This window comes from Janibacter cremeus (assembly GCF_029395675.1).
In the GTDB taxonomy this organism is placed as follows: domain Bacteria; phylum Actinomycetota; class Actinomycetes; order Actinomycetales; family Dermatophilaceae; genus Janibacter; species Janibacter cremeus_A.
The window spans coordinates 857,293-913,989 of record NZ_CP115184.1; the positions used below are offsets into that span (position 1 = coordinate 857,293).

Below are 56,697 nucleotides of genomic sequence, written 5' to 3' on the forward strand. Positions count from 1 at the left end.
CTGCAGGACGGCGACGAACGCCGACGCCACCCACCTACCGCAAGGCCCGGGAGCGACCTAGAATGAACAGACCATGGCGGGGTACCTGTCGTGGCGACACGGGTCGCCGGGCCCGTCGGAAGAAGGCGTAGGGAGGTCACCGTGGCGCTGTCAGAGCGTGAGCGGCAGATGCTCGAGGAGATGGAAGAGGCCATCCGGGCCGAGGACCCTCGCTTCGCGTCGCAGATGAAGGGCCGCAGGACGGGGCCTGGCGGGACCGACCGCCGCCGCGTCGCCATCGGTGCCGTCGGCGCGATCGTCGGTCTGGGGCTGGTCCTGCTGGGGATCAACACGACCTTGTGGATAGGTGTCGCCGGCTTCGTGATCATCGTCGCCGCCGTCGCCTACGCCTTCACCCCCTCGCGCCAGCCGGCCACGCTCGGCGTCGTCGGTGACGACGGTGCGGTGAAGAAGTCACCGCCCAAGTCCAGGTCCAAGCCGGCCTTCGGCCGCGGCGGCGGGCAGGGGCGCTCCGGCAGGCATCCGCGCCACGGGACCTTCATGGAGCGGATGGAGCAGCGCTGGGAGGAGCGTCGGCGTCAGGGCTGGTAGCCGCTGGTCGAGCGACGCATGACGAAGGGGGCCGGTTCGTGTGAACCGGCCCCTTCGTCACGCTCTCGACCGGTGGTCGGTTGGGCAGTGCTGATGAGCCGCACTCAGTGCAGCAGGATCCCGATCGTCCAGCTGATCGCGATGGCCAGGGCCGTCGTCAGCTCGATGCCCATGCTGTGCAGGACCCCGCGCAGGGCCGACTTCGTCGCGGACCAGGCCCGGTCGAGCTGGTGGAAGCGCAGGTACTCCGCCGCGAAGATCCCCGCGACGAAGCCGATCGGCAGGCCGAGCAGCGGGATGACGACGACGCCGACGACGGCGCCGACGACGCCGAGGAGCAGGGTCAGCCCGCCGACGCCCTCACGCTTCATCCGGCGTCCGGGGATGAGCAGCTGCAGGCTGACCCCGGTCAGGTACAGCACGAGGGCCACCCCGAAGGTGAGCCACGCGAGGGTGCCACCGGTGTCGATGGCCCAGAGCAGGACCGCCCCGACGCACAGCAGCAGACCGGGCAGGACCGGCAGCACGATGCCGATGACCCCGACGACGTAGATCGCGACAGCGATCAGCAGGCCGAAGCCGATCGGATCGGGGGCGGCCTGGGCCGCCAGGGTCATCACGAGGTGGTGTGCCGAGCGTCAGCGCTCTTCGACGGGCGCCGACGCCGGGACCTCTTCGAGCCGCGAGGACTCGTCCTCGATCTCGGCGAGGTCCTTCAGTGCAGGGATGTGCTCCCGCCCGTGGTGGGCGCAGAAGAGCAGCTCCCCGCCCGCGTGGAGGCGGGCGCGCACATAGGCCTTGGCGCCGCAGCGGTCGCAGCGGTCGGCTGCGGTCAAGGGGCTGGCCAGGGTCGCGTTCACGTGTGCCTCATTTCCTACGTCTGTAACCGTGGACGTCAGTGCCAACAGTCAAACACGCCGAGGGCTTCCCGCGAAGCACCCGGATCCCACGGCGTGACTGATGACACACAGCCGTGACCTGGCCGACATGGCCAGGGGGCCGGCATCGCGTCCCGACCGGCGCGACACCACGGGCCGGAACCTCCCCGGTCGCGCCCGTGGGGCGGACTACCCTGCGGACAAGACCCCGCCCCGACGAGAAGGACCGGCCCACCTCGTGCCTCCGGCAGCCAGCACCGCCAAGAAGACCGCCAGCAGCAAGTCCGTCAAGGACTACTCGGCGCACCACCTGCAGGTCCTCGAGGGCCTCGAGGCCGTGCGCAAGCGCCCGGGCATGTACATCGGCTCCACCGACCAGCGCGGCCTCATGCACTGCATGTGGGAGATCATCGACAACGCCGTCGACGAGGCCCTCGGTGGCCACGGCGACCGCATCGACATCACCTTGCACGCCGACGGCTCGGTCGAGGTCAGCGACAACGGCCGGGGCATCCCGGTCGACATCGAGCCCCGGACCGGCCTGACCGGCGTCGAGGTGGTCTACACCAAGCTGCACGCGGGCGGGAAGTTCGGCGGCGGCTCCTACACCGCCTCCGGCGGTCTCCACGGCGTCGGCGCGTCGGTCGTCAACGCCCTCGCCGTGCGCCTGGACGTCGAGGTCGACCGGTCCGGCAGGACCTACGCGATGAGCTTCCGCCGGGGTGAGCCGGGCGTCTTCTCCGACGTCGCCGGGGCGAAGGGGGCGAAGTCGCCCGACAACGAGTTCACGCCCTACGAGAAGGGCAGCGAGCTGGAGGTCGTCGGCAAGGCCAAGCGGGGCGTCACCGGCACGCGGGTGCGCTACTGGGCGGACCCGCAGATCTTCCTCAAGGACGCCACCATCGACCTGACCGCGCTGATGGCCCGGGCGCGGCAGACCTCCTTCCTCGTGCCCGGCCTGACCCTCGTCGTGCGCGACGAGCGGGGCGAGGAGCCGGTGGAGGAGGTCTTCCACCACGACGGCGGCATCAGCGAGTTCGTCGAGTTCCTCGCCCCCGACCAGCCGGTGACCGACGTCTGGCGGCTGGAGGGCACCGGGACCTTCACCGAGACCGTCCCGGTCCTCGACAGCAAGGGGCACATGACCCCCACCGAGGTCGAGCGCGAGTGCGGCGTCGACATCGCGCTGCGGTGGGGGACCGGCTACGAGGCCAAGGCCTCCTCCTTCGTCAACATCATCGCCACGCCCAAGGGCGGTACCCACGTCGCCGGTTTCGAGCAGGCGCTGCTCAAGGTCTTCCGCAAGCAGCTCGACCTCAACAGCCGCAAGCTCAAGGTCGGCAACGACAAGGTGGAGAAGGACGACCTCCTCGCGGGCCTGACCGCCGTCGTCACCGTGCGGCTGGCCGAGCCGCAGTTCGAGGGCCAGACCAAGGAGGTCCTCGGCACGAGCGCCGTGCGCTCCATCGTCGCCAAGGTCGTCGAGACCGAGCTGACCTCACGTCTGACCTCGACCAAGCGCGAGGACAAGCAGATGGCCGCCCAGCTGCTGGAGAAGGTCGTCGCCGAGATGAAGTCGCGCATCTCCGCGCGCCAGCACAAGGAGACCCAGCGCCGCAAGAACGCCCTGGAGACCTCGACGCTGCCGCCGAAGCTGCGCGACTGCCGCAGCACGGACGTGGAGGCCACCGAGCTGTTCATCGTCGAGGGCGACTCGGCCATGGGCACGGCCAAGGAGGCCCGCAGCAGCGAGTTCCAGGCGCTGCTGCCCATCCGCGGCAAGATCCTCAACGTCCAGAAGGCCGCGGTCGGGGACATGCTCAAGAACGCCGAGTGCGCCTCGATCATCCAGGTCATCGGCGCCGGCTCGGGCCGCAGCTTCGACCTCGACGCGGCGCGGTACGGCAAGGTCATCATCATGACCGACGCCGATGTCGACGGCGCCCACATCCGCACCTTGCTGCTGACCCTCTTCTTCCGCTACATGCGACCCATGGTCGAGGCCGGCAAGGTCTTCGCCGCCGTGCCGCCGCTGCACCGCATCGAGGTGATCAACCCCGGCTCGAAGAAGAACGAGCTGATCTACACCTACTCCGAGGCGGAGATGCGCAAGAAGCTCGCCGCGCTGAGTGCCAAAGGAAAGAACATCAAGCAGCCGATCCAGCGCTACAAGGGCCTGGGTGAGATGGACGCCGACCAGCTCGCCGAGACGACCATGGACCCGCGGCACCGGATGCTGCGTCGGGTCACGACCGAGGACCTGGAGATCGCCGAGGAGGTCTTCGAGCTGCTCATGGGCAAGAACGTCGACCCCCGCCGCGACTTCATCGTCTCCTCCGCCGACCAGCTGGACCGCGAGCGCATCGACGCCTGACCCTCGGCGCCGGAGAAGTCGCGTCGGCGTGTCGCCCCATCAGCAGTTGCGTCGTGGAAGGATGCGGACCACGGTTGGGGGATCGGTGCGTGACCGCGCACCCGGAGCCAGGGAGGTCGGTCCCATGTCCGAGGTCACTTCGGAGCGTGCCGTCGACGGGGCGGGCGAGCTCAAGCGGGTCATGGGGCCCAAGCTCCTGCTGCTCTTCATCGTCGGTGACATCCTCGGTACCGGTGTCTACGCGCTCACGGGAGAGGTCGCCGGCGAGGTCGGCGGCGCCGCCTGGGCGCCCTTCCTCGTGGCCTTCGCGGTCGCGACGCTGACCGCCTTCTCCTACCTGGAGCTGGTGACGAAGTACCCCGCAGCCGGCGGGGCGGCGACCTTCATCCACAAGGCCTTCGGGATCCACTTCGTGACCTTCATCGTGGCCTTCGCCGTGATGGCCTCGGGCATCACCTCCGCCTCCACCGCGTCGCGGGCCTTCGCCGGCTTCCTCCGGGACGGGCTGCAGGCGAGCTGGGGCGACAGCTCTCCCGCGCTGCTCATCATCGCCCTGGGCTTCATGACCGTGATCGGCCTGATCAACCTGCGTGGTGTCGGTGAGAGCGTCAAGGCCAATGTGGTGCTCACCCTCGTGGAGCTGTCCGGTCTGCTGATGATCATCTTCATCGGTCTGTACGCCATGTTCCAGGGCCGGGCGGACTTCTCCCGGGTCGTCGTCTTCGAGAGCCCCGACGAGAAGGGCACCTTCCTCGCGATCACCACGGCCACGGCGCTGGCGTTCTTCGCGATGATCGGCTTCGAGGACTCGGTCAACATGGCCGAGGAGACCACCAACCCCTCCCGGGACTTCCCGAAGATGATGCTCACCGGCCTCGGTCTCGCTGCCGTGATCTACACGCTCGTCTCGGTCACCGCGGTCGCGCTCGTCCCCGTGGGGGACCTCGTCGGTGGGGAGCGCTCGGCACTGACCCAGGTGGTCGCGGTCGGGGCACCGGACGTGCCGTTCGACCAGATCTTCCCGTGGATCGGGATGTTCGCCGTGGCCAACACGGCGTTGATCAACATGCTCATGGCCTCGCGCCTCGTCTACGGCATGGCCAAGCAGGAGGTGCTCCCGCCCGTGCTCGGACGGGTGCACGCGAGCCGGCGGACGCCGTGGGTGGCCATCATCTTCACCACCCTGGTCTCCTACGCCCTGATCACCTACGTGACCCTCGACAGTGCCTCGGAGGTCGTCGCCCTGCTCGGTGGCACCACCGCGCTGCTCCTGCTGGTCGTCTTCGTCATCGTCAACGCCGCCGTGCTCGTGCTGCGCAAGGACCACGTCGAGCACAAGCACTTCATCGCCCCGTGGGGTCTGCCGATCGTCGCCGCCGTGACCAGCGCCTTCCTCGTCGGCCCGTGGGCCCGCAGCCCCGAGCAGCAGCAGCAGTACGTCATCGCCGGTGGCCTGCTCCTGCTCGGCATCGTCCTGTGGGCGATCACCTGGTTCATCAACCGCGCGGTGTACGCCAAGCGCACCTTCATCCGCGACCCGGAGCACATCGACCACGAGTGACCACCCCCGGGGGCTCACGGTCGCTGGGCGACCTGCGCCCCCGGGACCCCCCCCGAACACCGACTCCACCCGTTGTGGGTCAGAGCGAGCCGATGCCCCCGATGACGGCGCCGGCCGGGACGCCGGAGCCGTCGCGGCGGCCCTCGGGCTCCGGGAGGGTGATCGCGACGCCGTTGGGCTGCGCGGCGCGCGCGCCGGCCCGACCGACCCAGGCGAGCAGCAGTGCGTCCTCCCCCTTGAGGAAGCGGTGGGCGCGCACGCCGCCGGTGGCACGGCCCTTGCGCGGGTACTCGGCGAAGGGGGTGGCCTTCCACGCGCCGGCATCGGTGCCGGGCAGCGAGTCGCTGGACCCGGAGACGGTGACGACGATGTTGTCGAGCGACGGGTCGACGGCGCCGAAGAAGACGACCGAGGCGCCGTCCGTCAGGCGCACGCCCGCGACGCCCCCGCCCGAGCGCCCCTGGGGGCGCACGTCCGCGGCGGGGAAGTGCAGCAGGCTCGCCTGGGAGGTGACGAAGACCAGCTCCTCCTCGCCCGTCGCCAGCTCGACCGCACCGACGACGTGGTCGCCGTCCTTGAGCGAGATGCACTCCCAGGAGTGGCCCTTGGGGTACTCGGTCGTGACCCGCTTGACGACACCGTGGGCGGTGCCCAGGGCCAGGCCGGGGGAGTCCGGGGAGAGGCTGGTCAGGGTCAGCGCCCGCTCGTCACCGGGCAGGTCGACGTAGGCCGCCAGCGGGGCACCACCGGAGAGGGTGGGCGCGCCGTTGGAGGGCGGCAGCGTCGGCAGCTCCAGCGCGCCCAGCCGCACCATCCGGCCCGCGGAGGTGACCACGGCGACCTCACCGCGCGCGGTGGTGCGCACCGCCGCCACGACCGCGTCGTGCTTGGCACGCGCGCCCTCCCGGCTGAGCGGCTCGTCGTCGCTGGTGCGGGCGAGCAGGCCGGTGCTCGACAGCAGCACCCAGCACGGGTCGTCGGCGACCTCGAGCGGGGTGCTGGCGGTGGCCGGGGCACCGGCGGACTCGAGCAGGACCGTGCGGCGCGGGTCGCCGTGCTTCTTGGCGACGTCGGCCAGCTCGCTGGAGATCAGCCTGGTCAGCACCTTCTCGTCGCCGAGGATCTCCTCGAGCTCGGCGATGGCGGCCCGCAGCTCCTCCTGCTCCTTCTCCAGCTCGATGCGGGAGAACTTCGTCAGCCGCCGCAGCTGCAGGTCGAGGATGTAGGTCGCCTGCGGCTCCGAGAGGTCGAAGACGCTGCGCAGGCGCTCCCGGGCCGTCGTCGCGTCGTCGCTGGAGCGGATGACCTGGATGACCTCGTCGATGTCGAGGATCGCGACGAGGAGCCCCTCGACGAGGTGCAGTCGCTCGCGCCGCTTGGCCAGCCTGTGCTCCGTGCGGCGCAGCACGACCTGCCGACGGAAGTCGACGTAGACGGTGAGCAGCTCCTTCAGGCCCATCGTCCGCGGCCGGCCGTCGACGAGTGCGACGTTGTTGATGGAGAAGGAGTCCTCCATCGGCGTGAGCTTGTAGAGCTTCTCGAGCACGGCCTCGGGGTTGAAGCCGTTCTTGATCTCGATGACCAGCTGCATGCCCGAGGAGCGGTCCGTGAGGTCCTTGACGTCGGCGATGCCCTGCAGCTTCTTGGACTGGACGGCGTCCTTGATCTTCTCGATGACCTTCTCGGGGCCGATGAGGTAGGGCAGCTCGGTGACGATGATGCCCTGGCGGCGCGGCGAGACCTTCTCGATCCGGGTCGTCGCCCGGGTGCGGAAGCTCCCGCGCCCGGTGAGGTAGGCGTCACGGATCCCCTCGAGCCCGACGATGCGGCCACCGCCGGGCAGGTCGGGCCCCGGCACGAACTTCATCAGGTCGTCCAGGCTGGCGTCGGGGTGGACCAGCAGGTGTCGCGCCGCGCCGATGACCTCGACCAGGTTGTGCGGCGGCATGTTCGTCGCCATGCCCACGGCGATGCCGGTGGTGCCGTTGACCAGCAGGTTGGGGTAGGCCGAGGGGAGGACGTCCGGCTGGAGGAGCTGGTCGTCGTAGTTGGGGACGAAGGGGACCGTGTCCTCGTCCAGACCGGTGACCATGAGCAGGGCGGCCGGGGCCATCCGGGCCTCGGTGTACCGGCTGGCGGCCGGCCCGTCGTCGAGGGAGCCGAAGTTGCCGTGCCCGTCGACGAGCGGCACCCGCATCGAGAACGGCTGGGCCAGGCGCACGAGCGCGTCATAGATCGCCGAGTCCCCGTGCGGGTGGTACTTGCCCATGACCTCACCGACGACGCGGGAGGACTTGACGTGACCGCGCTCGGGCCGCAGACCCATCTCGCTCATGGCGTAGAGGATCCGGCGGTGGACCGGCTTGAGCCCGTCGCGGGCGTCCGGCAGGGCGCGCGCGTGGATGACCGAGTAGCTGTACTCGAGGAAGGCGTTGCGCATCTCGTCCGCGACGTCGATGTCGACGATCCGCTCGGGGACCTCGGGTCGGGGGGCGGGCGCGGATCGGCGGGCCATGCTGGCAGTGGACTCCTGGTCAGGGACGGGGTGACGACCTTCCCATCCTCACCCCTGCGGGCCCGCGAGGGTGGTTGCGACACACATCCGGGCGCGGACGCCCCCGTCTGGCAGGATTGACGACATGACGCAGCTCCCACCGGGATACCCGGTGCTGGCGGAGGCCGACGTCGTCCTGCGGGACGGCTCGGTCTGCAGGTTGCGACCGATCAAGCCCTCGGACGCCGATGCGATCCGCCGGTTCCACGCCGGCCAGTCCGACGAGTCGATCTACCTGCGCTTCTTCGCCCCGATGCGCAACCTCAGCGACCGGGACATCAAGCGCTTCACGGAGGTCGACTACCACGACCGGATGGCGTTGGTCGCGACGATCCGCGACGAGATCATCGGCATCGGCCGCTACGACCGGGTCACCGAGCACAGCGCCGAGGTCGCCTTCAACATCTCCGACCACTACCACGGCAAGGGCGTCGGGTCGGTCCTGCTCGAGCACCTCGCCGCGCTCGCCTACCACCGGGACATCGAGGCCTTCGAGGCGGAGGTGCTCCCGCACAACCGCAAGATGCTCTCGGTCTTCGCCGACGCCGGCTACCAGGTCAGCCGGCACATCGAGGACGGCATCGTCTCGCTGCACTTCGACATCGAGCCGACGGCGGAGTCGCTGTCGGTGCGCTTCGCCCGCGAGCACCGCGCGGAGTCGCAGAGCGTGCGCGCGATGCTCCATCCCGCCTCGGTCGCCGTCATCGGCGCCAGCCGTCGCGAGCGCGCGATCGGCCACCAGGTCCTCAAGCACATCCTCGTCGGCGAGTTCACGGGTGAGGTGCACGCCGTCAACCCCAACGCCGACACCGTCCTGGGCGTGGACGCGGTGCGCTCGATCACCGACCTGCCCGACGGCGCGGAGCTCGCGGTCGTCGCCATCCCGGCGGAGGAGGTCCTCCCGGTCGTCGCCGAGTGCGCCGCCGCCGGGGTGAAGACGCTGCTGATCATCTCCTCGGGCTTCGCCGAGGTCGGGGAGGAGGGGACCCGGCTGCAGCAGGAGGTCCTGCGGCTGGCCCGCTCGCACGGGATGCGCGTCGTCGGCCCCAACTCCTTCGGCCTGATCAACAACGACCCCTCGGTCAGCCTCAACGCGACCCTCGCCACGACGATCCCGCACCCGGGGCACCTCGGGCTGTTCTCGCAGAGCGGTGCCCTGGCGATCGCGAACCTCGACTCGGCCGCCCGCCGCAACCTGGGGATCTCGGTCTTCGCCTCCGCGGGCAACCGGGTCGACGTCTCCGGCAACGACCTGATGCAGTACTGGGTCGACGACGAGCGCACCCACGCCGTCGGGCTGTACCTGGAGTCCATGGGCAACCCGCGCAAGTTCTCCCGGATCGCCCGCCACCTGGCCGCCAACAAGCCGGTCATCGTCGTCAAGGCATCCTCCGCGAGCTACGGCGTGCCGCCCGGTCACCGCGTGCGCCAGCCGAAGGTCAAGCCGCACGCCTACACCGCCATGCTCGACCAGGCGGGTGTCATCCGCTGCGAGAACGTCCACCAGATGTTCGACGTGGCCCAGCTGCTCGTCCACCAGCCGTTGCCCAGGGGGCGGCGCGTCGCGGTCGTCGGCAACTCCAGCCAGCTGGCCGCCCTCTCCGCGGACAACGCGACCTCCCGTGGCCTCGAGGTCGTGCACGGACCCACGGCCGTGCGCACCGAGGCCACCGCCCAGGAGTTCCGTGAGGCCGTCGACGCCGCCTTCGACGACCCCGAGGTGGACTCGGTGATCACCTGCTTCATCCCTCCCGTCGGCGCCCTCGACCAGGAGGTGGTCGACGCCCTTCGCCATGCGGCCTCGCACTCCGACAAGCCGTGCGTCGCCACCCTGCTCGGGATGCGCGGCGTCGACACCGGCAGCGAGAACGCCTACTTCGCCCACGAGTGGGGCGAGGTCGCGGAGGGCCAGCCACGTCAGGCCATCCCGCTGTACCCGATGCCCGAGGAGGCCATCCGCGCCCTCGCCGCGGCCACCAACTACGGGCAGTGGCGCACCAAGGACAAGGGCGAGACCGTCGTGCGCGACGGCATCGACCGCTGGGCGGTGCGCGCGCTGCTCGACCGGGTCCTCGAGGAGGACCCCGAGGGACGGGCGCTGACCAGCGGCGAGGCGCAGGAGCTGCTCGCGGGCTACGGCATCCCGGTGTGGCCGCGGCACGAGGTGGCTTCCGCGGACGAGGCGGTCGCCGCGGCCGAGGCCGTCGGCTACCCCGTCGTGGTCAAGTCCCTCTCGCCGCTCGTGCGTGGCCAGGCCGTGCTCGAGGGCATCCGGGTGGACCTGCACGACGAGGCCTCCGTGCGGGCGGCCTTCGAGACGATGGACCGGCGCCTGGCGCCGATGGACGCCAACTACTTCGTCGTGCAGCGGATGGCCGGCCCAGGTGTCTCCACCGTGCTCTCGACCGTCGAGGACCCGCTCTTCGGGCCCGTGGTCTCGTTCAGCATCGCGGGGGCACCGACGACGATGCTCGACGACGTCGCCTACCGGATCCCGCCCCTGACCGACATCGACGTCAGCGAGCTCATCGACGAGATCAAGTCGGCCCCGCTGCTGCACGGCCACCGCGGGTCGACGCCGGTCGACCGGGCCGCGTTGGAGGACATCCTCGGTCGCCTGTCGTTGATGTCGGACGACTTCCTCGAGCTGTCCTCCGTCGAGCTCAACCCCGTCATCGCGCACCCGGACGGGGCGACGGTGCTCGGGGCGGAGATCCTCATCGCGCCCGCCCAGCGGCGGACCGACCCCGGCGCTCGGAGCCTGACCTGACGCTGGGGCACAATGGCCGTCATGTCCGTTCCAGCCGATCTCACGGCGATCACCCTTCCTGACGCCCTCACCGCCGACATCGAGCGCGCGGGGTACTACCCGGCCCTCGTGGCCGACGTCGTCAAGGCCGCGGTCGGCACCGAGGAGGTGCGCAGCCACCTCGTCCACCAGGAGACGACCTTCGACCAGGACGCGGTGCGCCGCCACATCACGGTCTTCGTGCGCACGGACACCCGCCTCGTCATCGCGCACGCCGACGACTTCGTCGACCACGCCGTCACCGACTCCTCGCGGGAGGTGGCCACGGCGACGACCGAGTGCATCCCGCTGTCCGCCGTGCGCGGGGTGATGCTCACCCACGTCACCGACAACCCCTCGCAGTACGTCCCCGGTTCCCTCGGCCGCGAGATGACCCTGACGATCGGGTGGGGAGCGGTCAGCCGGATCGACCTGCTGCCCGGGCAGTGCTCCGACCCCGAGTGCGACGGGGGCGACCACGGCTACGAGGGCACCGTGGCGGCCGACGACATCGGTCTGCGCATCAGCGCCGAGGCCGAGGGGCGGGTGGCCCTGGACCAGGCGATCGAGTTCGCCCGCGACCTCTCCTCGAGCATCGGGCACTGAGCCGCCGATGGGCCACCACGGCGCGCAGCCCGTCCCGCTCCTGCCGACGACCCCACGACTGGACCGGGTGCTCCCGTCCGTCGCCGCGAGCCTGGGCGTCCCCGGCCTGGCGAAGGGGGGAGACCGCCTCCTCGCGCCGGCCCGCCGGAGCGTGGTCGTGCTCGTCGACGGGCTCGGTGCCGAGCTGCTGGCCCGCCGGGGCGGGCACGCCCCCTTCCTCCGCCGCCTGCTGCAGGACCCGCAGCGAGCGGTTCGGCTGGACTGCGGGTTCCCCTCGACGACAGCGACCTCGATGGGCAGCTTCGGTACCGGCACGCTCACCGGGGTGCACGGGCTCGTCGGCTACGAGGCCTACGACCCCGGGAGCGACACGGTCTTCAACGAGCTGTCCTGGGAGGACGGCCCCGACCCGTACCGGTGGCAGCCGCACCCGACGGTCTTCGAGGCCGCGCTCGACGCCGGGGTCGCCGTCACCCGCATCGGGCCGGGCTACTTCGACGGCTCGGGGCTGACCAATGCCGCCCTGCGGGGTGGGGGCTTCGTCGCGGCGCGGTCCCTGGCCGAGCGCGTCGACGCGACGGTCACCGCGGTCCGGGCGATGCCGCGCTCGCTCGTCTACCTCTACTGGGGCGATGTCGACAAGGTTGGCCACGTCCACGGCAGCGACTCGTGGCAGTGGGGCGAGGAGCTGGAGGAGGTCGACGCGCAGCTGGCCCGACTGGCGGGTCTGCTGCCGCCGGACACCTCGCTGCACATCACGGCCGACCACGGCATGGTCGACGTGCCCCTGGACGCCCGCCCGGACATCGCCGAGGAACCCGATCTGGACGCCGGGTTGCGGCACGTCTCCGGCGAGCCGCGGTGCCTGCAGCTGCACGTGCAGGAGGGCGCGGTCGAGGACGTGCTCTCCGCGTGGCGCTCACGCCTGGGTGACGACGCGTACGTCATCGCGGGGGAGGAGGCCGTCGAGGCCGGCTGGTTCGGCCCGGTGACCGACGAGGTGCGCCCGCGCATCGGTGACGTCATCGCCGCCATGACCGGGCCGGTCGCGGTCGTCGACTCCCGCCGCCACCGTCCGCTGCTGCGGAGCCTGCTCGGGGTCCACGGCTCGATCACCGCCGACGAGGTCGCCATCCCGTGGCTGGAGCTCCCGGCACGGGAGTCCTGACATGGCGCAGCTGTGCTTCTTCGCCGGGACGATGGACTGCGGCAAGTCGACCCTGGCCCTCCAGATGGACCACAACCACCGGGCCCGTGGTCTGGCGGGCGTGATCTTCACCCGGCTGGACCGCTCGGGCGAGGCCCGGCTCTCCTCGCGACTGGGCCTGTCCACCGATGCGGTCGAGGTGGGGGAGGACCTCGACTTCTGGGAGACCGTCGTCGGCCAGCTGACCGCCGGGGCACGCGTGGACTACCTCGTCTGCGACGAGGCGCAGTTCTACACCCCCGAGCAGGTCGAGCAGCTCGCCCGGATCGTCGACGAGCTGGACATCGAGGTCTTCGCGTTCGGCATCACCAGCGACTTCCGCACCGAGCTCTTCCCCGGCAGCCGGCGACTCATCGAGCTCGCCGACAGCACCCAGGTGCTGCAGGTGCCGGCGCTGTGCTGGTGCGGCCGCCGGGCCACGCACAACGCCCGGGTCGTCGACGGCGTCATGGTGGTCGAGGGCGAGCAGGTCGTCGTCGGGGACACCACCGAGGCGCCCGAGGAGGGCGAGGTCGAGTACGAGGTGCTCTGCCGTCGCCACCACATGCGCCGGATGAACTCCACCGCCGCCCACGCCGCGGCGGTCTCGGCCGACGTGCTGCCCTTCGACCTCGACGCCTGCCCGGTCCCGCCCCCGGCCTGAGCGATCGGCCGGGCCACCGGTGCGAAGGGGGGCGCGCCCCCGGCGTCCTCAGTCCCGGGTGGTCCCGAACATCACGTCGTCCCAGCTCGGCACACTCGCGCGGCCCTTGCGGCCCCGGCCGCGGCCGGACTTCGACTTCCTGTCCGACGAGCGGTCGGAGTCGCTCTCCTGCGCGGACTCGTCGGGCGACTCCCCGTCCGCGTCCTCCTGGTCCGCCTCGTCCCGAGCTGCCTCGTCCGACGAGCCGCCGTCACCGGGGGACGCGTCCGCGGTGGTCCCGGGCTGCGTGCGCGGTGCCTGCGCCTCGTCACCACCGGTCTCCGGGGCGGGGGCGGGCGCTTCCGTGGCCTCGGCCTCCGCAGTCGCCGCCTCGGGCATCGCGTCCTCCTGCGGAGCCTCCGCGGAGGCCGCGGTCGGTGCCGTGGGGGTGGGCTCCTCGGTCTCCGCGGGCTCGTCGGCATCCTGTGTCGTCGGGGCCTCCCGGGCCGGCGTGGACGCGGCCTCGTGCTCGGCCGGGACGTCCTTCGCGTGCGGCCCGCGAGCGGCGGGCGGGCGCTCGTCGCCCGTGTCGAAGGGCAGGGAGTCGTCGGGCGCCGCCGGGTCCGCGCCGCGGTGGCGTCGACGACCGCCACGACGGCGGCCACGGGCGCCGGAGTGCTCACGCATGGAGGCGATCAGCTCGTCGGGGTCGGCTCGGTGGGCGCGCTCGGCCCGGGACTCCTCCACCTCGACGTCGAAGACCGCGGTCGGTCGGTGCACGGACGAGGGGACCGGACCGGCCGGTGCGTCGGCCTCGGAGAGCCACTTCGCCTCGTCGTTCTTGGCGACGACGCTCATCCCGGGCACGTCGAACCACCACGTGGCGTTGCGCTCACGGCCACCGGCGACGAAGGTGGCGGAGACGGTCCACTGCCCGTCCTCGCCGCGTCGCGCGTCCCACTGCACCGACGAGCTCTCGACCCCGCGACCGGCGAACCGCGCCCGGGCCCGATCGCCCAGCGTCTCCTGGTCGCCGGACTGGGTGGTGCCGCGCATCCGCACGGCCCGGGCACGCTCGGCCACGTGCTCGCGCTCGGCGAGCACCGGGCCCTCGAAGCGGGCGATCTTGTCCAGGTCCCAGCCGGTGCGCGCGGAGACCTCGTCGGCGGTCGCGCCGGCGCGGATCATCGCCTGCACCTCGCGCGGACGCACGTTGTTGTCGATGGCGATCTGGAGCTGGCCCAGACGCGGACGGTCCCGCCGGGCGGCGGCGCGCAGGGGCTCGTCGATGCGCAGGCGGTACTCCTCGCCGGTGGCGTCGTCGATCACCACGAGGTGCTCGCCGTCATCGTGCACCCCGATGAGTCGCAGGTCGCGCATCAAGATCCCTCTCGTCAGTCGTCCTCCCACGACTCTGCCACCTGTCGCGCCCGATCCGGGAATGCACACGCCGCGGGGATATCTTGTGTCCATGCCCACCCCGGATGATGCGCACGCCCTCCACCCCTACGACGCGGTCCTCGTGCAGTCCTTCGGGGGGCCCGAGGGGCCCGACGACGTCCTGCCCTTCCTCCGGCGGGTCACCGCCGGCCGCGGGGTGCCCGACGAGCGCCTCGCCGAGGTGGGGGAGCACTACGACCGGGTCGGTGGCGTGAGCCCGCTGCCGGCCCTCAACCGGCGCCTCGTGGCGCACCTGTCGGCCGAGCTCGAGGACCGGGGCCACCCCCTTCCCGTGGTGCTGGGCAACCGCAACTCCGCCCCCTTCGTCCGGGACGCCCTGGGCGAGCTCGCCGCGAAGGGGGCCGGCCGGGTCGTCGTCATCGCCACGAGCGCCTGGCGCAGCTACTCCTCGTGCCGCCAGTACCGCGAAGACCTCGCGCGCGCGGCCGCGGACTTCCCCGGTCTGGCGCTGGACAAGGTGCGTCCCTTCGGCGAGCACCCCGGCTTCGCCGGCATCTTCGCCCGCGACACCCTCGCCGCTGCCCGTGAGGCCGTGGGTCGGGTCGGCGCGGAGCACGTCGCGCTGCTCTTCGTCACCCACTCCATCCCCGACGCGATGGACGAGACCTCCGGGCCGGGCGACGGGGAGGGCCGGGCCTACTCGTCCGACCAGGCCGAGACGGCCGCCGCGATCCTCGGGGAGGTCGACACCGTGCTCGGCACGGACCTGCCGGGCGGGCTGGCCTTCTGCTCCCGCTCGGGCTCCCCGCACACGCCGTGGCTGGAGCCGGACGTCAACGACCGGATCCGTGAGCTCGTGGGCGAGGGGATCAAGCACGTCGTGGTCGTCCCCCTCGGCTTCGTCTCCGACCACATGGAGGTCGTCCACGACCTCGACGTCGAGGCGGCGGAGACCGCCGCCGAGGTCGGGATCGGCATGACGAGGGTGACGACACCGGGCGCGGACCCGGCCTTCGTGGCCGGGCTGGCCGACCTGCTGCTCGAGCGCGCGGCGGAGGCGCGCGGCGAGGGGCCCGTGCGTGCCACCTGGCGCGACCTCGACTCCCACCCGTCGGTGTGCCCGGTCGGGTGCTGCCCCAACCTGCGCACCGCCGAGCCGGCGCTGTGCGGGCGGGACTGAGCATGGAGGTGTCCGTGCCGGCCACGGTCGACCCGCTGGTCCTGCGCGAGGTCGCCGAGCAGGTCGCCCTCGAGGCCGGACGGCTCATCGTGCAGGAGCGCCCGCGCGACCTCGGTGTGGCCGAGACCAAGACCTCGGCCACCGACGTCGTCACGGTCATGGACCAGCGCAGCCAGGACCTGCTGCTCACCCGCCTGGGTGAGCTGCGCCCCGACGACGGCTTCCACGGCGAGGAGCGCGGCGGTCGGGTCGGCACCTCGGGCGTCTCGTGGGTCGTCGACCCCATCGACGGCACCGTGAACTACCTCTACGGGATCCCGGCCTACGCCGTCTCGGTCGCGGCCGTCGTCGGCGACCCCACGACCCCGGGGGCATGGCGCCCCGTCGCGGGAGCGGTGGTCAACCCGCTGACGGGGGAGTGCTTCAGCGCCGCCCTCGGCGCCGGCGCGCACCGTGCCGTGGGCTCCGGTCCGCGGCGTGCCCTGCGGGTCGCCGATGCCCCGCTCGGGCTCTCCCTGTGCGGGACCGGCTTCGGCTACGACCCCGACCGGCGGCGCTGGCAGGGCGAGGTCCTCGCCCGGGTCGTGCCCGAGGTGCGGGACATCCGGCGCATCGGCAGCGCGGCGCTGGACCTCTGCCGGATCGCCGACGGCAGCCTCGACGTCTACTACGAGCGCGGTCTCAACCCGTGGGACATGGCCGCCGGGTGGTTGGTCGCCACCGAGGCCGGAGGACTGGTCACCGACCTCGACGGCGGACACCCGAGCACGGCGATGACCATCGCCGGGGGACCCGGCAACCACGCCGACCTGCGGGCCCTCCTGACCCGGGTCGTGGCCCGGGTCGGCCCGGAGAAGGACCACTGAGCGGTTCAGGGTGGCGCCAGCGGGGTAGATGGGGCACAATCCGGCGCGCCGGGCACAAATTCAGCAGTTGCTGCGTTGACAACGGCGCACCACAGTTCCAGCCCTGCTAGCCCCCAAGGAATCAGGAGAAATGGCGACCGACTACGACGCTCCGCGCAAGTCCGACGACGATCTGTCGGAGGATTCGATCGAGGAGCTCAAGACCCGACGCGGAGACGCGAGCTCGTCCAATGTCGACGTCGACGAGACGGAGATGGCCGAAGGCTTCGAGCTGCCGGGGGCCGACCTCTCCGGTGAGGAGATGTCGGTGCGGGTCGTCCCGCGCCAGGCAGACGAGTTCACGTGCACGAGCTGTTTCCTCGTGCACCACCGCAGCCAGCTGGCCGAGGACGGGAAGAACGGACCGGTCTGCACCGAGTGTGCTGCCTGACCGGTGCCTGACACTCCTCGGCCGCGTATCCCGGTGCACCTCGTGCACCGGGACGCAGTGGTGCCCACGTACGCCAGGGAGGGCGACGCCGGCGCCGACCTGACCTCGGTCGCCGAGGTCGTCCTCGCCCCGGGAGAGCGGGCCCTCGTGCCCACCGGCGTCAGCCTCGCGCTGCCCCGCGGCTGGGTCGGACTGGTCCACCCGCGCTCCGGCCTCGCGGCCCGGCACGGCATCTCGGTCGTCAACGCGCCGGGGACCGTCGACTCGGGATACCGGGGTGAGGTCCTGGTGAACCTCGTCAACCTCGACCCGCAGGCGTCCTTCACGGTCCGCGTCGGGGACCGGATCGCGCAGCTCGTGCTGCAGGAGGTGGGCGAAGGGGAGTTCCTCCCCGTGGATTCGCTTCCACCGAGTGACCGGGGTGACACTGGACATGGATCCACCGGGGGCTTCGGCCCCGTGTCGACGACAGGACGATGCTGATGTTCGGGCGGAAGAAGAAGCAGGGCTCCGAGGAGGCGGCGGACGCGGCCCCGGAGAGGGACGCGCCGCAGCCGGCCGGGTCCGGGACGGAGCCTGCCGCCGGTGACCCTGCCGAGACCATCGCCGGGACGTCGCCCGCGGGAAGCCCGGACGGGGGTCCGCGGGACAGCGCCGACGTCGAGGACCTCGGGTCGCTGGTCGACCTGGGATCGGTGCACGCCCGCCCCGCGCCGGGCATGGAGCTGCGGCTGGAGCTCGACGCCAAGACCAACGACGTCTCCGGCCTGCAGATGGGCAACGACGACGGCGCCGTCCAGGTGCAGGTCTTCGCCGCGCCCCGCTCGAGCGGGATCTGGGACGAGATCCGCAGCGAGATCTCCGAGATGATCGCCGGCAACGGCGGCACCGTCGAGGAGGCCGAGGGCACCTTCGGCACCGAGCTGCGCACCCGCCTGGCCCAGCCCGGACCGCAGGGCCGCACCGTCTTCGCCCCCGCCGTCTTCGCCGGTGTCGACGGACCCCGCTGGTTCCTGCGTGCGGTCTACTCCGGCGCCCCGGCGGTCGACGAGTCCGCCCGGGCGGCCTTCGACGAGTGCGTGCGCTCGATCGTCGTCACCCGCGGCGACGAGCCCCGCGCCCCCCGCGAGATGCTGCCGCTGACGATGCCCGAGAGCGCCACGCAGGGCCCGGTGGAGCTCGACGAGGACGGCACCCCCGCGGGTGAGGACCTCAAGCCCTTCGAGCGAGGCCCCGAGATCACCGAGGTGCGCTGATGGCCATCCTGCGACGACTGGTCGACCTCGGTCGCTCCGACGACGACGTCGCCGCGGGGGAGCTGCGCGAGGCGGCAATGGCGCACGGGTGCCACCCGATCTCCCCGGACACGAACCGCGAGGTCGTCACCGTCGCCGGCACGATCGTGGCCGTGACCCTGCGACCGCGTGCGACCGTCCCGGCGCTCGTGGCCACGCTCTACGACGGCTCGCTGAGCGTCCAGCTGGTCTGGCTCGGCCGACGGCGCATCGCCGGCATCGAGCCCGGCGCCTACGTCAAGGTGTGCGGGTTGCTGTGCCGCCCGGACGGGGTGGCGACCATCTACAACCCGTCCTACGAGCTGACCCCCCGTGGGTGAGAGCGCCCGTCCGTCGACGACGGAGCCCGTCCGGCCCCCCACGGTCGAGGCGCTGATCCGGCACCGGCTCGGCGAGGCCCTCGGCGGTGTGCGCGGGTCCCTCGAGACGACCACCCCGATGCTCGCCTTCGTCATCGTGTGGGCGGCGACGAAGGACCGGACCCTGTCCCTCGGCGCGGCCGTCGCGGTGACGGTCGTGCTGGCGCTCGCGCGCCTCGTGCAGCGGCAGACCCTGCAGTTCGTCCTGACCTCGGTCCTCGCGACCGCGCTCGCCGCCTTCTTCGCCCTGCGGACGGGTCAGGCGGAGGACGCCTTCCTGCCGGGCATCCTCACCTCGCTGGCCTACCTGGTCGCCTCGGTCGTGTCGGTCCTCGTGCGCTGGCCGCTCGTGGGCCTGATGCTCGGTGCGGTCGACCAGGACGCCGTCGCCGAGGGGGACTGGTTCCGCTGGCGTCGCAACCCCGCGGCGGTGGCCGTGTGCACCCGTCTGACCCTCGTCCTGGTCGGCGTCTACGTCATCCGCGTCGGCGTCATGGGGCCGCTCTACCTGGCCGACCACGTCGCCGGGCTGACGATCACCAAGGTCGTGCTCGGCTGGCCCTTGTGGGCCGGGGCGGTCGCGGTCATGGGCGCGATGCTGCTCAAGGGGAGCACGCCGATCGATCCGGACGACGAGCTGGTCCACCCGAGCGACCTCGAGCAGCGGCCGGCCGCCTCGGGGGAGTGACCCCCTTCGCCCTCACTCGCCGCCGTGGTGGCGGGCGGGCTGGCCGGGGCGCATCATCGCCTCGAGGTGGGGCTCCGCCTCCGTCGTGGTGAGGAAGAGGAGCTCGTCGTGCGCCTCGAGGGCGTCGTCGGGGCCCGGACCGATCGGCCGGGCGTCGCGGATGATCCCGACGAGCAGGGTGTCCTGGGGGAAGTCGATGTCCCCGACGCGACGGCCGACGTTGGGGTTGTCCGGGGGGAGGGTGATGCCCGCCATCGAGGCACTGCCCTGCTGGAAGTCGAAGATGCGCACGAGGTCGCCCACGCTGACGGCCTCCTCGACGAGTGCGGTCATCTGGCGGGGCGTGGACACCGCGACGTCCACTCCCCACGACTCGTCGAACATCCACTCGTTCTTCGGGTTGTTCACCCGGGCGACGGTGCGCGGGATGCCGAACTCGGTCTTGGCCAGCAGGGAGACGACGAGGTTGGCCTTGTCGTCACCGGTCGCGGCCACGACGACGTCGCCCGTCTGCAGCGCGGCCTCCTGCAGCGTGGCGATCTCGCAGGCATCGCCGGCGAGCCAGCCGGCCCGGGGGAGCCGGGACATCCGCTCCTCCGTCGTCGCCTTGTCGATGAAGAGCACCTCGTGCTCGTTGTCCAGCAGCTCCTGGCCGATGGAGGTCCCCACGGACCCGGCTCCGACGATGATGACGCGCATGCTCAGCTCTCCCTCGGGGGTGGGTCGTCGAGGATCCGCTCCACCTCGTCGAGACGGGGACGCTCGATGACGAGGTGGAGCAGGTCGCCCTCCTGGTGGACCGTCTGCCGGCCGGGGAGCATGCCCTCGCCCAGCCGGGTCACGTAGGCAACCCGGGCCCCGGTCAGCTCCTCGACCCGGGTCAGGGACACCCCCACCCAGCTCTCGTCCACCGCCATCTCGGCGATGACGATCTTCCCGGACGCGTCGGCCATCTCGCTGGCGAGCCCCTGGGGCAGGAGGCGCCGCAGCATCTGGTCGGCCGTCCACCGGACGGTGGCGACCGTCGGGATCCCGAGGCGCTGGTAGACCTGCGCCCGATCCGGGTCGTAGATGCGGGCGACGACGTGCTGGACGCCGAAGGTCTCGCGGGCGACGCGTGCGGCGAGGATGTTGGAGTTGTCGCCGCTGGAGACGGCCGCGAGCGCGTGGGCGTCCTCGATCCCCGCCTTGAGCAGGGTGTCGCGGTCGAAGCCCACGCCGGCGACGCGCCGGCCGGTGAAGTCGCTGCCGAGGCGCTGGAAGGACGCGGGGTTCTGGTCGACGACGGCGACGTCGTGGCCCATCCCTTCCAGGGAACGCGCCAACGATGCGCCGACCCGGCCACAGCCCATGATCACGAAGTGCACACGACGACGTTACTCGCCGGGCGCCCGCGGCCTACACTCGCCGGGTGTCTTCAGGACAACTTCTCAAGCGCGTGGTCCTCGGTCGCGCCAAACGCAGCGACCGGCTGGGCGAGACGCTCCTCCCGAAGCGCATCGCCCTGCCGGTCTTCGCCAGCGACACGCTGAGCTCCGTCGCCTACGCACCGGACGAGATCCTGCTGACCCTGGGCCTGGCCGGGGGCGCGCTCGCGGTGACCCGGTCGTGGCCGGTCGCCCTGGCCGTCGTCGCGGTCATGGTGGTCGTGATCGCCAGCTACCGGCAGAACGTGCACGCCTACCACTCCGGGGGCGGCGACTACGAGATCGCCAGCACGAACCTGGGCCCCCGCGCCGGCCTGACCGTCGCCAGTGCGCTCATCGTGGACTACGTGCTCACGGTCGCGGTGTCGATCTCGTCGGGGGTGCAGAACGCCGCGGCCGCCTTCGGGTTCCTCGAGGGGCACGAGGTGATCGCCGGTCTCGTCCTCATCGCCGCACTCACCGCGGTCAACCTGCGTGGGGTGCGCGAGTCGGGACGGACCTTCGCCGTCCCCACCTACCTCTTCATGCTCACCGTGCTCGGGATGGCCCTGGTCGCCATCGTGCGACGCACCACGGGGACGCTGCCGCAGGCCGAGAGCGCCGGCCTGACGCTCGCGCCCGAGCCGGGCTACGAGCAGCTGGGCACCCTCGCGATGGCCTTCCTCGTCCTGCGGGCCTTCTCCTCGGGGTGTGCGGCACTGACCGGTGTGCAGGCGATCAGCAACGGCGTGCCGGCCTTCCGGACGCCGAAGAGCCGCAACGCCGCCGCGACGCTGGTGCTCATGGGTGCGATCGCCGTCACGCTCTTCGTCGCGATGATCGCCCTGGCCCGCTGGACCGGTGTCCAGATCGCCGAGGACCCGGCGACGCAGCTGCTGCGCGACGGCGAGCCGGTCGGTGAGGACTACGTGCAGCACACCCTCATGGGCCAGGTCTCGAAGGCGGTGTTCGAGGGCTTCCCGGCCGGGGTCTTCCTCGTGGCGGTCGTCACCGGGCTGATCCTCGTGCTCGCTGCCAACACCGCCTTCAACGGCTTCCCCGTCCTCGGGTCGATCCTCGCCCGGGACGGGTACCTGCCGAGCCAGCTGCACACCCGCGGTGACCGGCTGGCCTTCTCCAACGGCATCCTGCTGCTCGCGGGGGCGGCCGCCCTGCTGATCACCGTCTACGACGCCAGCGTCACGCGCCTGATCCAGCTGTACATCGTCGGGGTCTTCGTCTCCTTCACGGTGAGCCAGACCGGGATGGTCCGGCACTGGAACCGCCACCTCGCGGTGGAGAAGGACAAGCGGTCGCGACGGCAGATGCTGCGTCGTCGGGCGCTGAACGTCGTCGGTGCCGCCCTGTCGGGGGTCGTGCTACTCGTCGTCCTGGTGACGAAGTTCGCGGAGGGGGCGGGTTTCGCCATCGCCGCCATGGCCGCGTTCTACCTCCTCATGCGATCGATCCAGCGCCACTACCAGAGGGTGCGCCAGGAGCTGTCCGTCGCCGAGGAGGACACCTCCCAGCAGCTGCTCCCGTCGCGGGTGCACGCCATCGTGCTCGTGAGCAGGATCAACAAGCCCGCGCTGCGCGCGATGGCCTACGCGAAGGCCACCCGCCCCTCCAGCCTGGAGGCGGTCACGGTCGACGTCGAGGCCGAGGCCACCGCGGCCCTCCAGAGCGAGTGGTACCGCCGGGGGATACCGGTCCCGCTCACGGCTCTCGACTCGCCCTACCGCGACGTCACCCGGCCCGTCGTGGAGCACGTGAAGTCGATCCGCACCGGCAACCCGCGCGACCTGGTCGTGGTCTACATCCCGCAGTACGTGCTCGGCCACTGGTGGGAGCAGCTCCTGCACAACCAGTCGGCGCTGCGCCTGCGCAGCCGGTTGATCTTCACCCCGGGTGTCATGGTCTCCTCGGTGCCCTGGCAGCTGGCCAGCTCCGAGGGAGCCGAGGAGAAGCTGGACCGGCCGGCGGCCGGTGACGTGAGACGTGGAGGAGCATGAGCACCGTGGCTGCTGACGAGCTGACGACCGGTGACGTGGTCGACGTCGAGGTGGGTCCGATCGCCCACGGCGGCCACTGCGTCGCCCGGTACGAGGGACGGGTGCTCTTCGTACGACACACCGTTCCCGGCGAGCGGGTGCGGGCGAGGATCACCGAGGGTGGCCCCGGCGACCGCTTCCTGCGGGCGGACGCCGTCGACGTCCTCGAGGCCTCGCCGCACCGGGTGCCCTCGCGCTGTCCCGTCTCCGGCCCCGGCGGGTGCGGCGGCTGCGACTTCCAGCACGTGGCCACCGCCCACCAGCGCGAGCTGAAGGGGCAGGTCGTCGCCGAGCAGCTCCACCGCCTCGCCGGCATCGACCGCGACCTCACCGTCGAGGCCCTCGGCGACGCCGACGGACTCGGGTACCGCACCCGGGTGGAGTTCGCCGTGGACGGCCCGACGATCGGCCTCCGGCGCCACCGCAGCCACGAGATCGAGCCCGTGCCCGGGTGCCCGATCGCCGTGCCCGAGGTCGACGCCGCCCTCGCGGACGCGCGCGCCGAGGTCGTGGACACGCCGCACAGCCTGGACGGGATCGCCGCGCTCGACGTCGTCGTGCCTTCGGGCGAGGACGACACGGTGGTCGTCGAGGTGCCCGTGGGGGCGACGCCACCGGCCATCCCGATCACCGAGGTCGTCCCCGTCCCGAGCGGACCGATGGCCATGGGCGTGGACGCCCGCGGGTTCTGGCAGGTCCACCGCGATGCTCCGCGGGCCTTCGTCGAGGCCGTGCTCGCCGCGGCCCGCGTCGCACCGGGGGAGCGGGTGCTCGATCTGTACTGCGGTGTCGGGCTGTTCTCCGTGCCGCTCGCCGCGGCGACGGGCGAGTCCGGCCAGCTCGTCGCGGTCGAGTCCGACCGCCGGGCCGTCGAGCACCTGCGCGACAACCTCGCCGACCGCCCGTGGTCGCTCGTCGTGCCCGGTCGGGTCGATGACCTCCTCGGGGTGCCGCGCAAGGGGCCGAAGGGAGCGCGGGGCCGCACCCGTCGGCGTGCCCCGGCACGCTCCGACCTCCTGCCGCCGAGCGCGGACGTCGTCGTGCTCGACCCGCCGCGCACCGGTGCGGGCAAGGGGGTCGTGGAGGCGCTCACCTCCCTTCGTCCCCGACGCATGGTCTACGTCGCCTGCGACCCGGCGGCCCTGGCCCGCGACACGTCCTACCTCGCCGACCGCGGGTACGCGCTGACGGGCCTGCGGGCCCTCGACGCCTTCCCGATGACCCACCACGTGGAGTGCATCGCCGTCTTCGAGCCCGCCGGGCCGGATGCGCCGCCCACCCGTGACGTGGCGCCGGATGTGCGGGAGAGTGGGCAGCAGTGACCCTCCGCCGGGCCCTCGCGCCGGGCCGAGGTGGCTGTGATAGATTTATCTTGACGTCAAGATACCTACACCAAGGAGTCGACTGTGGCCAGTGCGAACACCTTCAACGCGAAGGACCAGCTCACCGTCGGTGACTCGTCCTACGAGTTCTACCGGATCGACGCGGTCGAGGGTTCCGAGAACCTCCCGTACAGCCTCAAGGTGCTGCTGGAGAACCAGCTGCGCACCGAGGACGGTGAGAACGTCACCGCGGACCACATCAACGCCCTCGGTTCCTGGGACGAGACCGCCGAGCCGAGCACGGAGATCCAGTTCACGCCGGCTCGCGTGATCATGCAGGACTTCACCGGCGTGCCCTGCATCGTCGACCTCGCCACCATGCGCGAGGCCGTCGCCGAGCTCGGCGGCGACCCGGAGAAGATCAACCCGCTGGCACCCGCCGAGCTGGTCATCGACCACTCGGTGCAGATCGACGAGTTCGGCACGAGCGAGTCCTTCGCGCACAACGTCGACTTCGAGTACCAGCGCAACAACGAGCGCTACCAGTTCCTGCGCTGGGGCCAGACGGCCTTCGACGACTTCAAGGTCGTTCCCCCGGGCACCGGCATCGTCCACCAGGTCAACATCGAGCACCTGGCCCGCGTGACCATGACCCGCGACGGGGTCGCCTACCCCGACACCTGTGTCGGCACCGACAGCCACACCACGATGGAGAACGGCCTGGGTGTCCTGGGCTGGGGCGTCGGCGGCATCGAGGCCGAGGCCGCGATGCTCGGCCAGCCGGTCTCGATGCTCATCCCGCGCGTCGTCGGCTTCAAGCTGACCGGGGCCATCCCGGCCGGCGCGACCGCCACGGACGTCGTGCTGACGATCACCGAGATGCTGCGCGAGCACGGCGTCGTCGGCAAGTTCGTCGAGTTCTACGGCGAGGGCGTCGCGCAGGTGCCGCTGGCCAACCGCGCCACCATCGGCAACATGAGCCCCGAGTTCGGCTCGACCGCCGCGATGTTCCCCATCGACGACATCACGCTGGAGTACCTGCGCCTCACCGGTCGCCCCGAGGAGCAGGTCGCCCTCGTCGAGGCCTACGCCAAGGAGCAGGGCATGTGGCTCGACCCGGCCGTCGAGCCGCGCTTCTCCGAGAAGCTCGAGCTCGACCTGTCCACGGTCGTGCCCTCCATCGCCGGCCCGAAGCGTCCGCAGGACCGCATCTCCGTCTCCGAGGCCAAGCAGCAGTTCCGCGGCGACCTGAAGAACTACGTCGTCGACGGCCACGGCATCACCAAGAGCTCGGTCGACGATGAGCTGCAGGACACCTTCCCGGCGTCCGACTCGCCGAGCCACGACGCCCACGAGCTGTCCGAGGGGGCCGGCCGTCCGGAGCACTCCGCGATGCGGGCCAACGGTGACCGCGCCAGCAACCCGGCCGCGGTGACCCTGGACGGGACGCAGGTCGACATCGACCACGGGCACGTCGTCATCGCCTCGATCACCAGCTGCACCAACACCTCGAACCCGTCGGTGATGATGGCCGCCGCGATGCTGGCGAAGAACGCGGTCGAGCGCGGCCTGCAGGTCAAGCCCTGGGTCAAGACCTCCATGGCGCCCGGCTCCAAGGTCGTCACCGAGTACTACGAGAAGGCCGGCATGTGGCCCTACCTCGAGAAGCTCGGGTACCACCTCGTCGGCTACGGCTGCACGACCTGCATCGGCAACTCCGGGCCGATCATCCCGGAGGTCTCCGAGGCCGTGAACGCCAACGACCTGGCGGTCACCTCGGTCCTCTCCGGCAACCGCAACTTCGAGGGGCGCATCAACCCCGACGTGAAGATGAACTACCTGGCCTCCCCGCCGCTGGTCATCGCCTACGCGCTCGCCGGCACGATGGACTTCGACTTCGCGTCCGAGCCGCTGGGGCAGGACAAGGAGGGCAAGGACGTCTACCTCGAGGACCTCTGGCCCAACCCGGCCGACGTGCAGAGCACGATCGACGCCGCGGTCAGCCAGGAGATGTTCACCGAGAAGTACGCCGACGTCTTCGCCGGGGACGAGCGCTGGACCTCGCTCGACACGCCGGAGGGGAATACCTTCGAGTGGGCCGAGGACTCCACGTACGTGCGCAAGCCCACGTTCTTCGACGGGATGACCCAGGAGCTCGACACCGTCGAGGACATCTCCGGCGCCCGCGTGCTCGCGCTGCTCGGGGACTCGGTCACCACCGACCACATCAGCCCGGCCGGTGCGATCAAGGCCGACAGCCCGGCCGGTGTGTACCTCACCGAGCACGGTGTCGACCGCAAGGACTTCAACTCCTACGGCTCGCGTCGCGGCAACCACGAGGTCATGGTCCGCGGCACCTTCGCCAACATCCGGCTGAAGAACCTGCTGCTGGACGGCGTCGAGGGTGGCTTCACCCGCAACTTCCTCGAGGGTGGGGAGCAGACGACGATCTTCGAGGCCAGCGAGGCCTACCTCGAGGCCGGTGTCCCGCTCGTCGTCCTGGCCGGCAAGGAGTACGGCTCCGGCTCCTCGCGCGACTGGGCGGCCAAGGGCACCAGCCTGCTGGGCGTCAAGGCGGTCATCGCCGAGTCCTTCGAGCGGATCCACCGCTCGAACCTCATCGGCATGGGCGTCATCCCGCTGCAGTTCCCCGAGGGGCAGACGGCGGAGTCGCTCGGCCTGGACGGCACGGAGTCCTTCGACATCTCCGGCATCACGGCCCTCAACGACGGCCCGGCCCCGAAGACCGTCACGGTCACCGCGACGAAGGAGGGTGGCGAGACCGTCACCTTCGACGCGGTCGTGCGCATCGACACCCCCGGCGAGGCGGGCTACTACCGCAACGGCGGCATCCTGCAGTACGTGCTGCGTTCGCTCGCTGCCTGATCTGGCCTGACGAAGGGGGCGTCCACCGATTCGGTGGGCGCCCCTTCTCGTCCCTTCCGTGGTCCGGCCGAGGGGATATGGCCCTTGGGATCCTCGTTCCTCGGACCCTGAGTCGGGCCACATTCCCCTCAGGCCGGACCACTCACCTCGGAGGGCGCCGGGTTCAGGATGTCCCCCCCTGCGCGTAGACTCGAACGCATGTTCGAACAGGGTGGTGGGCCGCCGGTGCGCACGGCTGCGCCGGGGTCGCCGGGGGCGCACACCGCGGCCCGGGCGAAGGGGGGACCGCCCGGCTGGCCGGACCGGGTGCCGCCGCCGGGGGCGCGCGGGTGGGAGCAGGCCGCGGTGTCGTGGCTGCTCGACCTCTGTCCGCCCGAGTACCGCGGCCACGCGGTGCTGCGGCGCCATCCCGTCGCCCTGGCCTGGTTGGCCGACCAGCACGTCGCGGCGCAGGTCGAGGCGATGCGGCAGGCCTACCGGTGCGCCCGGGTCGACCTGGGGGAGGCGCTGCCGGCCGGCACCACCCAGGCCCTCCTCGTCTGCCTGGAGCACGAGGGGCTGCGCCTGCGTGCTGCCCAGCGGGGGATCGCCCTGATCCGGGAGGTGCTCGACGGCAATGTCTTCATCGAGCGCCTGTGAGCGCCCGCGCGAGCACCTGTGCCGCTCCCCGGGCACGTCCCGGCGCCGGGGAGACGTAGACTCGAGCGGTCCCCACAGGAAGGAAGCCAGCGTGGCAGTCCTGCAGACGATCACCTCTCCCGCCGACCTCAAGCGGGTCCCTGCCGAGCAGCTCGGCGTCCTCGCCGAGGAGATCCGGGCCTTCCTCGTCGAGCAGGTCTCGCGCAGCGGGGGGCACCTCGGACCCAACCTCGGCGTCGTCGAGCTGACCCTGGCCATCCACCGGGTCTTCGACTCGCCGAGCGACACCGTCGTCTTCGACACCGGGCACCAGTCCTACGTGCACAAGCTCCTGACCGGACGGCAGGACTTCAGCGGGTTGCGCACCCGAGGTGGGCTCTCCGGCTACCCGAAGCGCTCCGAGTCCGAGCACGACGTCGTGGAGAACAGCCACGCCTCGACCTCCCTCTCGTGGGCCGAGGGCATCGCCCGGGGATACCACCTGCGTGGCGAGGACAGGCACGCCGTCGCGGTCATCGGTGACGGTGCGCTGACCGGCGGCATGGCCTGGGAGGCGCTGAACAACATCGCCGCCAACAAGGACCTGCCGCTCGTCATCGTCGTCAACGACAACGAGCGCTCCTACGCCCCGACGATCGGCGGACTGGCCGACCACCTGGCGATGCTGCGGACCCACCGCCAGTACGAGCAGGTGCTCGACTGGGGCAAGGAGACGCTGCACAGGACCCCCGTCGTCGGCCGGACCGCCTACCAGGCATTCCACTCGATGAAGAAGGGCGCCAAGGACTTCTGGGCGCCGCAGGGCATGTTCGAGGACCTGGGGATCAAGTACGTCGGCCCCGTCGACGGCCACGACGAGGCCGCCGTGGAGCAGGCGCTGCGCCGGGCCCGCGCCTTCGGCGGGCCGGTCATCGTCCACGTCATCACGCAGAAGGGCCGCGGTTACGACCACGCCGTGGGCGACGTGGCCGACCAGTTCCACGCGGTCGGCAAGATCAACCCCGAGACCGGTCTGCCCCTGGAGATCGCCGGACGGTCGTGGACCGACGAGTTCAGCGACGAGATGCTCGACCTCGGTCGGGAGCGCACGGACATCGTCGCCATCGCGGCGGCGATGATGATGCCGGTCGGCCTGAAGCCCTTCGCCGACGCCTACCCCGAGCGCACCATCGACGTGGGCATCGCCGAGCAGCACGCGACGACGATGGCCGCCGGGCTGGCCTTCGCGGGGATGCACCCGGTCGTCGCGATCTACGCCACCTTCCTCAACCGCGCCTTCGACCAGCTGCTCATGGACTGCGCGATGCACCGGGCGGGCGTGACCTTCGTCCTCGACCGCTCGGGCGTCACCGGACCGGACGGCGCGAGCCACCACGGCATGTGGGACATGTCCCTCGTCTCCATCGTGCCCGGCCTGCGCCTGGCAGCGCCCCGGGACGGGCAGCAGATCCGTCGTGCCCTGCGCGAGGCGGTCGACATCGACGACGGGCCCACCGTCATCCGCTTCCCCAAGGGCAGCGTTGCCGAGCCGCTGGAGGCGATCTCGACCACCGAGGGCCTGGACGTGCTGGCCGGTGACACCGAGGTGGACCCCGAGGTGCTCATCGTCTCCGTCGGCTCCATGGCCGCCACCGCGACGACGGTCGGGGAGAAGCTCGAGGCCGAGGGCCACGACGTCCTCGTGGTCGACCCCCGCTGGGTGCTGCCCGTGCCGGACGGGGTCATCGAGCTCGCCCGTCGGGCCGGCCGGGTCGCGGTCATCGAGGACAACAACGTCGCCGGTGGCGTGGGCGCAGAGGTCTCCCGTGCCCTCGAGGAGGCCGGCCTGTCCGTGCCGGTGCACCGCTTCGGGCTGCCCAAGGAGTTCATCGAGCACGCCTCGCGGGCGCAGGTCCTCGAGGCCGCCGGCCTGACCCCGGAGCCGATCGTCGAGCGGTTGCGCGAGCGGCTGTGATCGATGGGGCCGGCCCCCGCTGATCCCCTTTGCCCAGCCGTGACATGGGCAGTGGCCAACACCCGGCGCGGATGCCGGCACCTCGCCATGTCCCGGCGCGTGGGGGATCAGGTGGCCAGCAAGCGGCGCAGGCGCAGCGCCAGCTGGAGCTCGAGGGCGCGCTCCGGGTGCTGCCAGTCGTCACCGAGCAGCGCGGCCACCCGCCCCAGTCGCTGTGCGACGGTGTTGACGTGGACGTGCAGCTCGTGGGCCGCGTGCCGGGGGCTCGCCCCGGCCGCGAAATAGGCCACGAGCGTACCGACGAGGTCGCTGCCGCGGGAGGCGTCGTAGTCCAGGACCGGCCCGAGGACGGTGCGGACGTAGTCCCGGACGTCGGGGTCGGAGCCGACGATCAAACCGGCGAAACCCAGCTCGGTCGCGGCGGCGCCGGTGCCCGCCCGGCCGAGGGCGAGGAGCGCCCGGAGGGTGCGTGCCGCCTCCTCGTGGGCCGTGGGCAGGTCGTCGACGTCACCGATCGGGCCACTGCCGCCGACCGTGATCCGCGGACCCCGGGAGACCCGGGCGACCAGTGAGCGGGCGAGGGCGTCCGGGTCGTCACCGGGGACGAGGGCGATGATCTCGTCGTCGTGCGAGCCCACGAGCGTGCCCTCACCGAGGGCGGTACCCACGGTGAGCGCCAGCGCGCGGTGCTGGGTCGCGTCGCCACCGCGGGCCACCAGCAGGCACAGGGGGCCACGCGGGTCCAGCCCGGCGTGACGCAGGGAGAGGGTCCGGTCGTCGTGGCTGCCGCGGGCGCCGACGAGGTCGGTGACGATGCGGTTGCGGGCGCTCTGCCGGGCCGCGTCCGCCTGCCGCTCGAAGAGGAGGACGAGGGCGGTGACGACGGCGGCCCGCTCGACCGTGCGCTGGTCGGCGTCCTCGAGAGTGCGTGGGGCGCCGACCACGAGGGTGCCCAGCTGCTCGCGCGCCGCGATGATCCCGATCGCGTGGACCCCGTCGTCCTCGACGAGTCGACCGAGGTCGTGACGCGCCTCGTCGACGACGGGCAGGGCCAGGAGCTCGTCACCCTCCGTCCGGGACGTGGGGGCCGGACCGAAGGAGCTCAGGCGCTCCCCGGCGTCGTCGAAGAGGACCGCCCACCCCCCGAGGAGCTCGACGAGCGCACGCGTGACGTCCGCGACGCCACCGCCCTCGAGCACCACCGAGGCGAAGCGGTCGTGGGCCGCGGCCGCGCGCTCGACACCCAGTGCCTGCTGCCGCACCGTCTCGTGCGCCTCGGAGAGCGCGGCCAGCGCGGTCTGCGCCTCGGCGAGCGCCCGGGTCTGCACGATGGCGACGGCGGCGAGCGCCGCGAGGTTGCCGAGGAGGCCGACCTCGGTGCGGGAGAAGGGGCGCGGGCTGCGGTTCGCGGCGAAGAGGACGCCGACGAAGTTCGACTCCACGATCAGGGGCGTGCCGCAGATGGCGATGATGCCCTCGTCACCGACACCACTGTCGATCGTGGTCGTGTGGCTGAAGCGCTGGTCGGCCGAGTAGTCGGCCGTCCAGTAGGGCTTGCGGGTGGAGGCGACCAGGCCCCCGAGACCGTCCCCGAGCGAGAGCCGCAGTGACTGGAACTCCGCGGACACCGACCCGTCGGTCACCCGCATGAAGGTGTCGCCGGCCGCGGGGTCGTAGAGGGTCAGGTAGGCCAGGTCCGTGCCCAGGAGGGTGCGGGCCCGTCGGACGATGGCCTCCAGGACGGTGCCCGGGTCCTCCTCCGAGGCCAGCTCCCGTGCGATGTCCAGCAGCGCGGACTGCGCCGCCTCCCGGCGACGGTGCTCGTCACGGGCCGTCCCGACGCGCAGGACGAGGTCCTTGATCTCCTCGGGAGCCGGCGCGGCCGCGAGTCGGGCGATCGAGGCGTCCGAGGCGAGCAGCTCGAGCAGACCGGTCGCCTGGTCGATCGGGGGGTCGTCCTCGCTGGCCATGAGGGTGATCCTAGGCACGGGGGTCAGTGCGCGGTCCAGCCGCAGTCCATGGGGAGGGACGCGCCCGTGATGGAGGTCGCCGCAGGAGTGCAGAGGAAGAGTGCCATGGCCGCCACCTCGTCGACCTCGACGAGACGCTTGAGGGCCACCGGCGCCAGCATGACCTGCTCGAGGACCTCGTCCTCGGAGATGCCGTGCGTCGCCGCCTGGTCCGCGATCTGCTTCTCCACCAGCGGCGTGCGCACGTACGCCGGGTTGAGGCAGTTGCTCGTGACGCCGTGCTCCGCCCCCTCGAGGGCCACCACCTTGCTCAGGCCCTCCAACCCGTGCTTGGCCGTGACGTAGGCGGACTTGAAGGCGCTGGCCCGCAACCCGTGAACGCTGGAGACGTTGATGACCCGTCCCCACCCCTGCTCGTACATGTGCGGCAGGACCGCACGCACGAGCCGGAAGGGGGAGTGCAGCATCAGCCGCTGGATGAGGTCGAAGCGCTCGAGCGGGAACTCGTGCACCGGGCTGACGTGCTGGATGCCGGCGTTGTTGACGAGCACGTCCACGTCCGTGGGCAGGTCCGCCAGGGCATCGAGGTCGGCGAGGTCGATGGCCCGGGTCCCGATCCGCGCGTCCGGGTGGCTCTCGAGCAGGTGGGCCAGGCCCCCTTCGTCGAGGTCGGCCGCGGTGACGCGGGCACCGGCTGCGGCGAAGGCGGCCACGCACGCCGCCCCGATCCCGCTCGCGGCGCCGGTGACGAGGACGTGCCGACCCGTCAGGTCCGGCGAGAGGGTCGACAGGGGCGCGGAGGCGCCGTCGGGGCGCTGGGTCTGGATCGTCATGGTGACGAAGGTATGAGGACGGTCACGGACGGCGGATGAGCTGTGCCCACGTGATTACCCGCAGAGTGTGTGTCGCCGGCACACCGGTCTCCGTGCTGGTCGGGTGCCACGATCGGGGGCGCTCCCCGGGATCGTCGACCCCCACGACGATCCGCCCCCGACCCCGACTAGGAGACACCGATGTCCCTCGGACTCATCGGCATCGTCGTGTCGCTAGGCCTGCTGATGTACCTGGCCTACCGCGGCATCAACGTGCTGATCCTCGCGCCCATCCTGGCGCTGCTGGCCACCCTCATGGCCGGTGGGCCGATGCTGGCGACCTACACCCAGGTCTTCATGCCGGCCCTCGGCGGGTACGCCATCACGTACTTCCCGCTGTTCCTGCTGGGCGCCATCTTCGGCAAGGTGATGGACGTCAGCGGCAGTGCCAAGGCGATCGCTGACTTCATCGTCACCCGCATCGGCGCCAGCCGCGCCATCCTCGCCATCACCCTGGCCTGCGGCATCCTCACCTACGGCGGTGTCTCGCTCTTCGTCGTCGCCTTCGCCGTCTTCCCGATCGCGGCAGCCCTGTTCAAGGAGGCCGGCCTGCCCAAGCGGCTCATCCCGGCCACCATCGCGCTGGGCTCCTTCACCTTCACGATGACGGCGCTGCCGGGCACCCCGGCCATCCAGAACGCCATCCCGGCGCCCTTCTTCAGCACCAACGCCTTCGCCGCGCCCGGGCTGGGCGCCATCGCCGGCCTGATCATGCTCGTCGGTGGTGTCCTCTGGCTCGACCGTCGCGCGAAGAAGCTCATCGCGGCGGGCGAGGGGTACGAGCCGCCGGTGATCGCCGGTGGTGGATTCCCCGGCTTCGGCCGGAAGAAGGCCGCCGAGGAGCAGCCCCGGGTCGAGCACAGCGACCAGGACGACCACCTCATGGAGCGGCCCCACGTACCCGTCTGGCTCGCCTTCCTGCCGATCGTCGTCGTCATCGGGCTCAACTACGCGCTGGTCAACTGGATCTTCCCGAGCATGGAGTTCGAGTACCTGCAGCAGGAGGCCTACGGCTCGGTCGGCATCGACAAGGTCGCCGGCATCTGGGGCATCATCGTGGCCCTCGTCGCGGCGATCGTGCTGAACCTGGGCACCAACTGGGGCCGCATCCAGGACGTCAAGGCGACGGTCAACGAGGGCACCATGGGTTCCCTCCTGCCGATCTTCAACACCGCCTCGGAGGTCGGCTACGGAGCGGTCATCGCCTCCCTCGCCGCCTTCACGACCATCAAGGAGGCGGTCCTGGGCGTCTCGGGCAACCCGTTGGTCTCCCTGGCCCTGTCGGTCAACGTGCTCGCCGGTGTCACCGGCTCGGCCTCCGGCGGTATGAGCATCGCGCTCGAGGCCCTCGGCGACCAGTTCCGCACGATGGCGGTCGAGCAGGGCATCGACCTCGAGCTGGTCCACCGCGTCACGGCGATCGCCTCCGGTGGCTTCGACGCCCTGCCGCACAACGGTGCCGTGATCACCCTGCTGGGGATCTGCGGGCTCACCCACCGCCAGTCCTACAAGGACATCGGTGTCGTGGCGGTGCTGATCCCGGTGATCGCCCTCGTCGCGGTGATCGTCCTGGGCACGCTGTTCGGCAGCTTCTGACCCGGTTGCCACGCACGAAGGGAGGGCCCGTCACCGACTCGGTGACGGGCCCTCCCTTCGTGCTGCAGGCTCAGCCGATGTCGCGGAAGGGCTGCACGCTCGCGCCGAGGGCGTTGAGCCGCTCGGCGAGGTCCTCGTAGCCGCGGTGGATGACGTAGACGTTGCGCAGGTACGAGGTGCCCGGCGCGGCGAGCATCGCCAGCAGGACGACGACGCCGGGGCGCAGCGCCGGCGGGCAGGTGACCTCGTTGGAGCGCCACCGGCTCGGGCCCTCGACGAGGACGCGGTGCGGGTCCAGCAGGGTGACCTTGCCCCCGACCTTGTTCAGCTCGGTCAGGTAGATCGCCCGGTTGTCGTAGACCCAGTCGTGGATCGTCGTCGTGCCGTGTGCGCAGGCGGCGATGAGGGCGAAGAAGGGCAGGTTGTCGATGTTCAGACCCGGGAAGGGCATGGGGTGGATCTTGTCGATCGGTGCCCGCAGCGGCCCGGGCCGGGTGGTGATGTCGACGAGCCGGGTGCGGCCGTTGTGGGCCTGGTACTCGTCGGTCATCGAGTACTTCATCCCCATGCCGGCGAGGGTCGCCAGCTCGATCTCCAGGAACTCGATCGGGCAGCGCCGGATCGTGATCTCGGACTCGGTGACCACGGCGGCGGCGATGAGGCTCATCGCCTCGATCGGGTCCTCGCTGGGGGAGTACTCGACATCGACGTCGATGTCGCGCACGCCCGAGACCACGAGGGTCGTGCTGCCGATGCCCTCGACCCTCACGCCGAGCCGCTCGAGGAAGAAGCACAGGTCCTGGACCATGTAGTTGGGCGAGGCGTTGCGGATCGTGGTGCGCCCGGGGTGGCGAGCGGCGGCCATGAGGGCGTTCTCGGTGACGGTGTCGCCGCGCTCGGTGAGGACGATCGCGCGGTCCGCACCGTCCTGCGGGTCGACCTGGGCCTCGTACCAGCCCTGGGTGGCCTGCACGTCGAGACCGAAGTGCGTCAGCGAGGTCATGTGCGGCTCGACCGTGCGGGTGCCGAGGTCGCAGCCGCCGGCGTAGGGCAGGCGGAAGTCGGTGAACTCGTGCAGCAGCGGACCGAGGAACATGATGACGCTGCGAGTGCGCCGAGCCGCCTCCTCGTCCATGGCCTCGAGGTTGAACCTCGCCGGCGGGACGATCTCCAGGTCGGCGCTGTCCGGCAGCCACCGGGTCCGCACGCCGATCGACTCGAGGACCTCGAGGATGCGGTTGACCTCCTCGATGCGGGCCAGGTTGCGCAGGGTCGTCGTGCCCTTGTTGAGCAGGGAGGCGCACAGCAGCGCCACAGCGGCGTTCTTGCTGGTCTTGACGTCGATGGCGCCGGAGAGCCGACGGCCACCCTCCACCTTGAGGTGGACGGCGCCGGAGCCCGACGTGCGGGTCAGCGCGACGAGCTCGGTGTCGAGGGCCTCGCTGATGCGGGCGAGGCTGTCGAGGGTGAGGTTCTGGCCCCCGGCCTCGATGCGGGTGACTGCGCTCTGGCTCGTCTCCAGGCGCACGGCCAGGTCGGCCTGGGACAGGCCGGCGCGGTGTCGTGCGTCCTTGATGGTCGTGCCGATACGGGCGAGGTAGTCATCAGACATGCCTGCCACCGTAACTCATATATGAGTTCACACGCAGGTCTGCGGGCCGCAGCGTGTCACCGGGAGGACCTCGGCCCGGGGTTCCACCACGTCCACTCGGGCAGGGGCTCCCCGTGACGGCGGTAGAGATCCCGGTCCATCGGGTCCTCCCACGTCAGCCGGGCGAAGGGAGGGAACCGGCGCCCCCTCCGGTCACGGGCGATGAGGTCGGCCGCACCCCAGACCTCGTCGGGAACCTCATCGACATCGGCATCGGTGACAGGGGCGGTGGGGTCGGTAGCAGCGGCGGCGGGAGGACGGTCGGCGACCTCGACGATGGCCAAGCGGTGACCCACCCGGCGAAGGAGCCCGTCCACCCTGCCCAGGGACATGGGCGAGGCGTCCTGCTCGGCCCGGTTCAGCGACGAGGGCGTCCACCCCACGTGAGCTGCCAGGGCGCTCTGACTGAGCCTCTCCCGACGACGCACGCGTCTGAGCACGAGACCGATCCGCCGGCCCACGTCGAGGCCTCTGCGAGCCTCCTCCAGCTCCCGTGCCCGCACCGGTGAGGACCTGGCCCTCGGAGTCCAGGGCGGCATCGGGTACACGGGAACCGTCTCGGGCCACACCAGGCAGTCGAGGCAGTCCTCGCAGTCACCCGGGGATGGACACAGGTTGCACGGGAACGGGCACTCGTCAGGGAGTTCGTCCTCACGTGGAAGGTCTGCGGTCATGGCCCCATCGTCGACCGACCCTCGGGAGTGAACGGGACGCATCACGGGGCCTGTGGACGCCGGGCGAGTGCGTCAGCTGTCTGTGCACGGTCGGCTGGGGACGCGGGCCGATGAGCTGTGTTGCTGGCTTGTGCCCTACCTCATCCCGTGGGACGTCCCACGGGATGAGGTAGGGCACAAGCGTCGGGAAGGACTGTCTTTCCGCCCGATGGGCGGGGGGTGCTATCTGCCCGCCAATGCGTCGGGCGGCGACCCGCCTGCCTACGCGTCCGGGTGTGCCTCGAAGGCCGCGACGAGCAGCGGCGCGACGATCTCCTGCTGCCACGGGCGCACGCCGTGCTCGGCGAGGGCCGCGGCGAAGCCCTCGGTGCCCCGCTCGCTCGGCGGGCTCCACACTACGCGCCGCAGCGGGTCGGGGGAGCAGACGTTCTCGATCGGGATCGTGTGCTCCTCGGCGAAGGCCGTGAGCGCGGCACGGGTCGCCGTCAGCCGCTCCGCGGCGAGCGGGTCGCGGTTGGCCCACGAGCGCTGCGGCGGGGGGCCGTCCGACTTCAGCGTCGGTGGCGGCAGCTCATCGTCCCCCAGCTCACGGGCGCGCTCGACGGCGGCGAGCCAGGCACGCTGGCTGCGCTGGATGGCGCGGTGACCGCGGGGCAGGTCGCCCGGGCCCGCCGGCGCGGCCTGCGCGATCTCGACCAGGGCCGCGTCGGGGATCACGCGCCCGGGGGAGGTGTCGCGCTCACGGGCGATCCGGTCGCGCTCCCACCACAGCTCGCGCACGGTGGCCAGGATGCGGGGCTGGCGGATCTTGTGCAGGCCGGAGGTCCGTCGCCACGGGTCCTGGCGCTGGGTGGGCCGCCAGTCCAGGAGCGCGGTGAACTCCTGACGCGCCCACTCCGACTTGCCCTGTGCCGCGAGATCGGCTCCCATGAGGTTGCGCACCTCGGTGAGCACCTCGACGTCGAGGGCCGCATAACGCAACCATGGCTCCGGCAGGGGGCGGGTGGACCAGTCGACGGCCGAGTGCTCCTTGGCCAACGAGATCCCGAGATAGTGCTCGATCACGGCGGCCAGCCCCACCCGGGGCAGCCCGAGCAGGCGGGCGCCGAGCTCGGTGTCGAAGATCTGTCGTGGCACCAGTCCGACGTCGCGCAGGCAGGCGAGGTCCTGGGTGGCTGCGTGCAGGATCCACTCACCGGTCCCGATCGCCTCGTCGACGGGCTGGAGGTCGGGAAGGAAGACCGGGTCGATCAGCCAGGTCCCCGAGCCCTCACGTCGCAGCTGCACCAGGTAGGCGGCCTGCCCGTAGCGGTAGCCGGAGGCGCGCTCGGCATCCAGGGCGACAGGTCCGACGCCGGCCGAGATCGCGTCCGCGCACGCGATCAGCTCGGACTCGCGCGTGATGACGTCGGGGACACCCTCGGCGGGTTCGGCGAGCAGCGGGAGGGGTGCCTTCGTGGACTCCTCCTCCCTGCCCTTCGCCGGTCCCGAGCTCAACGGCGCCGCCCCGGAAGTGCGACGACTCCCTCCGGCAGCGGGGGCAGCCCGCCGACCGTCCCCAGCATGTCCACCCACGCGGACAGGTGAGCGCCGGCCTCCGCGTCGGCGGGGCTCCACGAGGCGCGGATCTCCATCTCGACGCTGGGCTCGCGGTCGTCGAGGTCCCCGAAGGACTCGGAGACCACGTGGGTGACGGTCCCCGCGAGGTTGTGCGCCTCGATGCCGTGGGACTGGAGTGCATCGGTGAGCCAGGACCAGCCGACCGCACCGAGCATCGGGTCACCCGCGACCTCGGCCTCGAGCTCGGCCCGGGCGAAGGTGACCACGCGCCACGCACCGCCCCACGGCTCGGGCTCCTGCGGGTCGTGCAGCAGCACGAAGCGTCCGGTGGCCACGTCCTCACCGTCCGACGCGTCGACGATGTCGGCGGTCATCGCCACGGCCTGGGGGGCGAGCCGGGTCGGCGCCGGGACCTCGGTCAGGCGCACCTCTGGACGCAGCCGTGCTTCGTGCACGCTGCGCAGGGCGTGATCGAAGTCGGGCGACTGCGCACCGGAGATCTGTCGGGATGCCACCCTGTGAGGGTAGGTCGCCGGAGGCGGTGCGGACGGGAGGCCACGCCGGGGGAGACGTACCGTTACCCGCGTGACGATCGTCCTCGCCCTCGCGGCCTCCGTGACGTGGGGTGCCTCGGACTTCATCGCGGGGCTCCTCTCCGGTCGGCTCCCGGCGCGAACCGTCGTCACCTGCTCCCAGGCCGTGGCCCTGGTCGCGATCTCCGTGGTCGTCCTCGCGGTCGGGCTGCCCCTGCCGCCGGGCCCGTGGTGGCTGTGGGGCGCGATCGGGGGAGTGGCCGAGGGCGCCGGCCTGCTCGCCCTCTACACCGGCCTGGCCCGCGGCCCCATGGGCATCGTCACGCCGATCGCCGGTCTCGGGGTCCTCGTCCCCGTGCTCGTCGGCCTCGTCCGTGGCGACCCCGTGACCGTCCTGCTCGGCGCCGGCATCCTGCTGGCGATCGCCGGCGGTGTCCTCGCCAGCGGCCCGGAGGTCGAGGGCGCCGGCGAAGGGGGTGACGCCACCTCGATCCTCTACGCCGTCCTCGCGGCGCTCGGGCTCGGGACGGCGATGGCCTGCGTCGACCTCGGCAGCCGGGTCTCGGGGCTGCACACCCTGTGGGCGATGCGGGTGGCCTCGGTGGGTGTCTTCCTGCTGCTCGCCGTGGTGCTGACGACCCGGTGGCGCATCCCCCGAGGTCTGGTCCCGGGGGTGGTCGTCGTGGGGGTCGCCGACCTCTCGGCGACCGCACTCTTCAGCATGGCGACGACCCGGGGGCACCTGAGCATCGCCGGGGTGCTCGCCTCGCTCTACCCCGTGACGACGATCCTGCTCGCGTGGCTGCTGCTGCGCGAGCGTCTGCGGCCCGTCCAGGTCGTCGGGGTGGCCGCCGCACTGGCGGGTATCGCCCTCATCGCGAGCTGACCCGCCCCCTTCGCCCGGGGCCGGGACGCGCCACCCTGCATGGGAGGATCGGGGGCGTGAACACCGCAGCCTCGCCCTCCGACAGCCCCTTGGTCCGCGCGGCCCGGGGCGAGTCCGTCCCGCACACCCCGGTGTGGTTCATGCGCCAGGCCGGCCGCTCCCTCCCGGAGTACCGCGAGCTGCGGGCCGGCACCACGATGATGGAGGCCTGCCGCACCCCCGACCTCGTCACCGAGATCACCCTGCAGCCGGTGCGCCGCCACCGCGTGGACGCCGCGATCTTCTTCTCCGACATCGTCGTCCCGCTCGAGGCCGTCGGCATCGACATCGACATCGAGCCGGGCATCGGTCCGGTGCTGGACGTGCCCTTCCGCTCCCGGGAGGACCTCGACCGCATCCCGGAGCTGACCCCCGACATGGTCGGCGACATCACCGAGTCCGTCCGGCGGATCGTGCTCGAGCTCGGGCCGACACCGCTCATCGGCTTCGCCGGTGCCCCCTTCACGCTGGCCTCGTACCTCATCGAGGGCGGGCCGAGCAAGAACCACGAGAACACCAAGGCGCTCATGCACGGCGACCCGCAGCTGTGGCACGACCTGTGCGCGCGCCTGTCGCAGATCGCCGCGACCTTCCTGCAGGTGCAGGTCGATGCCGGCGCGAGCGCCGTCCAGCTCTTCGACTCCTGGGCCGGGTTCCTCTCCAAGGCCGACTACCGACGCCACGTCCTGCCGCACAGCACGGCGACGCTGTCCGCGCTCGCGGACCGAGACGTCCCACGGATCCACTTCGGGGTGGGTACCGGGGAACTGCTCGTGGACATGGCGGGCGCGGGGACCGAGGTCATCGGCGTCGACTACCGCGTCTCCCTCGCCGAAGCCATCGAGCGCGTCGGCGGCGACCAGCCGGTCCAGGGCAACCTCGACCCGGCACTGCTCTTCGCCCCCTGGGAGGTCATCGAGGCCCAGGTGCGCCGGATCCTCGCGGAGGGGCGCGCGGCGCCCGGGCACATCTTCAACCTCGGCCACGGCGTCCTGCCCGACACCGACCCGGTCGTCCTCACCCGCGTCGTCGAGCTGGTCCACGAGGTCAGCGGGCGTTGATGCCTCCTCGCGTCATCGTCGTCGGTGGTGGCATCGCCGGTCTGGCCACGGCCCACCACCTGCTGGAGCAACGGCCCGATCTCGACGTCCTGATCATCGACGCGGGGGAGCGCCCGGGCGGCAAGATCCGTGGCGCGGAGGTCGGCGGGGTCACCGTCGACGTCGGTGCCGAGTCGGTCGTCGCGAGCAGCCGGGTGGCGCGCGAGCTGATCACCGACGTGGGACTGGCCGACCGCCTGGTCCACCCCGAGCCGGTCCCGGCCACCATCTGGTCGCGCGGTGCACGCCACCACGTCCCGGCGCGCAGCTACCTCGGCATCCCCTCCGGCGAGACCGACCTCGGTGGACTCCTGACCGACGGTGAGGTCGCCCGGGCGGCGGGACCGGCCCCCTTCGCCCTCGACGGGGACGTGTCGGTCGCCGACGCGGTCGCGAGCGTGTACGGCCGGGCGGTGGTCGACCGGGTCGTCGAGCCGCTGCTGGGTGGGGTCTACGCCGGCCGGGTCGATGCCTTGTCCCTGCGGGCGACCATGCCGGGGCTGTGGTCGGCGATGGACGAAGGGCGGTCCATGCCCGATGCGGTCGCGGCCCTCCTGCCGGAGCCGGTGACGCCTCCGAGGCCGCGGGTCATGGGACTCGCCGGTGGCCTCAGCACGCTCACGGACGCCCTCGCCGCTGCCATCACGGCTGCCGGCGGCATCATCCTGCCGCAGACCATCGCCCGCGGGCTGGACCGCACGTCCACGGGGTGGCGCGTGGTGACCGGGCCGACCATCGACCCGGTGACCCACGACGCGGACGCAGTCGTCCTCGCCACCCCGGCCGCACCGACGTCGCGGCTCCTCGCCGACCACGCCCCTGCCGCCTCCCGTGCGCTGGCCGGCATCGAGTACGCGTCGATGGCCGTCGTCACGCTCGCCCTGCCGAGCGCGCAGCTGCCGACGCTGCCCGGTAGCGGCTTCCTCGTCCCTGCCGTCGACGGGCACACGATCAAGGCCGCGACCTTCTCCGCCGCCAAGTGGGCCTGGGTGCGCGACGCGTCCTCCGAGGTGACCCTCCTGCGTGCGTCGATCGGCCGGGCCGGTGAGGTCGCGAGCCTGCAGCGCAGCGACGAGGAGCTGCGTGCCGTCGCGCTCGACGAGGTCGGGCAGGCGCTCGGGACACGGCTGCCGCAGCCGGTCGAGGCGCACGTGCAGCGCTGGGGCGGGGGACTGCCCCAGTACGACCTCGGGCACACTGGCAGGGTCGCCACGACACGCGCGGACGTCACCGGGCTGCCGGGGCTCGAGCTCGTCGGCGCCGCCTACGACGGGGTGGGCATCGCGGCCGTCCTGGACGGCGCGGCCCGGACCGCGAGCACGATCTCGTCCACGTTCCCCCCTTCGACCCCCACCCGACAGGAGCAGCGATGACCACTCGCCCCGCACCCGCCAAGCCCGACCGCGAGCAGCTGGAGGCGATCAACTCGTCCGTGCACTACGCGATGTTCTCCGTCTTCGCCCTGACGACACCGCTGGGCGATGCCGACCGGGCCGCGCTCGCGAGCGAGGTCGAGGAGCTGATCGCCGCGGTGACCGAGAGCGGCGTCACCGTCCGTGGGGTCTACGACGTCGCCGGCCTGCGTGCCGACGCCGACCTGCTGATCTGGTGGCACGCCGACGAGGTCGAGCTCCTCCAGGACGCGTACAAGCGTTTGCTGCGCACCGAGCTGGGGGCGCACCTCGAGCCGGTGTGGTCCAACGTCGCATGCCACCGCCAGGCCGAGTTCAACCGCAGCCACGTGCCCGCCTTCATGGCCGGCGAGCCGGTGCGTGACTACGTGTGCGTCTACCCCTTCGTGCGCTCCTACGACTGGTACGTCATCGACGAGAAGGAGCGGCGCGCCATGCTCGCCGAGCACGGCGCCATGGCCCGCGACTACCCCGACGTGCGCGCCAACACCGTCCCCGCCTTCGCCCTGGGCGACTACGAGTGGATCCTGGCCTTCGAGGCCGACGAGCTGCACCGCATCGTCGACCTCATGCGTGAGCTGCGCGCCTCCCGCGCCCGCCTGCACGTGCGCGAGGAGGTCCCCTTCTTCACCGGTCCCCGGGTGAGCGTCGACCGGCTCGTGGAGGGCCTGCGCTGACGCGCTGCTTTCCCACCCGCCCCTCGAATATCGGGTCACCCGATAAACCCCTGGTTCGCGCGAGTTTGTTACTCCTGCGGACCGGGGGTTTCTCATGCAGAGTTCCTGGAGGACTTTCGTCCTCCACATCCACGCCGACCCGTGCAGGAATCCACAGACCGCGGCGTGCTCACAGCAGACATGTCGGGTGCGGGCCACTGTGGCACCCATGATCGACGTGGTTCCCTCCCTCTTCAGCGAGCTCCTTGCCCTGCCCGACGCGATCTTTACCCGTCAGGACGCTCTGGGGGTGGGTCTGAGCGACGAGGTGCTCACGGCGGCCCTCCGGCGTGGGCTCATCATCCGCATCTGCCGCGGCGCCTACACCGCGCCCGGCACGTGGACGAGGGAAGAGCACCGTCAACTCCTCGCCCGGGCCGCACTACGCACCTACCCCGATGCGGTAATGATCGGCGCCACGGCTGTCGCCGCCCACGGGATCCCACTCTTCGAGGTGCCGGTCGTCCCCTCGGACATCGCGCGAGCCATCGTCCGCGAAGCACGGACGGAGCACCTGCGCATCCGCCCCCTTCGTCATGAGCCGATGGCGACACCGTGGGGACCTGCGACGGACCTGGCGACGGCGCTCGTCCAGATGACCATCGATCACGGCATCACTGCGGGCGTGGCATCGATCGACGCAGCCCTGCAGCGGCGGGCGGCGACCACGCACGCCCTCGACGCCGCCTACGAGCTCGTCCGGCGATGGCCGCTCTCGTCGCGCGTGAGATGCGCGCTGGAGTGGTCGGACGGTGATGCGGAGTCGCTCGGTGAGAGCGTCACCCGGGTCATCTTGCGTGCGGCCGGATGGCAGGTCGCCTCACAGGTCCCGATCGTCGACCGGCACGGTGAGATCATCGCCCGGGCCGATCTGGGCATCGAGGGGACAAGGGTGCTGATCGAGTTCGACGGCAAGGTGAAATACACGGACGGGGGAGTCGACGCGCTCTTCCGAGAGAAGAAGCGTGAGGACCGCCTTCGAGCCCTCGGTTACGTCCTGGTGCGGGTGACCTGGGCCGACCTGTTCCACTCAGAGCGCATCGTCGCCGCCGTGTCGGCGGCGCTCATGGCCGCGGCGTAGGAATTCGCTGGGCCGGATACGTGGTCCAGCGGTGGCCGGAGGTGCGACGAGCAGTGACGTGTGGACGGCCGAGCAGGCGCAGCACCACGACCACATCGATGCAAGGCCCGCCCCGGAGGTCGTCGGGCCGGCTGTCGAGGCGCTGACGGCGCTCGCGGGCGGTGGACGCGCACTGGCGTTCGCGATCGGCACCGGCCGGATCGCCGTCCCGCTCGTGGCGAAGGGGGTCCCGTTCGGCGGGATAGAGCTGTCGGCACCCATGATCGAGCAACTACGGACGAAGGTGACGTCTGACGAGCTGCCGGTGACCATCGGGGACATGGCCGGGGACATGGCAAGAGAAACCCCCGGTCAGCAGGAGTAAGGAACCCTTGCGGACCGGGGGTTTATCGGGTCACCCGATAATCGGGGGACAGCTGAGGCGACTCAGCCCTGCGCGGGGCGCAGCGTCATCGAGATCGAGTTGATGCAGTACCGCTGGTCGGTGGGGGTGTCGTACCCCTCGCCCTCGAAGACGTGGCCCATGTGGCTGCCGCAGTTGGCGCAGCGGACCTCCACGCGTGGGCGACCCGGCAGGGAGTCGTCCTCGATGTACTCGACGCGGTCCCCGGCGAGGGGGGAGTAGAAGGAGGGCCACCCGCAGTGGCTCGAGAACTTCGTGTCCGAGGTGAACAGCTCGGCGCCGCAGGCGCGGCAGGCGTAGACGCCCTCCGTCGTGGTCTCGTTGTACTCGCCGGTGAAGGGACGCTCCGTCCCGGCGGCGCGGAGCACGGAGTACTCCTCCGGGCCGAGCTCCTGGCGCCACTCCTCCTCGGTCTTGCTCACGGCGTAGTCGCGGCCGGTGGGCTCCATCATCGCAAACTCCTTGATCGTCGCTGTCTCCATCATGCAACGCCGCGGCCCCCGGAGATCATCCGGGGGCCGCGGCGCGCGGGTGGTCGCCCGGGGATCAGTCGATGTCCCGGTGCGCCAGGTACTCCGGTCGCGGGGCGGAGGCCGCGAAGGGCTCCTGCAGCCGGTTGGAGACGGCGTTGAACACGACGAAGAGGTTGCTGCGCGGGTCCGGCGAGATGTTGCCGGCCGAGGCGTGCATGCAGTTGGAGTCGAAGTACAGCGCCGATCCGGCGGGGCCGGTGATCATGTCGATCCCGTGCTCCTGTGCCAGCCGCGTGACGTCCTCCTCGTCGGGGGTGCCGAAGGGCGGGCGGTAGGAGCTCAGCGACTCGCGGTGGTAGCCGTCGGGCGTCTCCCCGACACAGCTGACGAACTGCTTGTGCGACCCGGGGATGATCATCAACGCGCCGTTGGTCTCGTAGTTCGGTGTCAGCGCGAGCGAGACGCTCAGGGCGCGCGGGGTGGGCATGCCGTCCTCCGCGTGCCAGGTCTCGAAGTCGCTGTGCCAGTAGAACGGCCCGCCGGCGAAGCCCGGCTTGAGGTTCATCCGGCTCTGGTGGACGTAGACGTCGTCGCCGAGGATCTGACGGGCCACCCCGACGATCTCCTCGCGGCCCACGATCTCGGCGATCGCGTCGCTGAGCCGGTGGACGGCGAAGATCGAGCGCACGTCACCGTTGGAACGCTCGCGGATGATCCGCTCGTCCTCGCCGAGACGGTCGGTGATGGTCCCCACCTCGGACAGGCAGGTGGCGATGTCGTCCTCGGAGAGGATCGAGTCGGCCGTGTGGTATCCGCGCTGGTCGTAACCGCGCAGCTGGTCCCGCGACAGTGGGCCCGGGGCCTCCTGGTTCCACACCACGGAGTGGGAGCGCGGCTCGATCTGGCTGCGGTCGGCCAGACGGGTCCGATAGACGTCGATCGTTGTCGTGCTTGCGGTTTGAGTTCCCGTGATCACTTGCAGATCCCTTTCGCTCAATCCGGCCTTCGGTGGTGCCGGTCTTCGTGTTTTGTTGTCGACGAGGGGGACTTGCTCCCTGTCGGCAGATTGCCAATCTGCGCCCTGCGGCGCAACCACCTCCTACCCGGCGGACGAGAGGTCATGAGGGCCCGGGCCCGCTTCTTTCGTCCGCAGAGCCCATAGGCTGGCGGCATGGCCAGGACACCGGCGGCAGTCGTGACGGCAGGGGAGCGGGAGGTACGGGTCTCGAGCCCCGATCGGGTCGTGTACGAGGAGACCGCCCGCACCCCTGCGATCACCAAGCTCGAGGTCTGCGAGTACGTCGCCGCCGTCGGCGCGACGATGATGCGCACGATCGGTGAGCGTCCCACCGCCATGGAGCGCTGGCCGGACGGCTGGCGCGAGGGGATGCGCCTGGCGGTCGGGCCCAAGGACGGCGACGCCGACGGTTTCTACCAGAAGAGGCTTCCCCGGGGCGCGCCCGACTACGTCGAGACCGTCGACATCACCTTCCCGAGCGGACGCACGGCCGCCGAGCTGTGCCCGACGGAGCCGGCGGCGCTGGTCTGGGCGGCGCACATGGGCACCCTGACCTTCCATCCCTGGCCGGTGCGGCGGCCCGACGTCGACCACCCGGACGAGCTGCGGATCGACCTCGACCCGCAGGAGGGCACCGACTTCGCCGACGCGCAACGGGTCGCCGGGCTCGCCCGCGAGCTGCTGGAGGAGCTCGGTCTGCGGGGCTACCCCAAGACGAGCGGCAACCGCGGGATCCACATCTACGTGCGCATCGAGCCCCGGTGGTCCTTCGAGGAGGTGCGGCACGCGGCGATCGGGTTCGGCCGCGAGCTCGAGCGGCGTGACGAGGGGGTGACGACGGCCTGGTGGAAGGAGGAGCGCGGCGAGCGGATCTTCGTCGACTACAACCAGAACAACCGCGACCGCACGATCGCCGGGGCCTGGAGCCTGCGGGCGCGGCCCGGCGCACCCGTGAGCACGCCGATGACGTGGGAGCAGCTCGCGGCCGTCACCGACCCGCGCGAGTACAACCTGACCACGGTCCTCGACCACCTCGCCGACGGCGACCCGTGGATCGACATGGACGAGCGGGGCCACTCGCTGGATCCGCTGCTCGAGCTGTGGGAGACCCTGCCCGGTGGCGAGCTGAGCTTCCCGCCCGACTACCCCAAGATGCCCGGCGAGCCCCCACGGGTGCAGCCGAGCAAGAAGGTCGCCGAGCACTGGGACGAGGAGGGCAACCGGATCGAGGGCTGAGCCCCCGCGACCCCTCAGTCGGCGAGGACCTCGCCCAGGTCGTAGGCCGCGGCCCGGTCGATCTGGTCCAGCGTGCACGACTCCGGATCGCGGTCGGGCCGCCAGCGCAGGAACTGCACCGTGTGCCGGAAGCGGTGCCCCTCGAGCTGGTCGAAGGCGACCTCGACCACCCGCTCGGGGTGCAGCGGCACGAACGAGACGTCCTTGCCCGAGGAGAAGCGTGACCGGTCGGTCTCGGCGTGCTCGACCGAGCCGTCCGCGTCCCGTCGCACGAGCGGCTCGAGCTCGTCCACGAGCTCCAGACGCCGCTTCGCCGTGAAGGCCGCGATCCCACCGACGTTGAAGAGCTGGTCACCGTCGTAGAGGCCGAGCAGCAGCGAGCCGACGCCCTGCCCGGACTTGTGCACGCGGTAGCCGGTGACGACCGCCTCCGCGGTGCGCTTGTGCTTGATCTTGAGCATCGTGCGTCTGCCCGGCTGGTACGTCGAGGTGAGCGCCTTGGCCACGACCCCGTCCAGCCCGGCGCCCTCGAAACGCACGAACCAGTCGCGTGCCTCGTCCGCGTCCCGCGTCACCCTCGTCAGGTGCAGCGGCGCCCCCTTCGCCATCGCGGTGAAGACCGACTCGAGCTGCTCCCGACGGCGGGCGAAGGGGGACCCGGTCACGTCCTCGTCGCCGAGGGCCAGCAGGTCGAAGGCGATGAGCTCCGCCGGTGTCTGCGCGGACAGCGTGGTGATGCGCGACGCGGCTGGGTGGATCCGCTGGCCGAGTGCCTCCCAGTCCAGCCGCTGCGCCCCCGGCTCACCGCTGCGGACGACGATCTCGCCGTCGATCACGACCCGGTCGGGCAGGTGCTCGCGGCAGGCGTCGACGAGCTCGGGGAAGTACCGGGTGAGGGGCTTCTTGCCGCGGCTGGCCAGCTCGACGTCGTCGCCGTCCTTGACGACGAGACACCGGAACCCGTCCCACTTCGGCTCGTAGGAGTACCCCCCGTCGACGGCGTCGCTCGCCGGCACCTCCGTGACGGCCTTGGCGAGCATCGGGGACAGGTCGAGGTCGGGAAGGGGTGTCACTCGTCACATTCTGCCCCTTTCGTCCCGGATTTGAGACCATGGTCCCGTGACGACGACGAGGACCGTGGCCGAGCGCGCAGTGACCTACGGGTCCGTCGCCGCCGCGTCCGCGCTCGTGGGAGCCGGCTCCGTCTGGGTCGGGGGAGCGACCTACTTCGCCCGCCGCGTCCTCACCCCGGACCCGATCCGCCCCGACGACACCGTCGTCCACGTCGTGCACTCCGACAGCGTCACGCTCTCGGGCACCGATGACATCCTCGTCCCCGGCCGCTACGGGCTCTGGCTCGACGGCGGCAGGGGTCATGCCCGCGTGGGCGGCGTCCTCGAGGTCGACCACCGGCGCCAGCGGGTGCGCCGCGAGCTCCTCGGGGTGGACCGCGGGACGCTGCAGCCGGGTCCCGCTCGCTTCAACGGCTACTACTGGGGACGCGACCCGCAGACCGACCTCGGCCTGCCGACCGAGGACGTGGTCGTCCCCGCCGGGCTCGGGCCGATGCCCGCCTGGATCACGCCGGCCCCGCACGGCACCGGTGACCGCTGGGCGATCCTCGTCCACGGTCGCGGCGCCCAGCGCATCGAGGCGATCCGGGCCATCCCCGCGCTGCACGAGGCGGGCCTGACCTGCCTGGTGCCGAGCTACCGCAACGACGGCGAGGCGCCGGTGGGGCCCGACGGGCGCTACAACCTCGGCCTGTCGGAGTGGCGCGACATCGAGGACGCCGTCTCGCTGGCCGTGGCCCGTGGTGCCCAGGAGATCGTCCTCGTCGGGTGGTCCATGGGCGGCGCGATCGTGCTGCAGTTCCTCGACCGCTCGCCCCTCTCCAGCGTCGTCTCGCGGGCCGTGCTCGACGGCCCCGTCGTCGACTGGGGTGACGTGCTCAAGCACCACGCGGACCTGCACCGCGTCCCCGCACCCGTCTCCCACCTGGGCAGTGCCCTGATGGGGCAGCACTGGGCCAAGCGCCTCGTCGGGGTCTCGGAGAGCGTCGACGTCGCCAGGACGGACTGGGTCGCCCGGGCCGAGGAGCTGCACCATCCGATGCTCCTCATCCACTCGCGCGACGACGAGTTCGTGCCCGTGGGGCCGAGCGAGTCGCTCGCGCAGGTGCGGCCCGACCTGATCACCTTCGAGCCCTGGTCGCTCGCGCGGCACTGCAAGGAGTGGAATGTCGATCCGCGGCGCTGGAACGCCGTGGTCGCCGACTTCGTCCGCTGACCTCCCGCACGTCGAGCGGGGGTCAGCGCACCGGGCACCAGAGGCCGAGCAGGGTCCCGTCCTCCTCGAGCAGGTGGCGGCAGGTGAGGTCGACGTCGACATCGGCGCCGTCGAGCAGACGCGGGTGGTCCCCTCGGGCACCGCCGACGAGATTCGGCGTCCAGGACAGGGCGAGCTCGTCGACGAGGCCGAGGGCGACCAGCTCGGCGGCGAGCGTGGGACCCCCTTCGCTGAGCACGTGGGGACCGATCTCCCGACGCACGCGCCCGAGCAGCCGGGGCAGGTCGACGCCGTCCTGCCCGCAGATCCAGACCGACTCGCTCGCGGTGGCACCCGAGGCCGCGGTCGTCGCGAGGACCACGCCCTCCTGCCCCCGCACGGAGTCCGGCAGCTCGGGATGGCCCGAGACGACGACGACGGGGAGACGGGCCGGGCCGTACTCCTCGGCCCGCACCGTCCCTGCCCCGACGAGGAGGACATCGGCCGCCCGGCGCATCGCCGTGAAGCCACGGTGGTCGGCCGCGGAGTTGATCGTCCCCGAGCGGCCGTCGGGACCGGTTGCCGCCCCGTCGAGCGTGGTGACGAAGTTCAGCCGCAGGAGCGGCCCCGCTGCGGCGTAGAGGGCATCGAGGTCGTCGCTGGTGAGCTCGTCACCGGGGGAGACGCGGGCGGCGGCGTGGTCACAGGTCAGGACGCGCATGCCGCGAGTCTGCCCCACGAGGGCCGTGGCTGACATGATCGACGGATGGGCAAGGACACGAAGTCGGGCACGAAGAAGACCTCCTCGAGCACGCCGTACCGGGATGCCCTGCGCGTGGAGCCGGGCTCCGACCCGGCCGCCATCGACACCCGCGCCACCCCGATCTTCGACGGCGGCAAGACGAAGGGCAAGGAGGCGCTGGCTGATCTGGCCAAGCCCGTCTCGGACCTGCAGGAGCGGCTCTTCGCCGAGGCGACCACCGGGGGTCGACGCAGCATCCTGCTGGTCATCCAGGGCATGGACACCGCCGGCAAGGGCGGCGTGATGCGTCACGTCGTCGGCAACGTCGACCCCCAGGGCGTGGCGATCACCGCGTTCAAGGCGCCGACGGACGAGGAGCTGGAGCACTCCTTCCTCTGGCGCATCCGCAAGGCCCTCCCGCAGCCCGGGCAGATCGGTGTCTTCGACCGTAGCCACTACGAGGACGTCCTCGTCGCGCGCGTCCACGACCTCGTGCCCAGGACGCAGCTGTCACGTCGCTACACGCAGATCAACACCTTCGAGGAGGACGTGGCCGGCTCGGGCGCGACGATCATCAAGGTGATGCTGCACATCAGCAAGGACGAGCAGAAGGAGCGCCTGGCCGAGCGGCTCGAGCGGCCGGACAAGTACTGGAAGTTCAGCCCCGGCGACATCGACGAGCGCGCCCACTGGGACGAGTACCAGGAGGCCTATCGCATCGCGATCGACCGGTGCTCCACCGGCATCGCCCCGTGGTACGTCGTGCCGGCGGACCGCAAGTGGTACGCCCGGCTGGCCGTGATGAACCTGCTCAAGGAGCACCTCGAGGCACTGGACCTGCAGTGGCCGGCGGCGCACTTCGACGTCGAGGAGCAGCAGAAGCGGCTCAGGAGGTCCTGACCGCTCCGACGGCTACACGGATGCCGAGGCCCGGTGGATGGCGGTGGCCCCGGCCAGGGTGACGAGGTCGGGATCCAGGGTGCCGAAGTTGATCGTCTTGGCCCCGCCCAGGCGCGAGGCCACGAAGGCCTCGGCCATGTCGCCGGGGGAGTGGGCGACCATGAGGCTCGCCTGCAGGGCCAGCGCGAGGCGCTCGACGAGCTGCCGCGAGCCCATCGCCACCCGCTCGGCGTCCTGCCCCCCGAGCTCGCTGCAGTCGCGCTCGAGGTCGTCCAGTGCGGCGTCGAGGACGGGAAGCTGTCCGCGGGCGACGGAGGCCTCCTTGAGCAGCGCCATGAGCGAGGCCGGTTCCTTGGCGATTGCCCGGAGCACGTCCAGCGCGTTGACATTGCCCGAGCCCTCCCAGATCGAGTTCAGGGGAGCCTGCCGGTAGAGCCGGGCCATGCCGTGCTCCTCGACGTAGCCGTTGCCGCCGAGGCACTCCATGGCCTCCGCGGTGAAGGTCGAGGCGCGCTTGCAGACCCAGTACTTGCCGACCGCGACCCCGAGCCGGGTCAGCTCGGTGTCACCCTCGTCGAGCGCGTGGGCCAGACGCAGCCCGAGCAGGGTGGCGGCCTCGGACTCGAGGGCGAGGTCGGTGAGGACGTTGCGCATGAGCGGCTGGTCGACGAGGGCGCGCCCGAAGGCGACGCGGTGCTGCGTGTGGTGGACCGCCCGCGTCAGGGACGCGCGCATCGTCGCGGCCGAGCCGAGGATGCAGTCCAGCCGGGTCGTGGCGACCATGTCGATGATCGCGCGGACCCCGCGACCCTCCTCGCCGACGAGCGCGCCCCAGGTGCCGTCGAGCTCGACCTCGGAGGAGGCGTTGGAGCGGTCGCCGAGCTTGTCCTTCAACCGCTGTAGGGCGAAGGGGTTGCGTGTCCCGTCCTCGAGGACTCGGGGTACGAGGAAGCAGCTCGGGGCGGCGTCGGGAGTGGTCTTGGCCAGCACGAGGAAGACATCGCTCATGGGCGCCGAGCAGAACCACTTGTGCCCGCTCAGTCGGTAGGTCTGCCCGGTCATCGGCCCGCCGGGCGCAGCGACCGCGTGGGTGGTGTTCGCCCGCACGTCCGAGCCGCCCTGCTTCTCGGTCATCCCCATGCCGGCGATGACACCGGACTTCGTCCCCGCCTCGCGCAGTCCGAAGTGGTAGTCCCGGGAGGCCAGCTTCTCCTCCCACCGTGCCGCGAGCTCGGGTGAGTGGCGAAGGGCGGGGACGGCGGCGTTGGTCATCGTGATCGGGCAGATGTGGCCCGGCTCGACCTGGCTCCAGGTGATCAGGCCGGCCGCCCGGCGCACGTGTGCACCGCTCCCTTCACGCTGTGTCCATGCCTCGCCGGTGAGACCGGCGCCGGCGGCGGTACGCATCAGCTCGTGCCAGCCGGGGTCGAACTCGACCTCGTCGACGCGGTGGCCGAAGCGGTCGTGGGTGACCAGCCGCGGGGTGTTGCGGTGGGCGCGGTCGGCCCAGCCAGCGGCCTCCTCGGAGCCTGCGAGGAGGCCGAGTGCGGTCAGCTCGTCCACCGACGTCTCGTGCTGCGCGGCGGGGACCCAGCGGGCCACCCCCTCCACGAGCGCCGGGTCCGTGGAGAAGACGTCCTGGCCGCCCAGGGGTGGGGGCTGGTTGGTCACCTCGTGCGTGGGCATGGGTGCAGCCTACGAGTGGGGTCCGCGGGGTGGGAACGGGCCTCCTCGGGGGTCGCGTCCCCCGGCATTCCGGGCGAGTCGGCCGGTGCCCACGCCCAGTTTGGAATTGGCGGAAGCTATGGGCTAATCTTCCACAGCACGCCGACGCAGAGAAGCGGCAAGCGTGAGTGCGGATGTAGCTCAGTTGGTAGAGCGCAACCTTGCCAAGGTTGAGGTCGCCGGTTCGAGGCCGGTCATCCGCTCGGAAGGTTCACCGCCTTCATTGGTGGAGTGGCCGAGAGGCGAGGCAACGGCCTGCAAAGCCGTCTACACGGGTTCAAATCCCGTCTCCACCTCGACCATGCAGAGCCTGCATGGAGCTGTGAGTGCACAGTCTCGGGCGATTGGCGCAGCGGTAGCGCGCTTCCTTGACACGGAAGAGGTCACTGGTTCAAACCCAGTATCGCCCACCAGCACGGGAGGCCCCCGACCAGCGGCGACGCCGGTCGGGGGCCTTCGTCGTGCCCGGGGGGTGCCGTGGCTCGCGGTGGGTCGCCGCACCCGGACGTGTCATGTCGCGGCGAGCGGGTAGGACAGCGGCGACCGTCGAGCGCCATGCCGGGACGGGAACCGCCGGCTCCCGCGGGACCTGGTCTGACGAGAGGAACCCACGATGACTTCTTTGTGGCTGCAGGACCGAGAGTCCTTCCCTTCGGACTCGCTCGACGGGGGCAGGGTCCAGGACGTGGTCGTGGGCGCGGGGATCACCGGCCTGGTGACCGCACTGCTCCTCGCCCGTGCCGGCCGGCAGGTGGTCGTCCTCGAGGCCCGCACGCCGGGCGCCGTCACCACCGGCAACTCCACCGCCAAGGTGTCGCTCCTCCAGGCGACGCGCTACTCGCAGCTGCTGGGCAGGCACTCCGAGGACGTCGTGCGCGCGTACGTCGAGGGCAACCGGGAGGGTCTGGAATGGTTGCTGCGCTATTGCGCCGAGCACGACGTGGGCGTGCTCCGGCGCCCGGCCGTGACCTATGCGTCCGACGGCGGCGAGGGTCTGCGGCGTGCCAAGGAGGAGCACGAGGCGGCGCGGTACCTCGACTTGGGGGTGCGGTGGGAGCACGACCTTCCGGTCCCCTTTCCCACGTCCGGGGGCACGGTCCTCGACGAGCAGGCCGAGGTCGACCCGATGGCAGTCGTGGATGCGCTCGTGAAGGACCTGCGCGCCCACGGTGGCCGGATCGTCACCGGGAGCCGCGTGCGCGGGGTCACCGGCACCGGGCAGCTGACCGTCGAGTGCCGGGGCGGGCCGTCCGTGGTGTGTGACCAGCTCGTCCTCGCCACCGGGACACCGGTCCTCGACCGGGGTCTGCACTTCGCCCGGCTCAGCCCGGAGCGTTCCTACGCGCTCGCCCTGGAGCACCCGGCCCCGCCGGAGATGATGCTCATCTCGTCCCACGGGCCCAGCAGGTCCCTCCGTGATGCCCGGGCCGGCGACGCGCGGCTGCTGCTCGTCGGCGGGGAGGGCCACACCGTCGGGCGCACCGACTCCGAGCGCCTGCACGTGGACCGACTGCGACGATGGACCCGGGAGCACTTCCCCGAGGCGACGGAGGTCGCGCACTGGTCGGCACAGGACTACGGCTCGCACGACCTGCTCCCCGTCATCGACACGATGCCCGGCAGCTCGGAGCGCATCCACGTGGCCACCGGGTACGGGAAGTGGGGCATGACCAACGGCGTCGCGGCGGCACTCGCGACGGCCGCGCGCATCCTCGACGGCCACGTGCCGTGGGCGCGGAGGCTGCAGGACCGACCGGTACGGGCGGGTGCCGTGCGTGGGTTCGCCGCCATCAATGCCGGTGTCGTCGCCTCGGGGGCCAGGCACGTCGCCGGCGCCGCCCTGCGACCGCTCGACGACACGACGCCGGCCGAGGGGGAGGGTGTCGTCGGTCGGCGCGGGCCGGTGCCCACGGCGGTCTCCACCGTCGATGGGCGCACCTGTGCCCTCTCGGCCGTGTGCACCCACCTCGGTGGCGTCGTGGAGTGGAACGATGCCGAGCAGTCCTGGGACTGCTCGCTGCACGGCTCCCGATTCAGCCCCTCCGGGGAGGTGCTGGAAGGACCGGCGACCCGCCCCCTTCGCCCTGCCCGCGGGAGCGACTGACCGCCGACGACGCAGTCGGCTCACCGCTGAGGTCGGGGAGCGCTCAGTGCCCGGTCCAGAAGGCGTGGAGGTCCAGCTCCTGCCGGGCGGTCATGGCGCTTCCCAACCTGATCTGGGGCGAGTTTCGCAGAGTCGTCCGCGACACCGGCACGACCAGACCCCGAGCCGTCTGGAGCAGGAGTGCGAACGGGAGCGCCCGGTGTCTCGGCAGGAGACCGGGCAGGCCGACCACCACCCACTGGGGGACGGCCGACTCGGCGTCCGCCAGGATGTCGACGATGTGGCCGAGGAGCTGTCCGGTGGTGCTGCGGACCTCGTGCCCGAGGTAGGAGCGGATCGCCAAGTCCGGAATGTGCACGGCCACGTCCCCTCCTCGGTCGTGTGCTGGGGCTCGGTCGATGCCGGAGCCGCTCGTCGGTCACTCCGGGCCCTACCCGCCGCACGTGCCCCCATGCGTTCGTTGCGCGATCAACGTCCCCGGATCTGTTGCGTGCCGCCAACCACTGTGGTTGTCTGAAGTCAGTTGTCGGCTCGAGACCGTGGCTGGCGTGGTTCCTTGTACGAAAGAGGCCGCACCGTGTCCGTTACATCGCAGCAGAGCACAACCGAGAGTCGGGACCGAGAGTCCGCCGAGCTCCTGGCGCAGGCGTGCGCCGAGCCGGATCCAGCACAGGCCAGTCGATTGCGTGAGCGCGTCGTCCTGGCGAACCGGGGCCTGGCGGACACGCTGGCGCGACGCTTCGAGGGGCGCGGCATCGAGGTCGACGACCTGCACCAGGTCGCGATGCTGGGCCTCGTCCAGGCGGCACGGCGCTACCGCCCCGAGAAGGGCCACGGGTTCACGGCCTTCGCCGCGCCCACCATCACGGGAGAGCTCAAGCGCTACTTCCGCGACCACGGGTGGGCGGTGCGTCCGCCGCGGGCCCTGCAGGAGATGCACCAGCAGGTCCGGGACACCTCGACCGCCCTGAGCCAGGAGCTCCAGCGCGATGTCACCGATGCCGAGGTCGCCGAAGAGCTCGGCATCGACGTCGACGAGGTGCGCGCCGCCAGGGCGGCCGGGGACCGGTACCGCTCGACCTCCCTGGACGCCCCGATCCGGGCCTCCGGCCCGGTGCTCTCCGAGACGCTGGCCGCGGACGACGGCGAGGAGTCCTACGACAAGGTTGTCACGCTGATCTCGTTGCGTGCGGCGATGGAGGACCTCGACGGGCGCGAGCGACAGATCCTGAGGTTGCGCTTCTCCGCCGACCTCACCCAGCAGGAGATCGGGGAGCGGATCGGTGTCAGCCAGATGCAGGTATCGCGCATCCTCAGCTCTGTCTGCCGACGGCTGCGCACGCGCATCGACGGACGCGAGCCGGTCTCGTCGAGCTGAGGTCCCCCAGCGCATGGACGCCGGCCCCCCGGGTAGCCGGGGGGCATGACACCTGAGGTCTCCCTGTCCCTGCTGCGTCACGGCTACCGGTTCCAGCCCCGGATGGCCGAGATGTCCGGTCCTCGCCCCACCCTGCCCGTCCGGGTCCTGGGCCGTCCGGCGCTCCTCGTGGCCGGGGAGGAGGCGGTGCGTCTCTTCTACGACCGGGACACGATGGCCCGGGCAGGGGCCGTTCCCGCGCCGCTGTCGGAGGAGCTCTTCGGCGCCGGTGCCGTCCACGGCACGGACGGCGCGAGACACGCCCATCGCAAGGAGCTGCACCTGTCGGCGCTGGGGCCCGATCGGGTCGAGGAGCTGATGGGCGTGCTCGAGCGTTCCTGGGTCGCCGTGACCAGCGGGGTCGCGGCACCCCGTCCCGGCCGGGAGCTCTTCGACACGCTGACGGAGGTTCTCGGTGGAGCGGCGCTGGAGTGGGTCGGCGTCGGCACCCGGGACGTGCGCCGCCGCTCCCGCGACCTGATGCGCATCGTCGACGGGTTCGGCAGCGTCGGGCCGCGGCACCTGCGCGGCCGAATGGCTCGTCGACGGTGCCAGGCGTGGGCCCGCGAGGCGGTGCGCCGGGCTCGTACGGATCCGGGACGGACCCCGGTGCACGAGGTCGCCCGGGCCACGGACGAAGGGGGCGACCTGCTGCCCGTGGAC

At 71.5% G+C, this 56,697-nt stretch carries 51 protein-coding genes and 3 tRNA genes (2 of these 54 cut by a window edge); 36 read left to right on the forward strand and 18 right to left on the reverse strand.

The genetic code is table 11. The features are described from left to right. Window positions 1–66: the 3' end of a DNA polymerase IV gene (gene dinB, locus O9K63_RS03920; RefSeq protein WP_277240736.1), read on the forward strand. Its footprint begins 1,206 nt before the window's first position; 66 of the gene's 1,272 nt are visible here — the last part of the coding sequence; the start codon falls outside the window, past its left edge; its stop codon occupies window positions 64–66. 75 nt (window positions 67–141) lie between these two features. Further along, entirely contained in the window at window positions 142–591 is a 450-nt protein-coding gene (locus O9K63_RS03925) for a DUF3040 domain-containing protein (protein ID WP_277240738.1), read from the forward strand. A gap of 104 nt (window positions 592–695) precedes the next feature. Here O9K63_RS03925 and O9K63_RS03930 read toward each other — a convergent pair whose 3' ends face one another. Further along, window positions 696–1,208, reverse strand: coding sequence for a DUF456 domain-containing protein (locus tag O9K63_RS03930; protein WP_277240739.1), 513 nt, complete (start codon window positions 1,206–1,208; stop codon window positions 696–698). Between the two features lie 21 nt (window positions 1,209–1,229). Next, entirely contained in the window at window positions 1,230–1,451 is a 222-nt protein-coding gene (locus tag O9K63_RS03935; RefSeq protein ID WP_185989800.1) for a DUF7455 domain-containing protein, read from the reverse strand. 100 nt (window positions 1,452–1,551) lie between these two features. Here O9K63_RS03935 and O9K63_RS03940 point away from each other — a divergent pair, with 100 nt between their 5' ends. After that, entirely contained in the window at window positions 1,552–3,843 is a 2,292-nt protein-coding gene (locus O9K63_RS03940; protein WP_277240742.1) for a DNA gyrase/topoisomerase IV subunit B, read from the forward strand. Between the two features lie 124 nt (window positions 3,844–3,967). Beyond that, on the forward strand, window positions 3,968–5,404 hold the full coding sequence (locus O9K63_RS03945; protein ID WP_277240744.1) for an APC family permease: 1,437 nt from the start codon (window positions 3,968–3,970) through the stop codon (window positions 5,402–5,404). A 79-nt stretch (window positions 5,405–5,483) separates the two neighbouring features. On the opposite strand, the gene O9K63_RS03950 is transcribed toward O9K63_RS03945, so the two are convergent. After that, window positions 5,484–7,919, reverse strand: coding sequence for a DNA gyrase/topoisomerase IV subunit A (locus tag O9K63_RS03950; RefSeq protein WP_277240746.1), 2,436 nt, complete (start codon window positions 7,917–7,919; stop codon window positions 5,484–5,486). A 124-nt stretch (window positions 7,920–8,043) separates the two neighbouring features. On the opposite strand from O9K63_RS03950, the gene O9K63_RS03955 reads away from it, so the two are divergent. The 4 genes from O9K63_RS03955 to O9K63_RS03970 are packed head-to-tail and all read left to right on the forward strand — an operon-like array spanning window position 8,044 to window position 13,202. Next, entirely contained in the window at window positions 8,044–10,728 is a 2,685-nt protein-coding gene (locus tag O9K63_RS03955; protein ID WP_277240748.1) for a bifunctional GNAT family N-acetyltransferase/acetate--CoA ligase family protein, read from the forward strand. A 12-nt stretch (window positions 10,729–10,740) separates the two neighbouring features. Further along, a complete protein-coding gene (locus O9K63_RS03960; protein ID WP_277240750.1) occupies window positions 10,741–11,352 on the forward strand; it encodes a DUF5998 family protein in 612 nt (203 codons plus the stop codon). Window positions 11,353–11,359: 7 nt separating this feature from the next. Further along, window positions 11,360–12,520 carry an alkaline phosphatase family protein gene (locus O9K63_RS03965; RefSeq protein WP_277240752.1) on the forward strand — a complete coding sequence of 387 codons (1,161 nt, stop codon included), beginning with the start codon at window positions 11,360–11,362 and terminating at the stop codon, window positions 12,518–12,520. Between the two features lies 1 nt (window position 12,521). Beyond that, on the forward strand, window positions 12,522–13,202 hold the full coding sequence (locus O9K63_RS03970; RefSeq protein ID WP_277240754.1) for a thymidine kinase: 681 nt from the start codon (window positions 12,522–12,524) through the stop codon (window positions 13,200–13,202). A gap of 48 nt (window positions 13,203–13,250) precedes the next feature. Here O9K63_RS03970 and sepH read toward each other — a convergent pair whose 3' ends face one another. Continuing rightward, window positions 13,251–14,561, reverse strand: coding sequence for a septation protein SepH (gene sepH / locus O9K63_RS03975; protein ID WP_277240757.1), 1,311 nt, complete (start codon window positions 14,559–14,561; stop codon window positions 13,251–13,253). A 91-nt stretch (window positions 14,562–14,652) separates the two neighbouring features. Here sepH and O9K63_RS03980 point away from each other — a divergent pair, with 91 nt between their 5' ends. From O9K63_RS03980 to O9K63_RS04010, 7 genes are all read left to right on the forward strand, one after another. Next, complete coding sequence (locus O9K63_RS03980; protein ID WP_277240759.1) at window positions 14,653–15,762, forward strand: ferrochelatase; 1,110 nt, start codon at window positions 14,653–14,655, stop codon at window positions 15,760–15,762. Window positions 15,763–15,764: 2 nt separating this feature from the next. Then, complete coding sequence (locus tag O9K63_RS03985; protein ID WP_277240761.1) at window positions 15,765–16,628, forward strand: inositol monophosphatase family protein; 864 nt, start codon at window positions 15,765–15,767, stop codon at window positions 16,626–16,628. A gap of 130 nt (window positions 16,629–16,758) precedes the next feature. After that, window positions 16,759–17,058, forward strand: coding sequence for a DUF4193 domain-containing protein (locus O9K63_RS03990; RefSeq protein ID WP_185989791.1), 300 nt, complete (start codon window positions 16,759–16,761; stop codon window positions 17,056–17,058). 3 nt (window positions 17,059–17,061) lie between these two features. Further along, window positions 17,062–17,541 (forward strand): dUTP diphosphatase, encoded by a 480-nt coding sequence (gene dut, locus O9K63_RS03995; protein WP_277240763.1) that lies wholly within the window; start codon window positions 17,062–17,064, stop codon window positions 17,539–17,541. Further along, entirely contained in the window at window positions 17,541–18,314 is a 774-nt protein-coding gene (locus tag O9K63_RS04000; protein ID WP_277240765.1) for a DUF3710 domain-containing protein, read from the forward strand. The genes dut and O9K63_RS04000 overlap by 1 nt, the downstream gene beginning before the upstream one ends. Next, a complete protein-coding gene (locus O9K63_RS04005; RefSeq protein WP_277240767.1) occupies window positions 18,314–18,673 on the forward strand; it encodes an OB-fold nucleic acid binding domain-containing protein in 360 nt (119 codons plus the stop codon). The genes O9K63_RS04000 and O9K63_RS04005 overlap by 1 nt, the downstream gene beginning before the upstream one ends. Then, window positions 18,666–19,400 carry a DUF3159 domain-containing protein gene (locus O9K63_RS04010; RefSeq protein WP_277240769.1) on the forward strand — a complete coding sequence of 245 codons (735 nt, stop codon included), beginning with the start codon at window positions 18,666–18,668 and terminating at the stop codon, window positions 19,398–19,400. The genes O9K63_RS04005 and O9K63_RS04010 overlap by 8 nt, the downstream gene beginning before the upstream one ends. Window positions 19,401–19,412: 12 nt before the next feature. Here O9K63_RS04010 and O9K63_RS04015 read toward each other — a convergent pair whose 3' ends face one another. Beyond that, complete coding sequence (locus tag O9K63_RS04015; protein WP_277240770.1) at window positions 19,413–20,099, reverse strand: potassium channel family protein; 687 nt, start codon at window positions 20,097–20,099, stop codon at window positions 19,413–19,415. Window positions 20,100–20,101: 2 nt separating this feature from the next. Next, on the reverse strand, window positions 20,102–20,767 hold the full coding sequence (locus O9K63_RS04020) for a potassium channel family protein (protein ID WP_277240772.1): 666 nt from the start codon (window positions 20,765–20,767) through the stop codon (window positions 20,102–20,104). 44 nt (window positions 20,768–20,811) lie between these two features. Here O9K63_RS04020 and O9K63_RS04025 point away from each other — a divergent pair, with 44 nt between their 5' ends. The 5 genes from O9K63_RS04025 (at window position 20,812) to dxs (ending at window position 29,658) form a co-directional block, all read left to right on the forward strand. After that, a complete protein-coding gene (locus O9K63_RS04025) occupies window positions 20,812–22,818 on the forward strand; it encodes an APC family permease (protein WP_277240775.1) in 2,007 nt (668 codons plus the stop codon). Continuing rightward, on the forward strand, window positions 22,815–24,179 hold the full coding sequence (locus O9K63_RS04030) for a class I SAM-dependent RNA methyltransferase (protein WP_277240777.1): 1,365 nt from the start codon (window positions 22,815–22,817) through the stop codon (window positions 24,177–24,179). Before O9K63_RS04025 ends, O9K63_RS04030 begins: the two co-directional genes overlap by 4 nt. Window positions 24,180–24,263: 84 nt before the next feature. Next, window positions 24,264–27,065, forward strand: a complete 2,802-nt coding sequence (gene acnA / locus O9K63_RS04035) for an aconitate hydratase AcnA (RefSeq protein ID WP_277240779.1) — start codon at window positions 24,264–24,266, stop codon at window positions 27,063–27,065. 198 nt (window positions 27,066–27,263) lie between these two features. Then, window positions 27,264–27,704 carry a hypothetical protein gene (locus O9K63_RS04040; protein WP_277240781.1) on the forward strand — a complete coding sequence of 147 codons (441 nt, stop codon included), beginning with the start codon at window positions 27,264–27,266 and terminating at the stop codon, window positions 27,702–27,704. A gap of 91 nt (window positions 27,705–27,795) precedes the next feature. Then, window positions 27,796–29,658 carry a 1-deoxy-D-xylulose-5-phosphate synthase gene (gene dxs, locus O9K63_RS04045; RefSeq protein ID WP_277240783.1) on the forward strand — a complete coding sequence of 621 codons (1,863 nt, stop codon included), beginning with the start codon at window positions 27,796–27,798 and terminating at the stop codon, window positions 29,656–29,658. A 107-nt stretch (window positions 29,659–29,765) separates the two neighbouring features. Here the strand turns inward: dxs and O9K63_RS04050 are convergent, their stop codons facing one another. Both O9K63_RS04050 and O9K63_RS04055 read right to left on the reverse strand, forming a co-directional pair. Continuing rightward, window positions 29,766–31,628 (reverse strand): helix-turn-helix domain-containing protein, encoded by a 1,863-nt coding sequence (locus tag O9K63_RS04050; protein WP_277240785.1) that lies wholly within the window; start codon window positions 31,626–31,628, stop codon window positions 29,766–29,768. Window positions 31,629–31,651: 23 nt separating this feature from the next. Next, window positions 31,652–32,461 carry a 3-hydroxybutyrate dehydrogenase gene (locus O9K63_RS04055; protein WP_277240787.1) on the reverse strand — a complete coding sequence of 270 codons (810 nt, stop codon included), beginning with the start codon at window positions 32,459–32,461 and terminating at the stop codon, window positions 31,652–31,654. A gap of 180 nt (window positions 32,462–32,641) precedes the next feature. On the opposite strand from O9K63_RS04055, the gene O9K63_RS04060 reads away from it, so the two are divergent. Beyond that, window positions 32,642–34,096 (forward strand): GntP family permease, encoded by a 1,455-nt coding sequence (locus O9K63_RS04060; RefSeq protein ID WP_277240789.1) that lies wholly within the window; start codon window positions 32,642–32,644, stop codon window positions 34,094–34,096. Window positions 34,097–34,166: 70 nt separating this feature from the next. On the opposite strand, the gene O9K63_RS04065 is transcribed toward O9K63_RS04060, so the two are convergent. The 4 genes from O9K63_RS04065 to O9K63_RS04080 all read right to left on the reverse strand — a co-directional run bounded on the left by O9K63_RS04065 (window position 34,167) and on the right by O9K63_RS04080 (window position 38,496). Then, on the reverse strand, window positions 34,167–35,708 hold the full coding sequence (locus O9K63_RS04065) for a helix-turn-helix domain-containing protein (RefSeq protein ID WP_277240791.1): 1,542 nt from the start codon (window positions 35,706–35,708) through the stop codon (window positions 34,167–34,169). Between the two features lie 56 nt (window positions 35,709–35,764). Next, a complete protein-coding gene (locus tag O9K63_RS04070; protein WP_346771044.1) occupies window positions 35,765–36,463 on the reverse strand; it encodes a helix-turn-helix domain-containing protein in 699 nt (232 codons plus the stop codon). A gap of 219 nt (window positions 36,464–36,682) precedes the next feature. After that, a complete protein-coding gene (locus tag O9K63_RS04075) occupies window positions 36,683–37,918 on the reverse strand; it encodes an HRDC domain-containing protein (RefSeq protein WP_277240795.1) in 1,236 nt (411 codons plus the stop codon). Continuing rightward, window positions 37,915–38,496, reverse strand: a complete 582-nt coding sequence (locus tag O9K63_RS04080; protein WP_277240797.1) for a DUF3000 domain-containing protein — start codon at window positions 38,494–38,496, stop codon at window positions 37,915–37,917. The genes O9K63_RS04075 and O9K63_RS04080 overlap by 4 nt, the downstream gene beginning before the upstream one ends. A gap of 70 nt (window positions 38,497–38,566) precedes the next feature. Between O9K63_RS04080 and O9K63_RS04085 the strand changes: the two genes are divergently transcribed. The 6 genes from O9K63_RS04085 to O9K63_RS04110 all read left to right on the forward strand — a co-directional run bounded on the left by O9K63_RS04085 (window position 38,567) and on the right by O9K63_RS04110 (window position 44,112). Next, window positions 38,567–39,400 (forward strand): DMT family transporter, encoded by an 834-nt coding sequence (locus O9K63_RS04085; protein ID WP_277240799.1) that lies wholly within the window; start codon window positions 38,567–38,569, stop codon window positions 39,398–39,400. Between the two features lie 56 nt (window positions 39,401–39,456). Beyond that, entirely contained in the window at window positions 39,457–40,500 is a 1,044-nt protein-coding gene (hemE, locus tag O9K63_RS04090; protein WP_277240801.1) for a uroporphyrinogen decarboxylase, read from the forward strand. Then, entirely contained in the window at window positions 40,500–41,912 is a 1,413-nt protein-coding gene (hemG, locus tag O9K63_RS04095) for a protoporphyrinogen oxidase (protein ID WP_277240803.1), read from the forward strand. Before hemE ends, hemG begins: the two co-directional genes overlap by 1 nt. Further along, on the forward strand, window positions 41,909–42,628 hold the full coding sequence (gene hemQ / locus O9K63_RS04100) for a hydrogen peroxide-dependent heme synthase (protein WP_277240805.1): 720 nt from the start codon (window positions 41,909–41,911) through the stop codon (window positions 42,626–42,628). Before hemG ends, hemQ begins: the two co-directional genes overlap by 4 nt. 208 nt (window positions 42,629–42,836) lie before the next feature. Continuing rightward, entirely contained in the window at window positions 42,837–43,748 is a 912-nt protein-coding gene (locus tag O9K63_RS04105) for a type IV toxin-antitoxin system AbiEi family antitoxin domain-containing protein (RefSeq protein ID WP_277240807.1), read from the forward strand. Between the two features lie 31 nt (window positions 43,749–43,779). Further along, entirely contained in the window at window positions 43,780–44,112 is a 333-nt protein-coding gene (locus O9K63_RS04110) for a class I SAM-dependent methyltransferase (RefSeq protein ID WP_277240809.1), read from the forward strand. A 62-nt stretch (window positions 44,113–44,174) separates the two neighbouring features. On the opposite strand, the gene msrB is transcribed toward O9K63_RS04110, so the two are convergent. Together msrB and thpD are read right to left on the reverse strand one after the other, a co-directional pair. Next, window positions 44,175–44,600, reverse strand: a complete 426-nt coding sequence (msrB, locus tag O9K63_RS04115) for a peptide-methionine (R)-S-oxide reductase MsrB (protein ID WP_431190385.1) — start codon at window positions 44,598–44,600, stop codon at window positions 44,175–44,177. A 97-nt stretch (window positions 44,601–44,697) separates the two neighbouring features. Further along, complete coding sequence (gene thpD / locus O9K63_RS04120; RefSeq protein ID WP_277240813.1) at window positions 44,698–45,600, reverse strand: ectoine hydroxylase; 903 nt, start codon at window positions 45,598–45,600, stop codon at window positions 44,698–44,700. A gap of 195 nt (window positions 45,601–45,795) precedes the next feature. On the opposite strand from thpD, the gene O9K63_RS04125 reads away from it, so the two are divergent. Continuing rightward, a complete protein-coding gene (locus O9K63_RS04125; protein WP_277240814.1) occupies window positions 45,796–46,878 on the forward strand; it encodes a DNA polymerase domain-containing protein in 1,083 nt (360 codons plus the stop codon). Between the two features lie 14 nt (window positions 46,879–46,892). On the opposite strand, the gene O9K63_RS04130 is transcribed toward O9K63_RS04125, so the two are convergent. Continuing rightward, entirely contained in the window at window positions 46,893–47,918 is a 1,026-nt protein-coding gene (locus O9K63_RS04130) for an ATP-dependent DNA ligase (RefSeq protein WP_277242255.1), read from the reverse strand. A 79-nt stretch (window positions 47,919–47,997) separates the two neighbouring features. Between O9K63_RS04130 and O9K63_RS04135 the strand changes: the two genes are divergently transcribed. Continuing rightward, complete coding sequence (locus tag O9K63_RS04135) at window positions 47,998–49,167, forward strand: alpha/beta hydrolase family protein (protein ID WP_277240815.1); 1,170 nt, start codon at window positions 47,998–48,000, stop codon at window positions 49,165–49,167. A gap of 22 nt (window positions 49,168–49,189) precedes the next feature. Here the strand turns inward: O9K63_RS04135 and O9K63_RS04140 are convergent, their stop codons facing one another. Continuing rightward, complete coding sequence (locus O9K63_RS04140; RefSeq protein WP_277240816.1) at window positions 49,190–49,867, reverse strand: dihydrofolate reductase family protein; 678 nt, start codon at window positions 49,865–49,867, stop codon at window positions 49,190–49,192. A gap of 45 nt (window positions 49,868–49,912) precedes the next feature. On the opposite strand from O9K63_RS04140, the gene O9K63_RS04145 reads away from it, so the two are divergent. Then, window positions 49,913–50,788 carry a PPK2 family polyphosphate kinase gene (locus tag O9K63_RS04145; RefSeq protein ID WP_277240817.1) on the forward strand — a complete coding sequence of 292 codons (876 nt, stop codon included), beginning with the start codon at window positions 49,913–49,915 and terminating at the stop codon, window positions 50,786–50,788. Window positions 50,789–50,800: 12 nt separating this feature from the next. Here the strand turns inward: O9K63_RS04145 and O9K63_RS04150 are convergent, their stop codons facing one another. Next, complete coding sequence (locus O9K63_RS04150) at window positions 50,801–52,474, reverse strand: acyl-CoA dehydrogenase family protein (RefSeq protein ID WP_277240819.1); 1,674 nt, start codon at window positions 52,472–52,474, stop codon at window positions 50,801–50,803. 169 nt (window positions 52,475–52,643) lie between these two features. Between O9K63_RS04150 and O9K63_RS04155 the strand changes: the two genes are divergently transcribed. From O9K63_RS04155 to O9K63_RS04170, 4 genes are all read left to right on the forward strand, one after another. Next, window positions 52,644–52,716: transfer RNA gene (locus tag O9K63_RS04155), tRNA-Gly, on the forward strand. 22 nt (window positions 52,717–52,738) lie between these two features. After that, a tRNA-Cys gene (locus O9K63_RS04160) sits at window positions 52,739–52,809 on the forward strand. Window positions 52,810–52,851: 42 nt separating this feature from the next. Further along, a tRNA-Val gene (locus O9K63_RS04165) sits at window positions 52,852–52,926 on the forward strand. 200 nt (window positions 52,927–53,126) lie between these two features. Continuing rightward, complete coding sequence (locus O9K63_RS04170) at window positions 53,127–54,617, forward strand: FAD-dependent oxidoreductase (RefSeq protein WP_277240821.1); 1,491 nt, start codon at window positions 53,127–53,129, stop codon at window positions 54,615–54,617. A gap of 43 nt (window positions 54,618–54,660) precedes the next feature. On the opposite strand, the gene O9K63_RS04175 is transcribed toward O9K63_RS04170, so the two are convergent. Then, entirely contained in the window at window positions 54,661–54,981 is a 321-nt protein-coding gene (locus O9K63_RS04175; RefSeq protein WP_277240823.1) for a PRC-barrel domain-containing protein, read from the reverse strand. A 213-nt stretch (window positions 54,982–55,194) separates the two neighbouring features. Between O9K63_RS04175 and O9K63_RS04180 the strand changes: the two genes are divergently transcribed. Beyond that, window positions 55,195–55,995, forward strand: coding sequence for a sigma-70 family RNA polymerase sigma factor (locus tag O9K63_RS04180; RefSeq protein ID WP_277240825.1), 801 nt, complete (start codon window positions 55,195–55,197; stop codon window positions 55,993–55,995). Window positions 55,996–56,040: 45 nt separating this feature from the next. Then, a protein-coding gene (locus tag O9K63_RS04185) for a cytochrome P450 (protein ID WP_277240827.1) crosses the window boundary here: on the forward strand, window positions 56,041–56,697 show its 5' portion. Its footprint extends 597 nt past the window's final position; only the first 657 of its 1,254 coding nucleotides appear in the window; the start codon lies at window positions 56,041–56,043; the stop codon falls past the right edge of the window.

Coding starts and splice junctions, on each gene's coding strand:
- O9K63_RS03930 (WP_277240739.1), bottom strand. CDS start 1,208: ATGACCCTGGCGGCCCAGGCCGCCCCCGATCCGATCGGCTTCGGCCTG.
- O9K63_RS03940 (WP_277240742.1), top strand. CDS start 1,552: ATGACACACAGCCGTGACCTGGCCGACATGGCCAGGGGGCCGGCATCG.
- O9K63_RS03945 (WP_277240744.1), top strand. CDS start 3,968: ATGTCCGAGGTCACTTCGGAGCGTGCCGTCGACGGGGCGGGCGAGCTC.
- O9K63_RS03950 (WP_277240746.1), bottom strand. CDS start 7,919: ATGGCCCGCCGATCCGCGCCCGCCCCCCGACCCGAGGTCCCCGAGCGG.
- O9K63_RS03955 (WP_277240748.1), top strand. CDS start 8,044: ATGACGCAGCTCCCACCGGGATACCCGGTGCTGGCGGAGGCCGACGTC.
- O9K63_RS03960 (WP_277240750.1), top strand. CDS start 10,741: ATGGCCGTCATGTCCGTTCCAGCCGATCTCACGGCGATCACCCTTCCT.
- O9K63_RS03965 (WP_277240752.1), top strand. CDS start 11,360: ATGGGCCACCACGGCGCGCAGCCCGTCCCGCTCCTGCCGACGACCCCA.
- O9K63_RS03970 (WP_277240754.1), top strand. CDS start 12,522: ATGGCGCAGCTGTGCTTCTTCGCCGGGACGATGGACTGCGGCAAGTCG.
- sepH (WP_277240757.1), bottom strand. CDS start 14,561: ATGCGCGACCTGCGACTCATCGGGGTGCACGATGACGGCGAGCACCTC.
- O9K63_RS03980 (WP_277240759.1), top strand. CDS start 14,653: ATGCCCACCCCGGATGATGCGCACGCCCTCCACCCCTACGACGCGGTC.
- O9K63_RS03985 (WP_277240761.1), top strand. CDS start 15,765: ATGGAGGTGTCCGTGCCGGCCACGGTCGACCCGCTGGTCCTGCGCGAG.
- O9K63_RS03990 (WP_185989791.1), top strand. CDS start 16,759: ATGGCGACCGACTACGACGCTCCGCGCAAGTCCGACGACGATCTGTCG.
- O9K63_RS04000 (WP_277240765.1), top strand. CDS start 17,541: ATGTTCGGGCGGAAGAAGAAGCAGGGCTCCGAGGAGGCGGCGGACGCG.
- O9K63_RS04005 (WP_277240767.1), top strand. CDS start 18,314: ATGGCCATCCTGCGACGACTGGTCGACCTCGGTCGCTCCGACGACGAC.
- O9K63_RS04015 (WP_277240770.1), bottom strand. CDS start 20,099: ATGCGCGTCATCATCGTCGGAGCCGGGTCCGTGGGGACCTCCATCGGC.
- O9K63_RS04030 (WP_277240777.1), top strand. CDS start 22,815: ATGAGCACCGTGGCTGCTGACGAGCTGACGACCGGTGACGTGGTCGAC.
- O9K63_RS04040 (WP_277240781.1), top strand. CDS start 27,264: ATGTTCGAACAGGGTGGTGGGCCGCCGGTGCGCACGGCTGCGCCGGGG.
- O9K63_RS04050 (WP_277240785.1), bottom strand. CDS start 31,628: ATGGCCAGCGAGGACGACCCCCCGATCGACCAGGCGACCGGTCTGCTC.
- O9K63_RS04055 (WP_277240787.1), bottom strand. CDS start 32,461: ATGACGATCCAGACCCAGCGCCCCGACGGCGCCTCCGCGCCCCTGTCG.
- O9K63_RS04060 (WP_277240789.1), top strand. CDS start 32,642: ATGTCCCTCGGACTCATCGGCATCGTCGTGTCGCTAGGCCTGCTGATG.
- O9K63_RS04065 (WP_277240791.1), bottom strand. CDS start 35,708: ATGTCTGATGACTACCTCGCCCGTATCGGCACGACCATCAAGGACGCA.
- O9K63_RS04070 (WP_346771044.1), bottom strand. CDS start 36,463: ATGCGTCCCGTTCACTCCCGAGGGTCGGTCGACGATGGGGCCATGACC.
- hemG (WP_277240803.1), top strand. CDS start 40,500: ATGCCTCCTCGCGTCATCGTCGTCGGTGGTGGCATCGCCGGTCTGGCC.
- hemQ (WP_277240805.1), top strand. CDS start 41,909: ATGACCACTCGCCCCGCACCCGCCAAGCCCGACCGCGAGCAGCTGGAG.
- O9K63_RS04105 (WP_277240807.1), top strand. CDS start 42,837: ATGATCGACGTGGTTCCCTCCCTCTTCAGCGAGCTCCTTGCCCTGCCC.
- msrB (WP_431190385.1), bottom strand. CDS start 44,600: ATGGAGCCCACCGGCCGCGACTACGCCGTGAGCAAGACCGAGGAGGAG.
- O9K63_RS04125 (WP_277240814.1), top strand. CDS start 45,796: ATGGCCAGGACACCGGCGGCAGTCGTGACGGCAGGGGAGCGGGAGGTA.
- O9K63_RS04130 (WP_277242255.1), bottom strand. CDS start 47,918: ATGCTCGCCAAGGCCGTCACGGAGGTGCCGGCGAGCGACGCCGTCGAC.
- O9K63_RS04140 (WP_277240816.1), bottom strand. CDS start 49,867: ATGCGCGTCCTGACCTGTGACCACGCCGCCGCCCGCGTCTCCCCCGGT.
- O9K63_RS04145 (WP_277240817.1), top strand. CDS start 49,913: ATGGGCAAGGACACGAAGTCGGGCACGAAGAAGACCTCCTCGAGCACG.
- O9K63_RS04150 (WP_277240819.1), bottom strand. CDS start 52,474: ATGCCCACGCACGAGGTGACCAACCAGCCCCCACCCCTGGGCGGCCAG.
- O9K63_RS04170 (WP_277240821.1), top strand. CDS start 53,127: ATGACTTCTTTGTGGCTGCAGGACCGAGAGTCCTTCCCTTCGGACTCG.